At 61.0% G+C, this 54818-nt stretch carries 58 protein-coding genes and 1 riboswitch (2 of these 59 cut by a window edge); of the genes, 22 read left to right on the top strand and 36 right to left on the bottom strand.

Annotated features, from left to right (window positions below; all coding sequences use genetic code 11):
- Both B9N88_RS11290 and B9N88_RS11285 read left to right on the top strand, forming a co-directional pair.
- On the top strand, positions 1 to 1073 hold the 3' portion of the coding sequence (locus tag B9N88_RS11290; RefSeq protein ID WP_027604775.1) for a PqiB family protein. Its footprint begins 583 nt before the window's first position; 1073 of the gene's 1656 nt are visible here — the last part of the coding sequence; its start codon lies beyond the left edge, outside the window; it ends in the stop codon at positions 1071 to 1073.
- A 17-nt stretch (positions 1074 to 1090) separates the two neighbouring features.
- A complete protein-coding gene (locus tag B9N88_RS11285; RefSeq protein WP_027604776.1) occupies positions 1091 to 1651 on the top strand; it encodes a PqiC family protein in 561 nt (186 codons plus the stop codon).
- 12 nt (positions 1652 to 1663) lie between these two features.
- On the opposite strand, the gene B9N88_RS11280 is transcribed toward B9N88_RS11285, so the two are convergent.
- The 5 genes from B9N88_RS11280 to B9N88_RS11260 form a co-directional block, all read right to left on the bottom strand.
- Positions 1664 to 4393, bottom strand: coding sequence for a LuxR C-terminal-related transcriptional regulator (locus B9N88_RS11280; protein WP_027604777.1), 2730 nt, complete (start codon positions 4391 to 4393; stop codon positions 1664 to 1666).
- A gap of 240 nt (positions 4394 to 4633) precedes the next feature.
- A complete protein-coding gene (locus B9N88_RS11275; protein WP_027604778.1) occupies positions 4634 to 5998 on the bottom strand; it encodes a DUF1329 domain-containing protein in 1365 nt (454 codons plus the stop codon).
- A 29-nt stretch (positions 5999 to 6027) separates the two neighbouring features.
- Positions 6028 to 7890 carry a DUF1302 domain-containing protein gene (locus B9N88_RS11270; RefSeq protein ID WP_027604779.1) on the bottom strand — a complete coding sequence of 621 codons (1863 nt, stop codon included), beginning with the start codon at positions 7888 to 7890 and terminating at the stop codon, positions 6028 to 6030.
- 330 nt (positions 7891 to 8220) lie between these two features.
- Positions 8221 to 9903, bottom strand: coding sequence for a fatty acid--CoA ligase (locus B9N88_RS11265; protein WP_027604780.1), 1683 nt, complete (start codon positions 9901 to 9903; stop codon positions 8221 to 8223).
- Between the two features lie 265 nt (positions 9904 to 10168).
- A complete protein-coding gene (locus B9N88_RS11260; protein WP_027604781.1) occupies positions 10169 to 10801 on the bottom strand; it encodes a LysE family translocator in 633 nt (210 codons plus the stop codon).
- An 84-nt stretch (positions 10802 to 10885) separates the two neighbouring features.
- Between B9N88_RS11260 and B9N88_RS11255 the strand changes: the two genes are divergently transcribed.
- The 3 genes from B9N88_RS11255 to B9N88_RS11245 all read left to right on the top strand — a co-directional run bounded on the left by B9N88_RS11255 (position 10886) and on the right by B9N88_RS11245 (position 13726).
- Positions 10886 to 11851, top strand: coding sequence for a 2-hydroxyacid dehydrogenase (locus B9N88_RS11255; RefSeq protein ID WP_027604782.1), 966 nt, complete (start codon positions 10886 to 10888; stop codon positions 11849 to 11851).
- Between the two features lie 30 nt (positions 11852 to 11881).
- A complete protein-coding gene (locus B9N88_RS11250; RefSeq protein WP_027604783.1) occupies positions 11882 to 12880 on the top strand; it encodes a class I SAM-dependent methyltransferase in 999 nt (332 codons plus the stop codon).
- A 51-nt stretch (positions 12881 to 12931) separates the two neighbouring features.
- Positions 12932 to 13051, top strand: a riboswitch (yybP-ykoY riboswitch).
- A gap of 90 nt (positions 13052 to 13141) precedes the next feature.
- A complete protein-coding gene (locus tag B9N88_RS11245) occupies positions 13142 to 13726 on the top strand; it encodes a TMEM165/GDT1 family protein (RefSeq protein WP_005784895.1) in 585 nt (194 codons plus the stop codon).
- Positions 13727 to 13807: 81 nt separating this feature from the next.
- Here B9N88_RS11245 and B9N88_RS11240 read toward each other — a convergent pair whose 3' ends face one another.
- The 4 genes from B9N88_RS11240 to B9N88_RS11225 form a co-directional block, all read right to left on the bottom strand.
- A complete protein-coding gene (locus B9N88_RS11240; RefSeq protein WP_027604784.1) occupies positions 13808 to 14626 on the bottom strand; it encodes a M48 family metallopeptidase in 819 nt (272 codons plus the stop codon).
- Positions 14627 to 14777: 151 nt separating this feature from the next.
- Positions 14778 to 15398: an SOS response-associated peptidase gene (locus B9N88_RS11235; protein ID WP_027604785.1), complete on the bottom strand. Its 621-nt coding sequence runs from the start codon at positions 15396 to 15398 to the stop codon at positions 14778 to 14780.
- 36 nt (positions 15399 to 15434) lie between these two features.
- A complete protein-coding gene (locus B9N88_RS11230) occupies positions 15435 to 15695 on the bottom strand; it encodes a putative signal transducing protein (protein ID WP_027604786.1) in 261 nt (86 codons plus the stop codon).
- An 11-nt stretch (positions 15696 to 15706) separates the two neighbouring features.
- Positions 15707 to 15889 carry a CPXCG motif-containing cysteine-rich protein gene (locus B9N88_RS11225; RefSeq protein WP_027604787.1) on the bottom strand — a complete coding sequence of 61 codons (183 nt, stop codon included), beginning with the start codon at positions 15887 to 15889 and terminating at the stop codon, positions 15707 to 15709.
- A gap of 133 nt (positions 15890 to 16022) precedes the next feature.
- Between B9N88_RS11225 and B9N88_RS11220 the strand changes: the two genes are divergently transcribed.
- Complete coding sequence (locus B9N88_RS11220; RefSeq protein ID WP_027604788.1) at positions 16023 to 17186, top strand: 1-acyl-sn-glycerol-3-phosphate acyltransferase; 1164 nt, start codon at positions 16023 to 16025, stop codon at positions 17184 to 17186.
- 63 nt (positions 17187 to 17249) lie between these two features.
- On the opposite strand, the gene B9N88_RS11215 is transcribed toward B9N88_RS11220, so the two are convergent.
- Positions 17250 to 17507: a hypothetical protein gene (locus tag B9N88_RS11215; RefSeq protein ID WP_027604789.1), complete on the bottom strand. Its 258-nt coding sequence runs from the start codon at positions 17505 to 17507 to the stop codon at positions 17250 to 17252.
- Positions 17508 to 17690: 183 nt separating this feature from the next.
- On the opposite strand from B9N88_RS11215, the gene B9N88_RS11210 reads away from it, so the two are divergent.
- Entirely contained in the window at positions 17691 to 17900 is a 210-nt protein-coding gene (locus B9N88_RS11210; protein ID WP_027604790.1) for a hypothetical protein, read from the top strand.
- Positions 17901 to 17957: 57 nt separating this feature from the next.
- On the opposite strand, the gene B9N88_RS11205 is transcribed toward B9N88_RS11210, so the two are convergent.
- The gene (locus tag B9N88_RS11205; protein ID WP_027604791.1) at positions 17958 to 18545 is read right to left on the bottom strand and encodes a YajG family lipoprotein; all 588 of its coding nucleotides are present in this window, start codon (positions 18543 to 18545) and stop codon (positions 17958 to 17960) included.
- A gap of 194 nt (positions 18546 to 18739) precedes the next feature.
- On the opposite strand from B9N88_RS11205, the gene B9N88_RS11200 reads away from it, so the two are divergent.
- Together B9N88_RS11200 and mqo are read left to right on the top strand one after the other, a co-directional pair.
- Positions 18740 to 18973, top strand: coding sequence for a hypothetical protein (locus tag B9N88_RS11200; protein WP_027604792.1), 234 nt, complete (start codon positions 18740 to 18742; stop codon positions 18971 to 18973).
- Positions 18974 to 19701: 728 nt separating this feature from the next.
- Positions 19702 to 21210 (top strand): malate dehydrogenase (quinone), encoded by a 1509-nt coding sequence (gene mqo / locus B9N88_RS11195; RefSeq protein WP_027604793.1) that lies wholly within the window; start codon positions 19702 to 19704, stop codon positions 21208 to 21210.
- Positions 21211 to 21280: 70 nt separating this feature from the next.
- Here mqo and B9N88_RS11190 read toward each other — a convergent pair whose 3' ends face one another.
- The 4 genes from B9N88_RS11190 to B9N88_RS11175 form a co-directional block, all read right to left on the bottom strand.
- Positions 21281 to 21568, bottom strand: a complete 288-nt coding sequence (locus tag B9N88_RS11190) for a PA4642 family protein (protein ID WP_027604794.1) — start codon at positions 21566 to 21568, stop codon at positions 21281 to 21283.
- A 129-nt stretch (positions 21569 to 21697) separates the two neighbouring features.
- Entirely contained in the window at positions 21698 to 22183 is a 486-nt protein-coding gene (locus B9N88_RS11185) for a hypothetical protein (protein WP_027604795.1), read from the bottom strand.
- Between the two features lie 35 nt (positions 22184 to 22218).
- Complete coding sequence (locus B9N88_RS11180) at positions 22219 to 22686, bottom strand: WbuC family cupin fold metalloprotein (protein ID WP_027604796.1); 468 nt, start codon at positions 22684 to 22686, stop codon at positions 22219 to 22221.
- 3 nt (positions 22687 to 22689) lie between these two features.
- Positions 22690 to 23247: a hypoxanthine-guanine phosphoribosyltransferase gene (locus B9N88_RS11175; protein WP_027604797.1), complete on the bottom strand. Its 558-nt coding sequence runs from the start codon at positions 23245 to 23247 to the stop codon at positions 22690 to 22692.
- 163 nt (positions 23248 to 23410) lie between these two features.
- Between B9N88_RS11175 and upp the strand changes: the two genes are divergently transcribed.
- Complete coding sequence (gene upp, locus B9N88_RS11170) at positions 23411 to 24049, top strand: uracil phosphoribosyltransferase (RefSeq protein ID WP_027604798.1); 639 nt, start codon at positions 23411 to 23413, stop codon at positions 24047 to 24049.
- Between the two features lie 2 nt (positions 24050 to 24051).
- Positions 24052 to 25326: a uracil-xanthine permease family protein gene (locus tag B9N88_RS11165; RefSeq protein WP_027604799.1), complete on the top strand. Its 1275-nt coding sequence runs from the start codon at positions 24052 to 24054 to the stop codon at positions 25324 to 25326.
- Positions 25327 to 25456: 130 nt separating this feature from the next.
- Here B9N88_RS11165 and hisC read toward each other — a convergent pair whose 3' ends face one another.
- The 10 genes from hisC to B9N88_RS11115 form a co-directional block, all read right to left on the bottom strand.
- The gene (gene hisC, locus B9N88_RS11160; protein WP_027604800.1) at positions 25457 to 26509 is read right to left on the bottom strand and encodes a histidinol-phosphate transaminase; all 1053 of its coding nucleotides are present in this window, start codon (positions 26507 to 26509) and stop codon (positions 25457 to 25459) included.
- Between the two features lie 3 nt (positions 26510 to 26512).
- Entirely contained in the window at positions 26513 to 27832 is a 1320-nt protein-coding gene (hisD, locus tag B9N88_RS11155; protein WP_027604801.1) for a histidinol dehydrogenase, read from the bottom strand.
- 128 nt (positions 27833 to 27960) lie between these two features.
- The gene (gene hisG / locus B9N88_RS11150; RefSeq protein WP_027604802.1) at positions 27961 to 28596 is read right to left on the bottom strand and encodes an ATP phosphoribosyltransferase; all 636 of its coding nucleotides are present in this window, start codon (positions 28594 to 28596) and stop codon (positions 27961 to 27963) included.
- 212 nt (positions 28597 to 28808) lie between these two features.
- Positions 28809 to 30074 (bottom strand): UDP-N-acetylglucosamine 1-carboxyvinyltransferase, encoded by a 1266-nt coding sequence (murA, locus tag B9N88_RS11145; RefSeq protein WP_024073479.1) that lies wholly within the window; start codon positions 30072 to 30074, stop codon positions 28809 to 28811.
- Between the two features lie 23 nt (positions 30075 to 30097).
- Positions 30098 to 30337: a BolA family protein gene (locus B9N88_RS11140; RefSeq protein ID WP_027604803.1), complete on the bottom strand. Its 240-nt coding sequence runs from the start codon at positions 30335 to 30337 to the stop codon at positions 30098 to 30100.
- A gap of 114 nt (positions 30338 to 30451) precedes the next feature.
- A complete protein-coding gene (locus B9N88_RS11135; RefSeq protein ID WP_027604804.1) occupies positions 30452 to 30757 on the bottom strand; it encodes an STAS domain-containing protein in 306 nt (101 codons plus the stop codon).
- Positions 30754 to 31401: an MlaC/ttg2D family ABC transporter substrate-binding protein gene (locus B9N88_RS11130; RefSeq protein ID WP_027604805.1), complete on the bottom strand. Its 648-nt coding sequence runs from the start codon at positions 31399 to 31401 to the stop codon at positions 30754 to 30756. Before B9N88_RS11130 ends, B9N88_RS11135 begins: the two co-directional genes overlap by 4 nt.
- Before the next feature lie 11 nt (positions 31402 to 31412).
- Complete coding sequence (mlaD, locus tag B9N88_RS11125) at positions 31413 to 31880, bottom strand: outer membrane lipid asymmetry maintenance protein MlaD (protein WP_003171814.1); 468 nt, start codon at positions 31878 to 31880, stop codon at positions 31413 to 31415.
- Positions 31880 to 32677 carry a lipid asymmetry maintenance ABC transporter permease subunit MlaE gene (gene mlaE, locus B9N88_RS11120; protein WP_010213107.1) on the bottom strand — a complete coding sequence of 266 codons (798 nt, stop codon included), beginning with the start codon at positions 32675 to 32677 and terminating at the stop codon, positions 31880 to 31882. The genes mlaD and mlaE overlap by 1 nt, the downstream gene beginning before the upstream one ends.
- On the bottom strand, positions 32677 to 33486 hold the full coding sequence (locus B9N88_RS11115; protein ID WP_003171811.1) for an ATP-binding cassette domain-containing protein: 810 nt from the start codon (positions 33484 to 33486) through the stop codon (positions 32677 to 32679). The genes mlaE and B9N88_RS11115 overlap by 1 nt, the downstream gene beginning before the upstream one ends.
- Before the next feature lie 311 nt (positions 33487 to 33797).
- On the opposite strand from B9N88_RS11115, the gene B9N88_RS11110 reads away from it, so the two are divergent.
- The 10 genes from B9N88_RS11110 to B9N88_RS11065 all read left to right on the top strand — a co-directional run bounded on the left by B9N88_RS11110 (position 33798) and on the right by B9N88_RS11065 (position 40819).
- Positions 33798 to 34772 (top strand): KpsF/GutQ family sugar-phosphate isomerase, encoded by a 975-nt coding sequence (locus tag B9N88_RS11110; RefSeq protein ID WP_027604806.1) that lies wholly within the window; start codon positions 33798 to 33800, stop codon positions 34770 to 34772.
- Entirely contained in the window at positions 34773 to 35297 is a 525-nt protein-coding gene (locus B9N88_RS11105; protein WP_027604807.1) for a KdsC family phosphatase, read from the top strand.
- Positions 35298 to 35305: 8 nt separating this feature from the next.
- Positions 35306 to 35878, top strand: a complete 573-nt coding sequence (gene lptC / locus B9N88_RS11100; RefSeq protein ID WP_027604808.1) for an LPS export ABC transporter periplasmic protein LptC — start codon at positions 35306 to 35308, stop codon at positions 35876 to 35878.
- Entirely contained in the window at positions 35865 to 36398 is a 534-nt protein-coding gene (lptA, locus tag B9N88_RS11095; RefSeq protein ID WP_027604809.1) for a lipopolysaccharide transport periplasmic protein LptA, read from the top strand. Before lptC ends, lptA begins: the two co-directional genes overlap by 14 nt.
- A complete protein-coding gene (gene lptB, locus B9N88_RS11090; RefSeq protein ID WP_027604810.1) occupies positions 36398 to 37123 on the top strand; it encodes an LPS export ABC transporter ATP-binding protein in 726 nt (241 codons plus the stop codon). Before lptA ends, lptB begins: the two co-directional genes overlap by 1 nt.
- A 197-nt stretch (positions 37124 to 37320) precedes the next feature.
- A complete protein-coding gene (locus tag B9N88_RS11085) occupies positions 37321 to 38814 on the top strand; it encodes an RNA polymerase factor sigma-54 (protein ID WP_027604811.1) in 1494 nt (497 codons plus the stop codon).
- A 75-nt stretch (positions 38815 to 38889) separates the two neighbouring features.
- Positions 38890 to 39195: a ribosome hibernation-promoting factor, HPF/YfiA family gene (gene hpf, locus B9N88_RS11080; RefSeq protein ID WP_027604812.1), complete on the top strand. Its 306-nt coding sequence runs from the start codon at positions 38890 to 38892 to the stop codon at positions 39193 to 39195.
- 10 nt (positions 39196 to 39205) lie between these two features.
- Positions 39206 to 39670 (top strand): PTS IIA-like nitrogen regulatory protein PtsN, encoded by a 465-nt coding sequence (ptsN, locus tag B9N88_RS11075; RefSeq protein WP_027604813.1) that lies wholly within the window; start codon positions 39206 to 39208, stop codon positions 39668 to 39670.
- 2 nt (positions 39671 to 39672) lie between these two features.
- A complete protein-coding gene (gene rapZ, locus B9N88_RS11070; protein WP_027604814.1) occupies positions 39673 to 40530 on the top strand; it encodes an RNase adapter RapZ in 858 nt (285 codons plus the stop codon).
- 16 nt (positions 40531 to 40546) lie between these two features.
- Positions 40547 to 40819: an HPr family phosphocarrier protein gene (locus B9N88_RS11065; protein WP_027604815.1), complete on the top strand. Its 273-nt coding sequence runs from the start codon at positions 40547 to 40549 to the stop codon at positions 40817 to 40819.
- 20 nt (positions 40820 to 40839) lie between these two features.
- Here the strand turns inward: B9N88_RS11065 and B9N88_RS11060 are convergent, their stop codons facing one another.
- The 6 genes from B9N88_RS11060 to pmbA form a co-directional block, all read right to left on the bottom strand.
- The gene (locus B9N88_RS11060) at positions 40840 to 41733 is read right to left on the bottom strand and encodes a ZIP family metal transporter (RefSeq protein ID WP_027604816.1); all 894 of its coding nucleotides are present in this window, start codon (positions 41731 to 41733) and stop codon (positions 40840 to 40842) included.
- Between the two features lie 33 nt (positions 41734 to 41766).
- Positions 41767 to 42378 (bottom strand): superoxide dismutase, encoded by a 612-nt coding sequence (locus B9N88_RS11055; protein ID WP_027604817.1) that lies wholly within the window; start codon positions 42376 to 42378, stop codon positions 41767 to 41769.
- A gap of 1 nt (position 42379) precedes the next feature.
- Positions 42380 to 42808: a hypothetical protein gene (locus tag B9N88_RS11050; protein WP_027604818.1), complete on the bottom strand. Its 429-nt coding sequence runs from the start codon at positions 42806 to 42808 to the stop codon at positions 42380 to 42382.
- A 27-nt stretch (positions 42809 to 42835) separates the two neighbouring features.
- Complete coding sequence (locus B9N88_RS11045) at positions 42836 to 44212, bottom strand: class II fumarate hydratase (RefSeq protein WP_027604819.1); 1377 nt, start codon at positions 44210 to 44212, stop codon at positions 42836 to 42838.
- The gene (locus B9N88_RS11040; protein WP_027604820.1) at positions 44205 to 44600 is read right to left on the bottom strand and encodes a hypothetical protein; all 396 of its coding nucleotides are present in this window, start codon (positions 44598 to 44600) and stop codon (positions 44205 to 44207) included. The genes B9N88_RS11045 and B9N88_RS11040 overlap by 8 nt, the downstream gene beginning before the upstream one ends.
- A gap of 147 nt (positions 44601 to 44747) precedes the next feature.
- Positions 44748 to 46094, bottom strand: a complete 1347-nt coding sequence (gene pmbA, locus B9N88_RS11035) for a metalloprotease PmbA (protein ID WP_027604821.1) — start codon at positions 46092 to 46094, stop codon at positions 44748 to 44750.
- Between the two features lie 108 nt (positions 46095 to 46202).
- Here pmbA and yjgA point away from each other — a divergent pair, with 108 nt between their 5' ends.
- Complete coding sequence (yjgA, locus tag B9N88_RS11030) at positions 46203 to 46724, top strand: ribosome biogenesis factor YjgA (protein WP_017138246.1); 522 nt, start codon at positions 46203 to 46205, stop codon at positions 46722 to 46724.
- Between the two features lie 44 nt (positions 46725 to 46768).
- Here yjgA and tldD read toward each other — a convergent pair whose 3' ends face one another.
- From tldD to B9N88_RS11005, 5 genes are all read right to left on the bottom strand, one after another.
- Positions 46769 to 48211, bottom strand: a complete 1443-nt coding sequence (gene tldD, locus B9N88_RS11025) for a metalloprotease TldD (RefSeq protein ID WP_027604822.1) — start codon at positions 48209 to 48211, stop codon at positions 46769 to 46771.
- A gap of 16 nt (positions 48212 to 48227) precedes the next feature.
- The gene (locus B9N88_RS11020) at positions 48228 to 49076 is read right to left on the bottom strand and encodes a carbon-nitrogen hydrolase family protein (protein WP_027604823.1); all 849 of its coding nucleotides are present in this window, start codon (positions 49074 to 49076) and stop codon (positions 48228 to 48230) included.
- Between the two features lie 48 nt (positions 49077 to 49124).
- The gene (locus B9N88_RS11015) at positions 49125 to 52940 is read right to left on the bottom strand and encodes a YhdP family protein (RefSeq protein ID WP_027604824.1); all 3816 of its coding nucleotides are present in this window, start codon (positions 52938 to 52940) and stop codon (positions 49125 to 49127) included.
- Between the two features lie 76 nt (positions 52941 to 53016).
- Positions 53017 to 54474: a ribonuclease G gene (gene rng / locus B9N88_RS11010; protein WP_010213134.1), complete on the bottom strand. Its 1458-nt coding sequence runs from the start codon at positions 54472 to 54474 to the stop codon at positions 53017 to 53019.
- Positions 54475 to 54545: 71 nt separating this feature from the next.
- Positions 54546 to 54818: the 3' end of a Maf family protein gene (locus B9N88_RS11005; RefSeq protein ID WP_027604825.1), read on the bottom strand. Its footprint extends 324 nt past the window's final position; only the last 273 of its 597 coding nucleotides appear in the window; its start codon lies off the right edge, out of view — the gene reads right to left on this strand; its stop codon occupies positions 54546 to 54548.

The raw sequence follows: 54818 nt of genomic DNA, 5'->3' as shown, positions 1-54818 counted from the left end.
TGGCCTACGAGTTGGATGCCGAAGGCAAGGGTGTCAACGTCGAGGTGTTCGTGCATGCGCCCAATGATGCCTATGTCACCGAAAACACGCGTTTCTGGAACGCCAGCGGGGTTGACCTGAGCGTCGGCGCCAATGGCTTCGCGCTGAAGACCGAATCGCTTTCGTCCATGCTGGTCGGCGGCATCGCCTTTCGGGCACCGCCGTACAGCCCCAACGACAAACCGGCTGACGAGGCACGTACCTTTGAGCTCTTCGACGACCAGGACAGCGCCCTCGCCCCACCCAATGGCGAGGGGCAATACATGGCCCTGCGCTTCGACCAGGCATTGCGCGGGCTCAAGGTCGGGGCGCCGGTGGAGTTCCTCGGCGTCGAGTTTGGCAAGGTGGTGTCGATCAACCTGGACTTCGATGCCAGTAAACGCAGCTTCCCACTCAACGTCGGTATCGTGATCTATCCACAGTTGCTCGGGCAGGCCCACACCAAACTGCTCAAGGTCATGAACCATGACCCCAACGATGAGGCCGCCGGCGTACGGCTGATCGGCTCGTTCATCGAAAATGGCCTGCGCGCCCAGGCGCGCAGCGGCAACCTGTTGACCGGCCAGTTATACATCGCGCTGGACTTCTACCCGAAAGCCGAGAAGGTCAAATTTGACCCCAGCCTGCGCCCGGTCAGCATTCCAACCATTCCCGGCAACCTCGAGCAACTGCAGGAAAAACTCGAGAGCATCGTCAACAAGATCAACCAACTGCCGATCGAACGCATTGCCGGCAACCTCGACGGCAACCTGGTCGAGCTGCGCAAAGGCCTGACCCAATTCAATGCCAAGACCCTGCCCGGCGTGCAGAACACCCTGGCTGACGTGAGCAAGACGCTGCAATCGGCCAGTTCGACCCTGGCCGAGGACTCACCGCAGCGTGAGCAGCTGACCCAGACCCTGGATGAACTGGGGCGCATGTCGCGTTCCCTGCGCGAACTGTCGGACTACCTGGGCCGTCACCCGGAATCGCTGATTCGCGGCCGTCCCGACAACGCCGCGCCCCTGGACCTGCAAGGACCTCCACGCAAATGACCCCTGGAGCAAGCGCCATGACGTTTCCGTTGAAAATCACAGTGGTCGGCATGCTGCTGTTGCTGGCGGCGTGCAGCAGTACGCCGATTACCTTTCATACGCTGACACCGGCGCACTGGAATACGGCCACGGGAGCCGACGCAGGCAGCATCCGGATTGAAAGCATCACCGTTCCCCCCCAGGTCGACCGACCGCAGATTGTGATTCGCCAGGGCGACAGCGGCGTGGCGATCCTGGAAACCCAGTGGTGGGCCGCGAGCCTCGCGGATGAGCTGAGGAGTGCGCTGGTGGACCAACTGGCCAACAGCAACCCTCGGCAATCGATGTTGTTGCGTCTTGAAGTGCAGCGCTTTGACTCAGTGCCCGGCCAGTACGCGCTGCTCGACGTCAAATGGCGCCTGCGCCCGGCCGGGGGCACCGAGCGCCCACCGCTGACCTGCCGGACCACGTTGCAGTCGCCCGCCGGGCCGAGCATCGACAACGTGGTGCTCGCCCATCAAAACAATCTCAAGCGCTTTGCCGCGCAGGTCAGCCAGGCGGTCGACAGGTCAGCCGGCGAGTGCCCGACGGCACCGTAAACCGCCCGGCACTCACGCCAGCAAGCCCATCGCCTTGGCTCGCGCCACGGCCTGGGTGCGTCGCTCCACCCCAAGTTTGCTGTTGATGTGGCTGGCGTGGGTCTTGACGGTGTGCAGGGAGATAAACAGCTGGTTGCTGATTTCCTGGTTGGAGCAGCCTTGGGCGATCAGTTGCAGGACCGCCAGCTCGCGTGTGCTCAGGGTTTCGTGGCCGGTCGTGACCTCGGGCGTCACGACCGCCGGGAGAAGCGCGAGCAGGCTCTGGTGCAGCACACCTTGGGGGTCTTTGCCCAATTGCTCGCGCATCCAGTCCGGATGCCCGTCCAACAAGCGCTGGAACGGCTGTAACGCGCCCCCGGCACCCGCCTCGAACGCCTGGGCCAGCACCGGCCGCGCCCTGGCTTCCTGGCCGCACTCCAGCAGCAACTGCGCCTGCTGGGTCAGCGCCATCAGGGCAATCATCTGGCGCCCACTGTCGTGGGCCTGTTGCGCCAGTGCTTCGAGCCGCTCCAGCGCCGCCAGGGGCTGATGGCGCACGGCATCGAGGGCGGCTTGTTGCAGCCCGATATGCTGCGGCAAGTGCGGATGGAATTCCGGTGCAGCGGCGGCCTGTTCGCCGTGGTAAGTCTGCCCCAGCCGCGTCAGCCAGGCATCCGCCAGGTCGGTGCGGCCCTGGGCCAGCCACAGTTCGCATTTGATCAGGGTAATCATCGCCAGGTAGTAGATCGGCGGCACATCCCAGATATGCATCAGGCGCTCGGCTTCGGCGAGTTCGGCGAAGGCTTTGGGAAAGTCATGGCGCCGCCCTTCGAAGCTGGCGATCACGCAATGGCCGATCAGCACGCTGATATCGCGACAGGCCCGCGCCTCGGCCAGGCCTGCGCGCAGGAGGGCAATGCCGGTTTCGGGCTGGTTGCGCACCAACAGCAAATAGCCTTCGTAGAGCGACAGCCGCGCACGCACCGCATACAGTCGCTGCGGTGCCAGGCCGTGCAGGCGCTGCAGGCCCTGGCGCACCTCGTCGAGGGCGCGCAGGATTTCGCCACGGGCCTGCAGCACCCGTGCACGGTCGTAATGGGCCAGGGCTTCGAACAGCGGGTTGCCGACGCGCTGCGCCAGTTCCAGGGATTCACGGTTCAGGCCACGGGCGCGCCACAAATCGCCATCGGCAATGGCCAGGTTGGACAGGGTCGACAGGCACACCAGGCGCTGGCCGTAACGCCGTTGCGGCAGGCTGTCCAACGCCTCGCTGCAATAGCGCTGCGTCAATTCACGGTCACCTCGACCGCGGGCGATAATCCCGCTCAGCGCCAGCCACTGGGCCAGCATCGAGCGCTGTGCGGTGGCCGAGGGCGCCGGCAGGAAGCGACTGAGGTACGCGGACAGCTCCTGCGCCGCATCCAACTGGCAGGCCAGTGCCAACGCCCAGCTGTACAGCACAATCAGGCGCGGCGTGCTGATCAGCAGGCTGTCGGGCAAGTCCATTTTCCAGCGCAGCAACATGCCGACATTCTGCTCGGCCAGCAGTTGTTCTTCGGACAGGTTCTGCACCAGGTTGGCCGCCACGTCGAGGTGCCCGGCACGCAACGCCTGCTCCACCGCCTCGTCGATCAAGCCCTGGGCGTTGAACCAACGGCACGCGCGCAGATGCAGGCTGGCGGCCGGCAAGACATTGCTGCTCGCGCGACGGGTGCGCAGCAGGTCGGAGAACAAATGGTGATAACGGTACCAGTGCCCCTGCTCGTCCAGGGGCACCAGGAACACCTGGTGGGCTTGCAGGTAACGCAGGATCTCGGCGCTGTCATGGGCTTCGCGCACGGCATCGCACAACTCGCTGCAAAAACGCTCCTGGGGCGCGGTGTCGAACAGGAACGCCTGCACTTCGGGTGGCAGGCAGTCGATCACTTCTTCCAGCAGGTAGTCGCGGATCAGCCCTTCCCCACCGTGCAGGCTTTGTGGCAAGGCGTCCTCGCTGCCGGCTTCGGAAGCCGCCAGCAGCCAAAAGCGCAGGCCGGCCACCCAGCCTTCGCTGCGGCGGATGAGGTTGTCGAGGGCTTCACCACTCAAGGAGCTGCTGTGGCGATCCAGCAACGCCTGGGATTCGGCATGGGTCAGGCGCAGGTCTTGCTCGTGCAACTCCAGCAAATGCCGTGACAACCGCAATCGCGCCAGATGCCAGTCCGGGCGCTGGCGACTGGTGACCAGCACCACCAGGCCATCGGGCAAATGGTTGAGAAAGAATTGCAGGCAACGGTCCAGCACCGGCCCCTGGGCCAGATGGTAGTCATCCAGCACCAGCAATAATGGCGCACGGGTGGACAGGTGCACGGTCAGCTCATCGAGCAGGCCGTCGAGCCACTCTTCAAACGCAAAGGGTTGGTGACGCTGGCGCATTTTCAGCAAGCCCAGGGATTGGGTGCCGAGTGCCGGGAAGTAGTGCTGCAACCCTTCGAGCAGGCGCTCAAGAAAACGCCCCGGGTCGTTGTCCCGTGGGCTCAGGCCCAGCCACAGGCTGTGCCAGTGAGCCGGCAGGCCCTGGCAGAACTCCACCGCCAACGAACTCTTGCCGAACCCGGCCGGTGCGCAGACCAGCAGCAACCGCCCCTCCAGGCCGGCGCCCAGCCGTTCACACAGGCGCGGGCGCAGCACGTAGCCATCAGGCAGCGGGGGCCTGTAGAAGCGACCTTCCAGGGTCGGGATTATCCGGCTGGCAGGCCCTTGGATTCGGGACAGATCAGTCATCGCCGGGCTCTTGTAGAAGGCTGTTGTCGGCATTGCAGATGTCCGCAGACTAGCGGTAAAAGCGGCGGTTTTGTAGATCTTTGCAACATTTGCCTGAAAAAGAACTGAGACAAGAAATATCACCGCAAACAAAAAGTGGAAGGGGGCTTGCTCCCGATAGAGGCGGATCAGTCAATGCTGCGCTGACTGTCACATCGCTATCGGGGCAAGCCCCCTCCCACCTTGAGTTACTCGTGCAGCTTAGCGAACACCGTCCTGGCGCAGGGCCGCCGGGGTGAAGTCGCTGGTGGTGGCGGTGAAGCCGAAGTCATAGGCCTGCTTCTCTTCGTTCTTCATGCCCAGGGCCAGGTAGCGGCCGGACTGCAGGTCGTAGAGGGTTTCCAGGGCGTACCACGGCACTTGCTTGTCGTAGTAGTTCTCGGCATGGGCTTCGGCGACACGCCACAGTTGGCCACGGCCGTCGTAGTGGTCGATCACTGCGGCTTGCCAGGTGTCTTCGTCGATGTAGAAGTCACGCTTGGCATAGATGTGGCGCTGGCCTTCCTTCAAGGTCGCGACCACGTGCCAGACACGGCGCAGCTCGTAGCGTGCCAGGTCCTGGTTGATGTGGCCGGCCTTGATGATGTCGGCGTACTTGAGCTTCGGATCGTCGATCTTGTAGCTGTTGGAGGCGATGTAGATTTCCTTCTTGCCTTCCAGTTTCCAGTCGTAGCGGTCCGGCGCACCGTTGTACATGTCAAGGTTGTCGGAGGTACGCAAGCCGTCGGCGGCGGTACCCGGCCCGTCATAGGACACTTGCGGCGCCCGGCGCACGCGGCGCTGGCCGGCGTTGTAGACCCACGCCGAACGCGGTTCCTTCACCTGGTCCAGGGTTTCGTGCACCAGCAGCACACCACCGGCCAGACGTGCCGGCGCGGTCACTTGCTGCTTGAAGTAGAACAGGATGTTGCCCGGGTTTTTCGGGTCGAAGTCCTTCATCTTGTCACGGAACACGAACTGGTCGCGGAAGTACACCAGGCTGTAGGAGCCGTTGGTTTGCGGCGTGGCCTGGGTCACCAGGCGGGTCACGCTGCCGCCGCGATAACGGGTGATGTGGTTCCAGATGACTTCCACGCCGCTTTTCGGGATCGGGAACGGTATGGCGGTTTCGAAGTTCTCCAGGCCGTTGCCGCCAGACACCAGGTTGGTGGTGGTGGCGTTCTTCTTGATGGAGGCGAACACATCGGCCGGCACGGTAGCGCCGCGATGGGTCGGGTAGACCGGCATCTTGAAGGTCTCCGGGTAACGCTTGAACATCGCGTACTGCCCCGGTGCCAGCTTGTCCTTGTACTGCTCGACGTTCTGCGCGGTGATGGTGAACTGCGGTTGCTCACTGGCGTACGGGTTGGCGAGGAAACCTTTGGCATCCACAGCGCCGGCGTTGGTCGGCATCGGCGACCATTTCGGGATGGTGCCGGCCGCGTTACCGGCCATTTCCGCGCCCATCGGCGTCAGGGTCGTGCCCAGCTTGGCGGCTTCATCCGCCGACACTGCCGCCATGACATTGCTCGCCAGGATCGACAGCCCAAGCACACCCACGTGCAACAGACTTTTGGTTATTTTCATGTTCTGGTCTTCCTGAAAATACAGTGTGCTTAGAAGTTGGCGCCGAAGCTCAGGGCGACGAAGTCGCGGTCATTCACCGTAGTGAACTCGCCACCAAAGAAGTTGGTGTAAGCCAGGCTGGCGGTGTAGGTGTTCTGGTATTCGGCATCCAGACCCAGGCTGACGGCTTTACGGCCTTCTTCGAAGTTGGCGCCAGGGCCAGGAGCATAGCCCTTGACGTCATGGGACCAGGCCACGTTTGGCTTGAGGTTCACACCCGCGAAGACGTCCGGGTACTCCCAGATAGCCCGACCGCGATAGCCCCAGGAAGTGGCAGTGGTGAAACCATCATTGTTGCAGTTGGTGCTCAGGCCGTTGGCGTTGGCCAGCCCGGCCCCCTGTGCGGTTGAGGTGTTCAATGCGTTACAGGCATTGTTCGGCAGCGTGCCTGGACCAAAAACAGGGTCACGGCCGTAGCGCACGTCCGACTTGCTTTCCAGGCCACCCACGTGGGTCACGCCGACTTCGCCCACCAGCGTCAGACGGCTGGCGCCCATGACCTGGTCGAAGAAATGGGTAAACGTGGTTTGAAACTGGCTGACTTCCTTACGACGATAGCCATGCAAATCCTGGCCTGGAGCCCCGTTAAGCAACGAGGCATTTCCCAGCAGCGGACCACCAAGAGGCTTCACGCCTGCAAACAGAATGTCGGTGGAGTTCAACTGCACAGGAGCGTTCGGGCGATAGCTCAACTCACCGCTCCAGGCCGTCCCTGTAGGCAAGGTGGTGGAAAAGCTCAAACCATACAGACGGATATCTTCCGGGTATTCGATGAAGTAGTTGGAGTTACCTGCTACTACCAACGGCGCCAATTGCCCGACTTGCGCCGCACTGGCGAATGCAGCCCGAGAAGCACCCTGCGCGCTGAAAATCGGCGCTCGACTATGGTAGTTCATGAAATACGCGCCGAACTCGGTGTCGAGCGGCTCGAAGTTGTAGTGCATCGCTGCACCCCATTGACCGCTGTCACGCGCGTCACGATCAGGGCCGCGTTTTACCAGGACACCTTCATTGTTGATATCAACTCCACGTGCTGCCAACGCGGGCAAGAACTGCGCCGGCACAGCGGAGCGTTTATTCAACACCCTCAAGTTGTCTTTGCAGCCATCGGACACGATGTCTGGCTGCGAGAAGAATGTCCCACAGTTGTCCGTGACGGTCTGGTCCCATTCCAGTTGATAGAACGCTTCTGCCGACAGGTTATCGGTCAAGGTTTGCGACACGTAGAACATGTTGACCGGAATCAGGCCTTCCTTGATTTCGGCCCCCGGACGACGGAACGCGGACACGTCAATCGGGTTGATGGAGTTGATGCCACCGCCGATGAATGTACTTTCGCCCCAGCTCACTACCTGTTTACCAAACCGCACGTTGCCGGGCTGATCGGCAATGGAATAGTTATGGTAGATAAACGCATCGAGAATCTGCCCACCGGAGGACTTGGCGCCCTCCTTGCGGTTGTTGTCGCTGATGTCCTTGAACTCACGGCTTTCGTCCTTGAGTTCGAAGTCATACCAGTACTTGCCGCGCACAAATACGCCGGTATCGCCGTATTTCAATTCCAGGTCATGGATGCCCTTGAAGATCTTCGAGAACGTTTCACCGCGCTTGAAGTTCAAGTGCCCATCATCGGAGGTCTGGGACAGACCTTTGCCACCGTTGTTGGCACCGATCAGATCCTGGTTCGGCTTGGCCGTCGACCAGCTCGCCCCCACAGACAGCGACGAGTCAAAACTCCCTTCGATTTCACCGATATTGAAACTGACGCCGAATGCGGGCCCGGCGAGCGTAGAGGCGAGACTGACGGCCAGGGGCAGTCTTGCCCGGCGCCAGAACTGGTTTACTGAGGTCATCGACGCTACTCCATGTGCATTATTGTTATGGCAGTGAGTTTGTTCTGTGATGCTTGTAACGGCCGGAATACAACGATTCCAATGCCGCCTGGCAACTGAACCTCCATGGCCCGAAGCGATGCATCCTTGAAAAACTCTGGGTGGGACTATAGCCAGCAGGGAGTACCGCTTGATCCCTCTAAAGTGTGATTTGCATCACCAACCCGTCTGCCACAGCCCTTTCGCCATGTCGGCGAAGGCCGACGCGGCAAGGATGGCTGAAAATTGGCAAATCACAAGTGAAGGCGCGAGATAGAGCATCGCCGTGCCACAAGGGCACGGCAAATCGGCTCAGAGGGTGGACAGGAAGGTGCTGTTGTTGGCCTGCCATTCAATGATGTCAATACGGATACGTTTTTTGTCGAGCTTGCCGACACTGGTCTTGGGAATTTCCGTAACAACGGCGATCTGGCTCGGAATCGCCCACTTGCTCAGATGGCCCAGTTCGACAAAAGGCTTGAGGTGTTCCTTGAGCTCGCGGGCCCCAATCTCATGGCCATCACGCACCACCAGCAACGCAAACGGGCGCTCGCCCCACTGCGGGTCGGCGATGCCCACCACCGCTACTTCGCGTACCGCAGGGTGACGGCTGACCAGGTCTTCGAGGGCCAGGGAGGAGATCCACTCGCCGCCGGTCTTGATCACGTCCTTGATGCGGTCGCGGATATCGATCACCCCAAATGCATCGAGGGTGGCCACGTCGCCGGTGTGCATCCAGCCACCCGCCCACAGCTCGGCGCCCTTCTGCGGCTCGTTGTAATACCCCTCGGTCAGCCACGGCGCGCGCAGCACCAACTCACCCTGGGACTCGCCGTCGGCGGGCAGGAAATTCCCCTCAGTGTCCATGATCGCCGCTTCCACCAACGGCCCGGGCACGCCGGCCTTGATGCGATAGCTGATGCGCTCGTCCTCGGTGCCGGCCATCAGTTCTTCGTTGAGGTGGGCGCAGGACACCAGCGGGCCGGTCTCGGACATGCCGTACGCGGCGGTCAGCTGAATCCCACGGGCCTTCGCCGCCTCATACAGCGTGCGGTTGAGCGCACTGCCGCCGATGACGATTTTCCAGCCGCCAAAATCGACGCCTTGGGCAGCCTTGGCGTTGAGCACCATTTGCAGGATGGTCGGCACGCAGTGGGAAAAGGTGACCTTCTCCTTGCGCCACAGCTCCACCAGGTATTCCGGGTCGTAGCGGCCGGGGTAGACCTGCTTCAGGCCAAGCATGGTCGCCACATACGGCAGGCCCCAGGCATGCACGTGGAACATCGGCGTGATCGGCATGTACACGTCGTTGGTGCCCAGCAGGCGCACACTGTCGACGCTGCCCATGATGGTCGCCACGCCGATGGTGTGCAGCACCAGTTGGCGATGGGTGAAGTACACGCCCTTGGGGTTGCCGGTGGTGCCGGTGGTGTAGAAGGTGGTGGCGACGGAGTGTTCGTCGAAGTCCTGGAAATCGTACTTCGGGCTGGCGGCGGCCAGCAGGGTTTCATACTCACCGACCAGGTTGGGCAACTCGGCGGTCTTGGCTTCGCCGTCGGTGAGCAGCAGCGTCCTGTCGACGGTGGTGAGCTGCCCGGCAATGGCCTGGTAGAGCCCCACGAACTCGCTGTTGACCAGCACGAAGCGGTCTTCGGCGTGGTTCATGGTGTAGAGAATCTGTTCCGGCGACAGGCGCACATTGATGGTATGGATCACCGCGCCGATCATCGGGATGGCGAACATGCATTCCAGGTAACGATGACTGTCCCAATCCATCACCGCCACGGTGTCACCGGCCTTGACCCCGGCTGCGGTGAGCACGTTGGCCAGGCGCGCGACGCGCTCGATCAAGGTCGGGTAGGTGTAGCGCAGCTTGTCGCGGTAGACGATTTCCCGGGTCTTCTCGTAACGGGTACCGGACATCAACAGGCGCTTGATCAACAGCGGGTATTGATACGCACCTTCGGCGGGCGGAATAACACGGGTCTGCAACATACGAATCCCTTTTATGACTGCACGGTCTTGGCTTGAAGACCTGCACTGTAGAGACGTTATGTGTCAGACAAATCAGCCAAAGGAATGATTTGCAGAGGCTGGGGAATGCTAGCTTTGAGCCATTATTCAGGGACAATGGAGGTCAAATGTGGGAGGGGGCTTGCTCCCGATGGCGGTGAATCAGTCAATACACGTGTCGACTGAAGCACCGCCATCGGGAGCAAGCCCCCTCCCACACTGGATTGTGTTTACTTGAGAACAGCGTTTATTTCGCGCTGGTAAACGCCAACTTCACCCCAATCGCAATCAACACCGCTCCCATGGTCCGATCAAACCAATGCCCCATCCGCGCAAACCCGGCGCGCACGCGCTGCTGGCTGAACAACATCGCCACCAGGCAGAACCAAAACGCCGTCGCCACCGCCAGGTACACGCCGTAGCCGGCCTGGATCGCCAGCGGTGTGTGCGGGTTGATCACCACGGTGAACAGCGACAGGAAGAACAACGTCGCCTTGGGGTTCAGGCCGTTGGTGACGAAGCCTGCGGTAAACGCGCCGCGCGGGGTGCGCTCGCCCGCTTCGCGGTGCAACTCGCCCTCGACGGCAGGCTTGGCCGGTTTGGCGCGCAGGGCCTTGAAGCCGATGTACAGCAGGTAGGCGGCGGCCGCCCATTTCAGTGCGTTGAACAACACGATGGACTGGGACACGATCAGGCCGATGCCGAGCAACGAATAGCCCACGTGCAGGAAAATCGCCGAGCCCACGCCCAACGCAGTCCAGGTTCCGGCGCGGCGGCCGTGAGTCACGCTCTCACGCACCACCACCGCAAAATCCGGGCCGGGGCTGGCCACCGCCAACAGGTGAATCAGGGCTACGGTCAAAAACTCGGCGGCGTACATACTCACTCCATTAAGTAACGGATTATTTCATCTGATAGGCTCGGCAGATTACGCCTTCGAACCCTGTCGCAAAAGGTACAGTTGATGACGAACAATCGCCGCGCCGTCTTCCTTGATCACCCGTCCCTGGATCTGGGCGACCTCGACCTCAGCGAGTTGCACGCCCGCTTCAGCGACTTGCAGTTGTTGACGGGCACCACGCCGCAGAATGTGGTCGAGCGCCTGCAAGGCGCGCAGGTGGCGATCAGTAACAAAATCCCGCTCAACCGCGAAACCCTGGCGGCCTGCCCGGAACTCAAGTTGATCCTGGTTTCGGCGACCGGCACCAACAACATTGACCTGGAAGCCGCCCGCGCCCACGGCATCACCGTGAGCAACTGCCAGGGCTACGGCACACCGTCGGTGGCGCAACACACGATCATGCTATTGCTCAACCTGGCGACGCGGCTGCAGGACTATCAGCGCGATGTGAGCGCCGGCAAATGGCAGGAGGCCAAGCAGTTCTGCCTGCTGGACCACCCGATTGTCGAGCTGGAAGGCAAGACCCTCGGCCTGCTGGGCCATGGCGAACTGGGCAGTGCCGTGGCCCGCCTGGCCGAAGCCTTCGGGATGCGCGTGCTACTCGGCGCCATCCCCGGGCGCCCTGCCCGTGCCGACCGCGTGCCCCTGGATGAACTGCTGGCGCAGGTGGACGCACTCACCTTGCACTGCCCGCTCAATGAACACACCCGGGACTTTATCGGCGCCCGTGAATTGGCGCGGCTCAAGCCCGGCGCGTTTATCGTCAACACCGCGCGCGGTGGCTTGATCAACGAGCAGGCCCTGGCCGATGCCTTGCGCAGCGGCCATCTGGGCGGCGCGGCGACCGATGTGCTGAGTGTTGAGCCCCCGGTCAATGGCAACCCATTGCTGGCCGGCGATATTCCTCGACTGATCGTCACGCCCCACAATGCCTGGGGCAGCCGCGAAGCGCGGCAGCGTATCGTCGGCCAACTGGCGGAAAACGCCCGGGGCTTTTTCAGCGGCGCCCCGCTGCGCGTCGTCAGTTGATAAACTGCGCCCCTTTTCAAGGAGCAGACCATGGATCCGCGCAGTGAAGTACTGCTTCGTCAGGCCGAACTTTTTCAAGGCAACCTGCTGCTGGTGGGCTTGCCCGCAGACGACCTGCTGGGTCGCCTGCCCAACGCCCACGGCTGGTGCTGGCATGCCGGCGACCAGGCGGCGCTCGACGCGCGCTTCCCGGAGCGCAGCCAGTTTGGGGTGAATGCGCCCGAGCGCGGGTTCGAGGCGGCGGTGATCTTCCTGCCCAAGTCCAAGGACCTCACCGATTACCTGCTCAACGCCGTGGCAGCGCGACTGCCCGGCGCCGAGCTGTTCCTGGTAGGGGAGAAAAAAGGCGGTATCGAAAGCGCCGCCAAGCAGATGGCCCCGTATGGCAAACCGCGCAAGCTCGACAGCGCGCGGCATTGCCAGCTGTGGCAAATCACCGTGGCCAACGCCCCGCAAGCGGTCGAGCTGGAAAGCCTGGCGCAGGTGTTCGATGTGCCGCTGGCCGAAGGCCCGCTCAAGGTGGTGAGCCTGCCGGGTGTATTCAGCCACGGCCGTCTGGATCGCGGTACCGAGCTGTTGCTGGAGCACTTGGACAAATTGCCGAGCGGCCATTTGCTCGACTTCGGTTGCGGCGCCGGTGTGTTGGGGGCGGCGGTCAAACGTCGCTACCCGCACAACAGCGTAACGATGCTGGACGTGGATGCTTTCGCCGCCGCCAGCAGTCGCCTGACCCTGGCCGCCAACGGGCTGGAAGCCGAGGTACTGACCGGTGACGGCATCGACGCCGCGCCGATGGGTTTGAACGCGATTTTGAGCAACCCGCCGTTCCATGTCGGCGTGCACACCGACTATTTCGCCACGGAGAACCTGCTGCTAAAAGCAGCGAAACACCTGGCAAAAGGTGGCGAACTTCGCCTGGTGGCTAACAGCTTCCTGAAGTACCAGCCGTTGATCGAAGAGCATCTGGGCGTGTGTGCGGTCACGGCCGAAGGCAATGGTTTTCGCATCTACCGTGCCAAGCGCGGCTGATGGCCGTTTGAAAAAGAACGCTTGCCGAATGGATTTTGCCTAGGCAGAATCCGCTCCGTCCTAGGGGAGTAGTCTCCCACGAGCGCCACGCTCGTCCGGCATACGTCAACATACTTGGTCAACAGGCCATGGCGTATGCGACCCAGGAGTCCGCACAGACGGACCGGGGTTTGACAAGACCTATGACACGCACACCTTACCCGGGGCGGGAAGGCTGTACGTGTCATAGCCGTGTCGACCCGCCCCCTGGAAACCTACCTGATGCTGGATTCATTGCTCGTTCCTACCGCAATCGTTGCCTTGGCCGAAATCGGCGACAAGACGCAACTGCTCGCGCTCATCCTTGCCGCACGCTTTCGCAAACCCTGGCCGATCATCGCCGGCATCGTCGCTGCGACCCTGGCCAACCATGCGGCCGCCGGTGCCGTGGGGGCCTGGTTCGGGAGTTTCTTCTCGGATGCGGTATTGCACTGGATTCTCGCGGCCAGCTTCTGCGCCACCGCGCTGTGGACCCTGGTGCCTGACAAACTCGACGATGACGAAGCCAGCACCACGCGCAAGTTCGGGCCGTTCCTGACCACGCTGATTGCTTTCTTCCTCGCGGAAATCGGGGACAAGACCCAGATCGCCACGGTGATGCTCGCAGCGCAATACCCGGAACTGTGGCTAGTGATTATCGGCACCACCCTGGGCATGTTGATTGCCAACGTACCGGTGGTTCTGGCGGGGAATTTCGCGGCGGAGAAACTGCCACTGACGTTGATTCGTCGACTGGCGGCAACGGCGTTCTTTGTCCTGGCAATTGTGGCGGTGTACAAGGCCATGCAAAGCAGTGGCTGGATCTAGCTGCAAGCTTCAAGCCTCAAGTTGCAGGAATAAGCAGTGCTTTTTCCTGCAGCTTGAAGCTTGCTACTTGTCGTTGAAGTCTTAGGACTTCTTGGCCTGCTGATAGAGCGGCATCACCTTCGGAATCGCCGCCTGCAACGAGGCAATGCGGCTGTCGGAGGCCGGGTGAGTGCTCATGAACTCCGGCGGTGCGCCCTCCGAAGCCTTGGCCATCTTGTTCCACAGGGTGATCGCCGCGTTCGGGTTGTAGCCGGCGCGGGCCGCCAGTTCCAGGCCGATCAGGTCCGCTTCGTTTTCATTGCTGCGGCTGTTGGGCAAGGTCATGCCGTAGTTGGCCACGGTATCGGCCAGCGCCAGGCTGTCCTGGCCCAGGCCGAACAACGCACCGGCGCCCTGCTTGGCCATCTCGATGCCGTAGGCCTTGGACATGGCTTCGCGGCCGTGCTCACGCAAGGCGTGGGCGATTTCATGGCCCATCACCGCGGCGAGTTCATCGTCGGTGAGCTTGAGGTTGTCGATCAACGCGCTGTACACGAAGATCTTGCCGCCAGGCCCGCAGTTGGCGTTCATCTCATCGCTCTTGATCAGGTTCACTTCCCACTTCCACTGCGCCGCATCCGGGCGGAAGGTCGGCGCCTGGGCGATCAGGCGATTGGCGATCGCCTGCACGCGCTTGGCATTGGCACTGGTCTTGTCCAACTGGCCTTTGCTGCTGGCCTCGCCCAGGGTCTGCTGGTAGGACTGGGCGTACATCTGGTCGACTTCCTGGCTCGACAGCATGCTGAACATATATTGCTTGCGCTCAACCCCGACGGCGCCGCCGCTGGTGGTGTTGACCGACTGACACCCGGCCAGCAACACGCCTGCCGCCAATACACTTACGGCCAATGATTTCTTCATCAATACACTCTCCCTGAAAAGACGCCCTGAAAACATGGCGCGTATCGTAGGCGCTCATTTGTATCGGCGCCAGATACAACAGACGTGTAACCGATGAATTTCGGACACATCTCACACGCCCGGCAACGTCAGTGAGCAACCGGCCTCAGGCTCAGGCCGGGGTCAGGCACTCCGGCCCGTTGAGCTTGGGATCATTGACCATGTTGGCCAGGACTCGCTCACGCAATGGGGCCGGCTCACTGGCCAGCAAGCCTTGCAACACATGCAAGGGCGTCTCGGGATCGAGCCAGGCGGCCTGCCCCGCCGCGTCCAGAATCAACGGCCGGCGCTGACTCTGGGCGGCCTGGGTCACCACTGCCGTACTCAGCCACACCTGCTCCTGCACCGGGTACGCCTCCCAGATCGCGGCAAAAAACAGGGTCGAGCCCTCCCCCGGCGTCAGCCAGTACGGACGCTTGCGCTGGGTGCCGCGCCATTCGTAAAAGCCGTTGGCGGGCAGCAGGCAACGACGCTGGCGAAACGCTTCGCGAAACATCGGTTGCTCGGCCAGGGTTTCGGCACGGGCATGGGCCGGGGTGCGGGAAAGGTCAGTCAGCCAGGGCGGCGTCAGGCCCCAGCGCGCCCGTGCCAGGGTGCGCTGGCCGTCATTGAGGCGCTGGATCAGCACCGAATCATTCGGGGAAATGTTCCACTGGGCCTGCTGGTCGGCCGGAAAGCCCGGCAGGGCAGCAAAGGTAGGGTTCCAGCGAAACAGGGCATAACGTCCACACATGGGGCAACACGACTCTTGGGTAAACCGACCGACAGCCTAACAGACCAATACGTCGGGGAAGCTGTCGGGTTCGTCGCCGGGCAGGGGTTGCGCACCGATATAGGCGGTAATCAGCTCGCGGGCTTCAGCCGCCCGGTCGTTGTCCACTTCCAGCCCCAGCAGGCCGAAGATCGGCAACTCCCCCGTGCCGCCGAGCAAATGGCGCCCTACCAGGTGCGCCTCGATGCCCTCGCTGGCGAGCATTTGCTGCAGCAACTCGCCTTCCATCAGGTTTTCCGGTTCGTAGATTCGCTGCATGGGCGTACCTGCTATTCGTTTTCACTGCGGGTTTCGAGCATCCACTCTTCACCATGGACCTGCAGGTTGAAAATGATCGGTCGGCAACACACCTGACAGTCCTCGATGTAGGTCTGATCACCGCCGGATAAATCCACCGCGGTCTCTACCGCTTCACCACAATAAGGACAATCGTACAGCGCAGTTTCCAGCATCGCAGTCTCCCAGGTGACTTGTGCGTATAATCGCCGGTCTATTTACAGGGCTATTTTCCGGCCGGGCCAATTCCCCGGACCGCACCCTGGTATTTCCTTTACTTACCCTAGCCGTTTCTAACAAGAGAGCATGATGGGCGAATTCGATACCATCCGACCTTACAACGACAGCGAAGTCCCGGCAGTGCTGGCCCGGCTGTTCAGTGACAAGGCCTTTCTGGACATCCTGACCCACTTCCGCTTCCCGCGCTTTGCCGGCGCCCTGGGCTGGCTGCTCAAGCCCATGATCGCGCGCAAACTGCGTCGCGAGTTCGCCGGTGTCACCACCGTGGCCACGCTTCAGGACAAAGTCGAGTATTACGTCGACCACACCATTGACCGGGCGACCGACGGCGTGACCTACACCGGCGTCGAACAGCTCAAATCCGGCACCGCCTACCTGTTCCTGGCCAACCACCGCGACATCGTGATGGACCCGGCCTTCGTCAACTATGCCGTGTACCACGCCGGCCTGCCGACGCCACGCATCGCCATCGGCGACAACCTGCTGCAAAAGCCGTTTGTCAGTGACCTGATGCGTCTGAACAAGAGCTTCATCGTGCACCGTTCGATCACCGGGCGAAAGGAGAAGATGGCGGCGTTCAACCTGCTGTCGGCCTATATCAACCATTCGATCCGCAACGACTGCCAGTCGATCTGGATCGCCCAGGCCGAAGGCCGCGCCAAGGACGGGGATGACCGTACCGAGTCGGCGATCCTCAAGATGTTCCATGTCAGCCGCAAGGACGAGCCGTTTGCCGAAGTGATCCAGTCACTCAACCTGACGCCGGTGTCCATCAGCTACGAGTACGACCCGTGCGATGCCGCCAAGGCCCGCGAACTGTATATCCGCGCCACCACCGGCACCTACGTCAAGGCGCAAGGCGAGGATGACGTCAGCATTGCCCTGGGCATCACCGGCTACAAAGGCCGCGTACATATCAACTTCGCGCCGCCGATTACCGAGCGTTTCGAAGACACCAAGGTCCTGGCCGTGGAAATGGATCGGCAGATTCTCGGCGGCTACCGGCTGTTCCCGGTGCACTACCTGGCGTACGCCCAGTGGAGCGATGCCGACCCGCAGTTGCAGGTGCCGAAGGCGGCCGACGTGTTCCCGGCGGACGAACTGGCCAAGGCACAGGCGGAGTGGGAGCGGCGCCTGAACGAATGCCCGGCCGAGCACCGTCCGTTCCTGGTGGTGCAATACGCGACGCCAGTGCGCAATCAGTATCGCGTCAAGGCTGGAATCCCGCTGTAAACACCGATCAAGAAAATATGGGAGGGGCCAAGCTCCCTCCCATATGATGGGTTCTGCGGTTTTTTAGATTCGGGTGCTGAGCCAGGAAATAGCCAGCGCCAGCCCAAGGCAGGCGAACCCGATGCGGTAAGCCACACGGTGCGCCCGCTCGGTGCGCACATCCAGGAACAGCATGGGCTGGTCGATTGCGCGATCTTCACTTTGCGCCGTCAGTTCAGCCATGGCGCGTTGCTCGCGCAGGCGGGTGATGAACAGCAGCGCAGCGCCTGGGCAGGCCACTGATAAAGCCACGGCATTGATCAATAGTGCGGGCAGCGCCATCGCAAACCTCGATGAAACAGTGTCTGGGTATCGGTTCAGATACAAACCTGAACCGTAGTGGCCTCGAGCGCCAAAACCGCTCCGCCTCCCATGGACGATTAATGTATCCAGTAATTTACGCCGTCACCTGAACGTCACCTTAACAAGCCACTCTGTTGCCCTTCGAACATTCAGGAGCTTGTCATGCTGCACGCGCACAACCAGGATCGGCTGTATCTGATTGCCCAAAGCGACGAGCAGGAGGCGCTGATCGGCGGCCTGGCGTTCAACGTGCAGGACCGCCACTGGCTGGTGTATTGCGCCCTTGGCGGGCACCAGCATGCGGACTTGCCGGAGGCCGATCTGTTGACGGGGGTGAGCATGCTGGACTTTTGTATCGACACGGCCGCGTGAAACTGAAGGCATAAAAAAACCGGGCTCATCGCTGAGCCCGGTTTTTTGTTTGAGCGATTACTGCGCGCTGAGCAATGAACCGATGCTTGGGTCCTTGAACAGGCGGGTCAAGGCGTCGCTCAGGACGTCGCTGACCAGCCTGGTGTTGGTTTCCTGGTTAGGCGACATGCCGAAGCGCTGGTTCAGCGACGCACCGTAACGGCCGCTGTAGCGACGGGTGCCGGCGGTGACGTCGGACTTGAAGGTGGCACCAATGGACGCCTCGGTCACGTAAAGACCGTCTTTAGGCGACTGATACTTCAACTCGGCCAAGGTGATCGTCAACTGCGGAGCGCCCGGCGCGTTGGGGCTGGGGGTGAAACCCAGCAGCCGCACCGCCGCTTCGGCCTGGGCCTGCAGCTTGGGCAGCACGTCTTGAGCGTTCACCGACACCAGGGCGGTTTCCGGGTACAGGCCACCGCGCGAACCGAGTGTCGGCGACGGACGACCGTCCACCACCCGTACCGACACCGGCTGGCCGTGGCCCACCGGGGCCAGCTGCGTGGTGATTTTCGGTTCCGGGGTCAGTTGCTGCGGGCTGTTGGCGCAGCCAACCAGGGTCAAGCTGGTCACAGTGATCAAACCGAACAACAGGCGTTGCAACATGCGCTTCTCTCCAGAAATCAGGTACCGACAGGCCGGCAGTATAGCGGGGCGCCCCTGCAGGGAACTAGCGTCAGTTACAACCTGTGACCCGGGGCTTCGCCTGCGGTTCGATGTCACCGATATGTCATAGCCGTTACATGGGCTCGTCATCCGAAGCAGGCATGCTTGGCCTCAATCTCAGGAGGTTGATCGCCATGCATTTTCTCTGGTCGCTGTTTACGCGCAAGCCCGCCCTTCGCCAGTTCGCCCTGCTCGATGCGCAAGGCCGTTGCCAGGCGTTCAAGGCGTGCTGCCAGCCTCCCGTCGGCGAAGGCTGGGTGGAAATCGAAGAAATTCGCCTGAGCTGGATGCATCATCCGTTGCCGGCCCGCGCCCGTGTAAACCCACGCCCTGCGCGGTCGCCACGTCACCAGGCGTTGGCCGCCTGACCGAACGCCTAATAAAAGTCATAAAACCCGCCCATTTCCCCGGCGTTCTTCGCTACAATCTCCCCCCGATTATAAGGACGTCTCCTGATCGGGCCTCGCAGCATCGTTAATGCCTCGGTATTAACCCCAAGAATCGCCCACAGAGAGCCGCCCACACAGATCGAGTGAAGCTGGCGAGCTTGCTGTTTCCTTTGCAAACCACCCGCCTTTGCCGAATCTGCCAGAGCTGCCATTGCGCTCGGCCACTTGAGTTGTTTGCCCGTTTTGCCGCGTGTCGGCAGAGGTTTGCGGGCCAGGTGCCAGGCCGGGGCAGCCCTTTTTTGAGGTTCACGTCTTCAAAAGAGCGTGAAAAAAACGGGTTTTCACAACTTCACAAGAGTGTGGCGAGCAAATGAATAGTTTGGCGTTTGTACAAGCACCATCAGCGTCTGGAACAGCCCAACCACACAGGACCGAGTACTCCGCAAACACCGGAGCTTGAGCCTGTCCGCTACGGATTGATTGCACGAATCCCACGCTTTGACCATAAGTCGAATTGCCACAGGCGCCCATGAATGCGTTCATAGGCAGATCAGGCCGGGCAGGAAGCGTGTGCTGAATGTGCAAGGAATTGCGAAACGGACATGGCGATCCTGGCCATGGGTGACCTGGGGCAACACGTGAAACGCCCCGTCACTCCTGGCAGCCATGCCGTCAATTTGGTGCTGCAGATTTTGGAGACGCGTTAAATGGCGCATAACGAAGCAGTCGACGTAGTACTGGTAGGGGCCGGCATCATGAGTGCCACCCTGGCCGTACTGCTTAAAGAGCTCGACCCCGGCCTCAAGCTGGAAGTCGTTGAGCTAATGGACTCGGGTGCCGCGGAAAGTTCCAACCCGTGGAACAACGCCGGTACCGGCCACGCCGGGCTGTGTGAGCTGAACTACACGCCCCAGGCCGCCGATGGCTCCATCGACATCAAGAAAGCCGTGCACATCAACACCCAGTTCGAGGTGTCGAAGCAGTTCTGGGCCTACCTGACCAGGAAGGGCACCTTTGGCTCGTCCAAGTCCTTTATCAGCCCGGTGCCGCACCTGAGCTTCGTGCAGGGCGAAAAAGGCGTGGAGTTCCTCAGGAAGCGCTTTGAAACCCTCAGCCAGCACCATGCGTTCTCGGACATGCACTACACCGAAGACCGCAGCGAAATGGCCGAGTGGATGCCGCTGATGATGCCGGGGCGCCCGCTCGACGAAAAAATCGCGGCCACCCGCGTGATGAACGGCACCGACGTCAACTTCGGCGCCCTGACCAACCAGTTGCTCACTCACCTGACCAGCTCACCGGACGCCCAGGTCAAGTACAGCAAGCGCGTGACCGGCCTCAAGCGTAACGGCGCGGGCTGGACCGTGAGCATCAAGGACGTCAACAGCGGCAACAGCCGCGAAGTGGACGCCAAGTTCGTGTTCCTCGGCGCCGGTGGCGCGGCCCTGCCGCTGCTGCAGGCCTCGGGTATCGAAGAAAGCAAAGGGTTTGGCGGTTTCCCGGTCAGCGGCCAGTGGCTGCGTTGCGACAACCCGGAAGTGGTCAAGCACCACCAGGCCAAGGTCTACAGCCAGGCTGCCGTGGGCTCGCCGCCGATGTCCGTGCCGCACCTGGACACCCGCGTAGTCGACGGCAAGAAATCCCTGCTGTTCGGGCCCTACGCCGGCTTCACCACCAAGTTCCTCAAGCACGGCTCGTTCCTCGACCTGCCGCTGTCGGTTCGCGCCGGCAATATTGGCCCGATGCTGGCCGTGGCCCGCGACAACATGGACCTGACCAAGTACTTGGTCAGCGAAGTGATGCAGTCCATGGAGCAGCGCCTGGAATCCCTGCGTCGCTTCTACCCTGAAGCGAAAGCCGAAGACTGGCGCCTGGAAGTGGCCGGCCAACGGGTGCAGATCATCAAGAAAGACCCGAAGAAAGGCGGCGTGCTGCAATTTGGCACCGAGCTGGTCGCGGCCAAGGACGGTTCGCTGGCTGCGCTGCTGGGTGCCTCGCCGGGCGCCTCGGTGACGGTGTCGATCATGCTGGAATTGATCGAGCGTTGCTTCCCGCAGAAAGCTGCCGGTGAATGGGCGACCAAGCTGCACGAGATCTTCCCGGCGCGGGAGAAGGTCCTGGAGACTGATGCCGAGCTGTATCGCAAGATCAACGCGCAGAACAACATCAGCCTCGAACTGGTTGAGCAGAGCAACGAGGCCGAGAGCTACGCCTAAGGCATTGCGGCCATGAAAAACGCCCCGTTCTCGCGATGAGAACGGGGCGTTTTTTTATGCCCAGGAATAATCAGCCGCGGGCGTTGTCGATCAGCTCGATATAGTCGGCGGCGTTGCGCTGGTCCTTGATCAGGTCGACAAACGTCTGGCCGTGCTCATCCTTGCCATCCAGGTCCAAACCGGCCGCCTTGAAGAAAACCAGGAAGCGTTCGAAGTCGTCGATACGCAGGCCACGGTAGGCCTTGATCAGTTTGTGCAGGGACGGGGACGTCGCGTCAACCGGCTCGAAGTCCAGGAACAACTTGATCTGGTCGTCGCCGATCTCGTCACCAATCACCTGTTTCTTATCTTTACGCATTACCGACTCCAGCCAGCAGACATTTACACGGGATTTGAAGTCTACCTGCGAGGCGCAGGCTTCGAAAGCGGTGAAGAACCAATGCGGCCGGGGGCAAGCCCTTCCCACATTGGTTCTTCAGTGTTTTTGCTATTTGCTACGAACAGCACCGGTATGCACATCCGCCCAGACATGCCCGTTGGCGTAACTGAGGAACTGCACATACACCGTGTCATTGCGCAGCAGGTCGACAATCACTCGGTACTGGGCCACCGGGTAGGACAGGGTCAAGGTTTTGCTCTTGTCATCGTATACCGGCTTTTTCAGGCTTTTGCTTTCGGCATCGAAGTTGAGCACCACCTGGCTGATAGTCGCGCCTTTGTTCAGGGACTTGCCCTTGAGACGGATCATCAGCGGCGAGGTCACCGGGATCGGCTGTTGCGTGGATTGACGCTGGTTGCCCACCACCACCGCATACTCGGTGACTTGCAGCAGTTGCTGCTGGTCAGGGGTTTCGGCGCGCAGGGTCAGATCGTCCGGCGGCAGGAACTGCGCATGCATCGGCGCAGGCGCCGCAGCCAGCGGCAGACTGAGGGTCAACGCCAGGGCGGCGCAGGTGCGTATCAACAGGCTCATGGGCCGCTCCGCAAGAGGTGGCCCAGCACTGTAGCTCAATCGAACTGGGCAAGCATCCAGCGTTGATACTCGGCCACGTTGACGTCGCCTTCACGGGGCGCCCAATCGGCCAGTTCGCCTTCGCCCACCGGCCGATAAGGCCCGGCCTTGCACTCGAACATCACCGTGTCGGGGGCGAGCACCACCAGGCCATGGAACACGCCGGGCGGCAGGTCGACGCCCGAGCATTCGCCGCCGGCCTGCATCACGCGCTTGGCAAGCACCTCGCCGGTGTCGCTGAACACCAGCAAGCCCAAGCGCCCCTGGAGGACCAGCAAGGTTTCCGCCTTGTCAGCGCTCAAGTGCCGATGGGGCGGCACGTAGGTGCTGGGCTGCAGGCACACGGCCAGGCGATGGCACGGCTCTTCCATCTGATGAAAGTTGTGATGATGCCGGCCACGGAGGCTGGCGCCCGCTTTCTCGGCCAACTCGGCAAACAGCGTCTGATCAAGAAAGCGAGTCATGGGTTACATACCTTTGACGGCGTAGATTCCATTGGCGTTGCGCCAGTAGCCCTTGTAATCCATACCGTAACCGAAGATGTAGCGATCGATGCACGGCAGGCCGACGAAATCGGCTTTCAACTCGGGACGGGCCTTGCGGTCGTGGTCTTTGTCGATCAGCACGGCGGTGTGCACCTTACGTGCGCCAGCGTGTTTGCAGAAGTCGATGATCGCGCCCAGGGTGTGGCCCTCATCGAGGATGTCGTCGATGATCAGCACGTCGCGGTCGATGAACGAAACTTCCGGCTTGGCTTTCCAGAACAGGTCGCCGCCGCTGGTTTCGTTGCGATAACGAGTGGCGTGCAGGTAGGACGCTTCCAACGGGAACTGCAGGTGAGTCAGCAATTTGCCGGCGAAGATCAGGCCACCGTTCATCACGCAGAAGACCACCGGGTTGGTGTCGGCCATCTCGCGAGTGATGTGTGCGCCGACCTTGGCGATCGCTGCTTCGACTTGCGCTTCGGTGTACAGGCAGTCAGCCTCGCGCATGATTTGACGGATATGCTCGAGATCAGCGGACATGGCGCTCTCCAAGGGGTGCTGTGGCAAGAAAAGCGGGCGAAGGTACGCTTCTCATGCGCTCCGAGCAAGCCTTAATGGACTAACGTACTAGATGTCTATAGGACAACACCCTCGGATAGATTAATCTAGGCCGGTTTTTTTGCCCGCCGCCGGAGCCTTTCCCATGCCCACTCGCGAGATCCGCCACCCGCTGATCCGACACAAACTCGGCCTTATGCGCCGTGCCGACATCAGCACGAAGAATTTCCGTGAGCTTGCTCAGGAAGTTGGAGCGCTGCTCACTTACGAAGCCACCAAAGATTTGCCCCTGGAAACCTACGACATCGAAGGTTGGGCTGGCACCGTCCAGGTCGAGAAAATCGCCGGTAAGAAAATTACCGTGGTGCCGATCCTGCGTGCCGGTATCGGCATGCTCGAAGGCGTGCTCAGCCTGATCCCGGGCGCCAAGGTCAGCGCCGTCGGCGTCGCCCGCAACGAAGAAACCCTGCAGGCCCACACCTACCTGGAAAAACTCGTACCGGAAATCAACGAGCGCCTGGCCATGATCATCGACCCGATGCTCGCTACCGGCAGCTCCATGGTTGCCACCATCGACCTGCTGAAAAAAGCCGGTTGCCGGGACATCCGTGCCATGGTGCTGGTGGCCGCGCCCGAAGGCATCGCCGCCGTCGAGAAAGCCCACCCGGATGTACAGATCTACACCGCCTCCATCGACGAGCGCCTGAACGAACACGGTTACATCATCCCAGGCCTGGGCGATGCCGGTGACAAGATCTTCGGCACCAAGCAGAAGGACGCGTGAGCATGCAGGATGAGTTCAACGACCCGCTTTGGCGCCAGATCCTGTCTGGCGCACAGATGCTCTTCGTAGCATTTGGCGCGCTGGTGTTGATGCCACTGATCACAGGTCTTGATCCAAACGTCGCCCTGTTCACCGCCGGCCTGGGCACGTTGTTGTTCCAGCTGGTGACAGGGCGGCAGGTGCCGGTCTTCCTGGCATCGAGCTTTGCCTTCATTACCCCGATCATTCTTGCCAAGGGCCAGTTCGGCCTCGCGGCGACCATGGGCGGGGTGATGGCGGCCGGTTTCGTCTATACCTTCCTCGGCCTGGCCGTGAAGATCAAAGGCACCGGTTTCATCGACCGCCTGCTGCCACCCGTGGTGATCGGCCCGGTGATCATTTCCATCGGCCTGGCCATGGCACCGATTGCCGCGAACATGGCGATGGGTAAATCCGGCGATGGCGCCGAGTTGATTCATTACCAGACGGCGATGATGATCTCGATGCCGGCGCTGCTGACCACGTTGATCGTCGCGGTGTTCGGCAAGGGTATCTTCCGCCTGGTGCCGATCATCTCCGGCGTGCTGGTGGGCTTTGCCATGGCGTTCTACTTCGGCGTGGTCGACACGGCGAAGATCGCCGCAGCACCGTGGTTCGCCCTGCCCCACTTCACCGCGCCGGAGTTCAACTGGCAGGCGATCCTGTTTATCGTCCCGGTGGCCCTGGCCCCGGCGATCGAACATATCGGCGGCGTGATTGCGGTGGGCAGCGTGACCGGTCGCGACTACCTGAAGAAACCTGGCCTGCACCGCACCCTGCTCGGTGACGGGATCGCCACCACGGCCGCCGGCCTGTTTGGCGGCCCGCCGAACACCACCTACGCCGAAGTGACGGGCGCGGTGATGCTGACCAAGAACTACAACCCGAAGATCATGACCTGGGCGGCAGTGTTTGCCATCAGCCTGGCGTTCATCGGCAAATTCGGTGCACTGCTGCAAAGCATCCCGGTACCGGTGATGGGCGGGATCCTGTGCCTGCTGTTCGGCTCGATTGCCGCGGTGGGGATGAACACCTTGATCCGCCACAGGATTGACCTGGGTGAGGCGCGCAATCTGGTGATTGTGTCGGTAACCCTGGTGTTCGGGATTGGTGGGGTGCTGGTGGGGACCGGGACCGGTCCGGATGACTTCGGCCTGAAGGGCATTGCCCTGTGTGCGGTGGTAGCGATTGGCCTGAACCTGTTGCTGCCGGGTAATGATGGCTGGAAGAACAAGAAGCCGGATGAGCCGCTGATCTAACACATATGGCAGAACCTAATGTGGGAGGGGGCTTGCTCCCGATGGCAGTGTGTCAGTCAATTCATTAGCTGACTGACACACCGCTATCGGGGGCAAGCCCCCTCCCACATTTTTTGATCTCCAGTTTGGCTTAGAGCTCACCCAACCCATCGATCAGCGCCTGGTTCTGCTCCGGCGTACCGATGCTGATCCGCAGGAACTGGGCAATCCGCTCCTGCTTGAAGTGCCGCACGATCACCCCTTGCTCACGCAGCTTGGCCGCCAGGCCGGCTGCGTCGTGCCGCGGGTGGCGGGCAAAGATGAAGTTGGCCGCTGACGGCAACACTTCAAAGCCTTTACCTTCCAGTTGCGCGACCACCTTGTTGCGGTTGTCGATGACCAGTTGGCACGTCTTGTCGAAGTACGCCCGGTCCTCGAACGCCGCCGCCGCGCCGACAATCGCCAGGCGATCCAGCGGGTAGGAGTTGAAGCTGTTCTTGACCCGCTCCAGCGCTTCGATGAGGTCCGGGTGGCCCACGGCCAGGCCCACGCGCAAACCGGCCAGTGAGCGCGATTTGGACAGGGTCTGGGTCACCAGCAGGTTCGGGTAACGGTCCACCAGGCTGATCGCGGTTTCGCCGCCAAAGTCGATATAGGCTTCATCGACCACCACCACCGAATCCGGGCTGGCCTTGAGGATCTGCTCTACGGCGTCCAGCGCCAGCACGCAGCCGGTGGGCGCGTTCGGGTTGGGGAAGATGATCCCGCCGTTGGGCCTGGCATAGTCCGCTACGCGGATCTGGAACTGCTCGTCCAACGGCACCGGGTCGGACTTGATGCCGTAGAGGCCGCAGTACACCGGATAGAAGCTGTAGCTGATATCCGGGAACAGCAACGGCAGCTCGTGCTGGAACAGGCCGTGGAAGATGTGCGCCAGGACTTCGTCGGAGCCGTTACCGAGGAACACCTTGCCGGCGTCGATCCCGTAGTACTTGGCCACGGCCTGCTTGAGCAGGTCGCTGTTGGGGTCCGGGTACAGGCGCAGGTTGTCGTTCAACTCGGCCTGCATCGCAGCCAGCGCCTTGGGCGACGGGCCGTAGGGGTTTTCATTGGTGTTGAGCTTGACCAGTCTGGTCAGCTTCGGTTGCTCGCCGGGCACGTAAGGCACGAGGTCCTTGACGAAGGGGCTCCAGAATTTGCTCATGTGTTATTTCCCCTCTTCCAGGATTCGATACTCAGCGCTACGGGCGTGGGCGCTCAAGGATTCACCACGGGCCAGCACCGAAGCGGTCTTGCCCAATTCGGAAGCGCCTTGTGGCGAGCAGAAGATGATCGACGAACGCTTCTGGAAGTCATACACCCCCAGCGGCGACGAGAAGCGCGCGGTGCCGGACGTCGGCAGCACGTGGTTGGGGCCGGCGCAGTAGTCGCCCAGGGCTTCGCTGGTGTGGCGGCCCATGAAGATCGCACCCGCATGGCGAATCGACGGCAGCCAGGCCTGTGGATCGGCCACGGACAGCTCCAGGTGCTCCGGCGCGATACGGTTGGTCACTTCGATGGCCTGTTCCATGTCACGCACCAGGATCAGCGCGCCACGGCCATTGATCGACTTCTCGATGATCTCGGCGCGGTCCATGGTCGGCAGCAGCTTATTGATGCTGGCGGCGACCTTGTCGAGGAACTCGGCGTCCGGGCTGACCAGGATCGCCTGGGCGTCCTCGTCGTGCTCGGCCTGGGAGAACAGGTCCATGGCGATCCAGTCCGGATCGGTCTGGCCGTCGCACACCACGAGAATTTCCGACGGGCCGGCGATCATGTCGATACCGACCTGGCCGAACACGTGGCGCTTGGCAGTGGCCACGTAGATGTTGCCGGGGCCGACCACCTTGTCGACCTTCGGCACGCTTTCAGTGCCATAAGCCAGGGCGGCAACCGCTTGGGCACCGCCGATGGTGAACACGCGGTCGACACCGGCAATGCAGGCGGCAGCCAGTACCAGTTCGTTGATTTCACCGCGCGGGGTCGGTACCACCATGACCACTTCGGTCACGCCGGCCACCTTGGCGGGAATCGCGTTCATCAATACCGACGAGGGGTACGAGGCTTTACCACCCGGCACGTACAAGCCGGCACGGTCAAGCGGTGTGACCTTCTGGCCCAGTACGGTGCCGTCGGCCTCGGTGTAGCTCCAGGAATCCTGCTTCTGTTTTTCGTGGTAGCTGCGCACTCGGGTCGCGGCGACTTCGAGGGCCTGGCGCTGGGGCGCGGTGATGCGCGTCAGGGCCAGTTCCAGGCGTTCGCGGGGCAGGATCAGGTCGGACATGGACTTGACGTCCAGACCGTCGAACTGCCGGGTGAAATCCACCAGGGCCGCATCACCGCGCTCGCGCACGGCCTTGATAATGTCGAGGACCCGCTGGTTGACCGAGTCGTCGGACACGCTTTCCCAGCTCAGCAGATGATCCAGATGATGGGCGAAATCCGGGTCGGCAGCGTTGAGTCGGGCAATTGCAGTGGACGTGGTCATAGCGAGGGCCTCAATAGAATTGGCAAAAACTCAGGCGCCCTAAACTAGCAGTCGTTTCCGCTTGGGCACCTGAGAATTCTGGCTATGAGGCGGATAGACGGGCGCAGCTTTTCAGCTACGCGGGTGAGTCAACCGCGGTGTCGAGACTCCACTGCCTGGCGCAGGGTGTCGATCAACGCCTGGATACGGGCGTGCTGCATCTTCATCGACGCTTTGTTGACGATCAGCCGAGAGCTGATGTCGGCGATAAAGTCCTGTGGTTCGAGACCGTTGGCACGCAGGGTGTTGCCGGTGTCGACCACGTCGATGATCTTGTCGGCCAGGCCGATAAGCGGCGCCAGCTCCATCGAGCCGTAGAGCTTGATGATGTCGACCTGGCGGCCTTGCTCGGCGTAGTAGCGCTTGGCGACGTTGACGAACTTGGTGGCCACGCGCAGGCGGCCTTTAGGCTCGACATCACCGACACGGCCGGCGGTCATCAGCTTGCACAGGGCAATGCGCAGGTCCAGCGGCTCGTACAGGCCTTGGCCGCCGTATTCCATCAACACGTCTTTACCGGCGACACCGAGGTCGGCCGCGCCATGTTCAACATAGGTCGGCACGTCGGTAGCCCGTACGATCAGCAGGCGAACGTCGTCCTGGGTCGTCGGGATGATCAGCTTGCGGCTCTTGTCCGGATTCTCGGTCGGCACGATGCCCGCTTCAGCCAGAAGCGGCAAAGTGTCGTCAAGGATGCGGCCCTTGGACAGTGCAATGGTCAACATGGGAAACGTCAGTCCTTCATCAGGCTATTGCTGTCCGGTCGCAAACGGCGCCAGACACAGATCGAGACCATGACAGCCTCGATTTGAAACAAACCAGTGTCTGTAGGAGCGAGCTTGCTCGCGAAAAACGTCAACGATAACGCGTTTATTCAGACTCAACGCGGTGCCCACGAGTTCTTCGCGAGCAAGCTCGCTCCTACAATGCAGTGGGACTAGCCCGGTACGCGGCGGATTTTCGCGCCGAGCATCTGCAGTTTTTCTTCGATGCACTCGTAACCACGGTCGATGTGGTAGATGCGGTCGATCAGGGTATCGCCTTCGGCGATCAGCGCCGAGATCACCAGGCTGGCCGAAGCGCGCAGGTCGGTGGCCATGACTGGCGCGCCCTTGAGCTTCTCGGTGCCGGTCACGATGGCAGTGTTGCCTTCGACCTGGATCTTCGCGCCCATGCGGTGCAGTTCGTACACGTGCATGAAGCGGTTTTCGAAGATGGTCTCGATCACGGCACCCGTGCCTTCGGCAATGGCGTTCAAGGAGATGAACTGCGCCTGCATGTCGGTCGGGAACGCTGGGTACGGAGCGGTACGCACGTTGACGGCTTTTGGCCGCTTGCCGTGCATGTTCAGCTCGATCCAGTCTTCACCGGTGGTGATTTCGGCACCGGCTTCGCGCAGTTTTTCCAGGACCGCTTCCAGGATGGTCGGATCGGTGTCCTTGACCTTGACGCGACCACCGGTGACGGCGGCAGCAACCAGGTAGGTACCGGTCTCGATACGGTCCGGCATCACTTTGTAGGTGGCCGGGTGCAGGCGTTTCACACCGTCGATGGTGATGGTGTCGGTGCCGGCGCCGGTGATGTTGGCACCCATGGCGATCAGGAAGTTGGCCAGGTCGACCACTTCAGGCTCGCGCGCAGCGTTTTGCAGCACACTGCGGCCGTTGGCCAAAGCAGCAGCCATCATGATGTTCTCGGTACCGGTCACACTGACGGTATCAAAGAAGAAGTTGGCACCACGCAGGCCGCCTTCCGGCGCCTTGGCCTTGATGTAGCCGCCTTCGACGTCGATGGTCGCGCCCATGGCCTCAAGGCCACGGATGTGCAGGTCCACCGGACGCGAGCCAATGGCGCAACCGCCAGGCAATGCGACTTCGGCTTCGCCGAAACGAGCGACCATCGGGCCCAGTACCAGGATCGACGCACGCATGGTCTTCACCAGTTCGTACGGGGCGATCAGGGTCTTGATGGTGCGCGGGTCGATTTCGACGGACAGCTTCTCGTCGATTACCGGCTCGATACCCATGCGACCAAACAGCTCGATCATGGTGGTGATGTCGTGCAGGTGCGGCAGGTTGGCCACGGTCACAGGGCCATCGCACAGCAGGGTCGCAGCCAGGATCGGCAAGGCAGAGTTTTTCGCACCGGAAATGCGAATCTCGCCATCAAGGCGGGCACCGCCGGTAATAATCAATTTATCCATAAGAATCTCGACGCCTTGGGGGCTCAGGTGCGCTCGGCCCAGGCCGCGCGGCTGAAAAATTTCATAGTGACCGCGTGGATGCTGCCATCGGTGATCCACGGGTTCAAATGGGCATAGATCTGCTGCTGACGCTTGACCGGGCTGAGTGCCGCCAATTCATCGCTAATCACGTTCAGCTGGAAGTTGCAGCCTTCGCCTTCAACTTCTACGTTCGTATCCGGCAGCTTTCCTTCGAGAAAGCTTTTAACTTCTAGGGCCTGCATGATCAACCTCTATCGGCGCCCAGTGCGCACGGGTCGCACATCATACAAAAAAGCCCCGCGCCTGCGAACCCCGCATAGCAGGACTCTGACGGGGGGCTTTATCGATAATGTGTATTAAGGATGCGCCAACAGCTCGGTCAAACCGGAAACTTCGGCGATTTCACGCATGTCTTCGGGCAATGCACGAAGGGTGACCGGCTTTTTGGCCGCTTCGGCATCGCGCATGAAACACAGCAGCAACGACAAGCCGACACTGCTGGACTTGGTTACCGCCGAGCAATCCAGCACCAGCGCAGGGGCCGTGCTGGTCTTGATCAGCGCCTGGCCCTGCTTGCGCAGGTCAGGCCCGGTGCGGTAATCGAGCACGCCGCTGAGGAACAGCTCGCCCGCGTCGCCGAGACGAACAGCCGACTCGGTCATTGCGCAGGTTTCCCGGCGGCTTTATCGGTCTCTTCCTTGGCCTTGGCGACTTCACCGGCCCAACCATTGATGGTTTTGTCCAGGTCGTTGCCATTGCGCTGCATGGCGTCGGCGAACTGGTCACGGAACAGCTTGCCGATGTTGATGCCGTTGATGATCACATTGCGCAGTTTCCACTCGCCATTGATCTTCTCCAGCGTGTACTGCACAGGGTAGACGGCACCATTGTTGCCCTTGACGCTCATGTTGACACTGGTGCGGTCACCCGACTCATCCCCGGCGGGAGCGACGGTAATGCCCTGGTTGTTGTACTCGAGCAAAGCGTTGCCATAGAACTGGAACAGGCCGCGCTTGAAGTTCTCCTGGAACGTCTGCATTTGCGCAGGGGTGGCCTTGCGCGAATATTTGACCGTCATGATGCTGCGAGAAATGCCTTCAGCATCGACGACCGGGCCCACGATGCTGTTCAGCGCCTCGTAGAATTTGCTCGGGTCTTGCTTGTACTGCTCTTTATTGGCAGTCAGGTCAGCCAACATCCTGTTGGTAGTGTCCTGCACCAGTTCGTGCGCAGAACCCGCTGCGTTGGCCATCAACGGCAGCGCTGCCAGCAGTACCAGGAGGCCACGTCGCAAGGTAGAGATCATGTACAGATTCCTCATTTGGCGTCTTTATTGACCGTATTGAGCAGGAATTTACCGATCAGGTCTTCAAGTACCAGCGACGACTGCGTGTCGTGGATGGTCGAGCCATCCTTGAGCAGGGCTGTTTCCCCGCCCACGCTGACACCGATGTACTTCTCGCCCAGCAGGCCCGCAGTGAGGATAGATGCAGTGGAGTCGGTCGGCAGATTATCTACCTTCTTGTCCAGTTGCATCGTCACTCGACCGGTGAAGCTGTCGCGATCCAGATCGATTGCCGTGACCTTGCCGATGGTCACACCGGCCATGGTCACTTTAGCTCTGACAGTCAAACCGGCGATATTGTCGAAGTACGCGTAAAGTTTATAAGTATCGGCGGTGGGGCTGGCCGAAAGGCCGCTGACTCGCAGGGCCAGCAACAGTAAAGCCAGGATGCCAGCCAGCAAGAAAAGGCCGACACCGATTTCCACAGTGCGGTTTTGCATCAGAAATCTCCAAACATCAAGGCGGTCAAAATGAAGTCAAGGCCCAGTACTGCCAACGAGGCGTACACAACGGTCTTGGTGGTGGCGCGACTGATCCCTTCTGAAGTGGGCTCACAGTCGTAGCCTTGGAATACGGCGATCCAGGTCACTACAAAGGCGAAGACGATGCTCTTTATGATGCCGTTGAGCACGTCACCGCTGAAGGTCACGCTGTTTTGCATGTTGGCCCAGTAGGAGCCGTCATAGACGCCCAGCCAGTCCACCGCCACCCACGAGCCGCCCCAGATACCAACCACGCTGAAGATCATCGCCAGCAACGGCAGGGAAATAAAGCCGGCCCACAGGCGCGGGGCAACAATGTACTTGAGCGGGTCCACGCCGATCATTTCCAGGCTGGACAACTGCTCGGTGGACTTCATGTTGCCGATTTCGGCGGTCAACGCGGAACCCGCACGCCCGGCGAACAGCAACGCGGTCACGACCGGCCCCAGTTCACGCAGCAGCGTCAGGGCAACCATCTGCCCCACCGCCTGCTCCGAACCGTAGCTGGACAGGATATTGAAGCCCTGCAACGCCAGCACCATCCCGATGAACACCCCGGAGACGACAATGATCACCAGGGACATCACGCCCACCGAATGCAGTTGCTTGATCAACAGGCCGAAGCCGCCACCAATGCCACCGCGGCCGAGCAACGCGTGAAACAGGAAAATCGTCGAGCGGCCCAGCACTTCGACGATGTCGATACCGGATCGACCGAAAAGGCGAACCTTCTCGATGAGAGATGTCTTGCGCATCAGCGCTTCCCCAGAAGGTCTGAGCGGTAATCCGCTGCCGGAAAGTGAAAAGGCACAGGGCCATCGGGATCGCCGGTCATGAATTGGCGAATACGCGGGTTGTCGGCGTTCATCAGTTCTTCAGGCGTACCCTGCCCCAGCACCTGGCCATCGCCGACTACATAAAGGTAATCGGCAATGCTCGCGGTTTCTGCAAGGTCGTGGGAGACCACGATGCTGGTGATACCCAGCGCATCGTTGAGCAGACGGATCAGGCGTACCAGCACGCCCATGGCAATCGGATCCTGGCCGACGAAGGGCTCGTCGTACATGAGGATCTGCGGGTCGAGGGCAATGGCGCGCGCCAGGGCCACGCGGCGCTTCATGCCGCCGGACAGTTCGTCGGGCATCAGGTCGATGGCGCCGCGAAGGCCCACGGCCTGCAATTTCAGCAACACAATGTCACGAATCATTTCATCGGACAGCTGGGTATGCACCCGCAACGGAAACGCCACGTTCTCGAACACATCCAGGTCGGTAAACAGCGCGCCGCTCTGGAACAGCACCCCCATATGCTTGCGCGCATCGAACAGATCGCTGCGCGACAGTGTCGGCAGGTTCTGGCCGTTGACCCATACTTCACCGGCGCTGGGGCGCAATTGCATGCCCATCAGACGCAGCAGCGTGGTCTTGCCGCAACCGGACGGCCCCATGATGCCCGTGACCTTGCCGCGGGGAATGCGAATATCGACGTTATTGAAGATGCTGCGCGTCCCGCGCTTGAAGGTCAGTCCCTTCAGCTCGACCGCGTAGGCGTTATCGGCACTCATCTAAACTCCTTGGGATGCAGCCTCTCACTCAGACACCATGCATGCGACAAACGTTTGCAACGGTGACGCATATAGATAGCCACATGGGCTGGGCGGACCGAACTGGCGGCGAACTATATCACTGCTGGTACAGGGCGCCCAAGGCCGGAACTGCGCTAGTTCAGTTTAAGGACAGGGAAAAAACGTTGCTGGCTATGTTACTGAGGATCGATCTCAGGCATTCGTTGAATAAAGCCTGACGAACTTGCGTGAGGGAATTGATCATTACCGCTATAATCGCCGACTTTTCGTCAGGCTATACGACTTCAGACATGAGCCAATCCAGCGACCTTATTCAATCCGCGCAACGCACCATCCGCCTCGAAGTTGAAGCCGTAGAAGGCTTGCTGGCCCATATCGACGCAGATTTCGTACGCGCCTGCGAGATGATCCTGGCCAGCAAGGGCCGTGTTGTCGTGGTCGGCATGGGCAAATCGGGCCACGTCGGCAACAAGATCGCCGCCACCCTGGCCAGCACCGGGACCACCGCATTTTTCGTGCATCCGGCCGAAGCCAGTCACGGCGACATGGGCATGATCACCAAGGATGACATCATCCTGGCGCTGTCCAACTCCGGCACCACCAACGAAATCGTGACCCTGCTGCCGCTGATCAAGCGCCTGGGCATCAAGATGATCAGCCTCACCGGCAACCCGGAATCCACCCTGGCCAAGGCCGCCGACGTGAACCTGAATGTTCACGTGGACCACGAGGCCTGCCCGCTGAACCTGGCGCCGACCTCCTCCACCACCGCCGCCCTGGTCATGGGCGACGCCCTGGCCGTGGCGCTGCTGGAAGCCCGTGGATTCACCGCTGAAGACTTCGCATTTTCCCACCCGGGTGGCGCCCTGGGCCGCCGCCTGCTGCTGAAAGTGGAAAACGTCATGCATTCGGGCGAGGAATTGCCCCACGTCCAGCGCGGCACTCTGCTGAAGGACGCGCTGATGGAAATGACCCGCAAGGGCCTGGGCATGACCGTGATCCTGGAAGCCGACGGGCGCCTGGCCGGGGTATTCACTGACGGTGACCTGCGCCGCACCCTGGACCGCACCATCGATATCCGTACCGCGACCATCGACGCCGTGATGACCCCCCATGGCAAGACTGCACGCCCTGAAATGCTGGCAGCCGAAGCATTGAAGATCATGGAAGACCACAAGATCGGCGCGCTGGTGGTGGTCGATAGCGACGACCACCCGGTGGGCGCCCTGAACATGCACGACTTGCTGCGTGCGGGAGTGATGTAAATGACCAGCGACCTGTTGCAACGCGGCAAACACATCAAACTGGCGATTTTCGACGTTGACGGCGTGCTGACCGATGGCCGCCTGTACTTTCTCGAAGACGGCAGCGAATTCAAGACGTTCAATACCCTCGACGGCCAGGGCATCAAGATGCTGATGGCTTCGGGCGTGCAAACGGCGATTATCAGCGGCAGAAAAACCCCCGTTGTGGAACGCCGCGCACAAAACCTCGGTATTCCTCACCTGTATCAGGGCCGCGAGGATAAACTGGTGGTTCTGGACGAGCTTCTTGGCCAACTCAACCTAAGCTATGAGCAGGTCGCCTATCTGGGCGATGATCTGCCCGACTTGCCGGTCATTCGCCGAGTGGGCCTGGGAATGGCCGTCGCCAATGCGGCGACGTTTGTTCGCGAGCACGCCCATGGCGTCACCACCGCCCGTGGCGGCGAAGGTGCCGCCCGCGAGTTCTGTGAACTGATCCTGCGAGCCCAGGGCAGTCTTGAAGCGGCCCACGCCGCCTACCTATAGAGCGTTTTATGCTGAGTAAAAAGATTCGCAACTTCCTGCTATTCGGAGTCATCGCCGCGCTGTTCCTCGCGGTGGGCTACTGGAATATCAGCCCGGGGCGCTTCCTCGACCAGCCTGCAGCGCAGGTTGAAGAAGGGGCTATCGACTATTACGCAACCAATGCCTACAGCGTGCAGTTCCTGCCTGACGGCAAGGTGCAGTACGAAATGACCTCGGACAAAGTCGAGCATTTGAAGGCCACCGAAGTCACCCTGCTGACTAACCCGGACCTGAACCTGTACCGCGGCACCGAGTTCCCATGGCATGTCACGAGCAAGCGTGGCGAGGTGAACCCGGACGGCACCGAGGTAGAACTGATTGACTCGGTACGCGTTGCGCGTACTGACGCCAAAAAACGTGACACCGTGATTACCAGCAGTCGCATGACCGTATTCCCACAGAAGCAATATGCGCAGACCGAGCAAGACGTTAGAATCGACGGCGCTGGCGGTGTATCGACTGGCAAGGGAATGAAAGCGTATTTGAAAGAAAGCAGGATACACCTGCTATCGAACGTAAGAGGACAGTATGAGGCTCGTTAAAACTCTCCCTATTTTGCTCGGTCTGGGCGCAGCACTGGGAAGCGTGAGCGCCTGGGCTCTGCCGAACGATAGCCAGCAACCGATCCACATCTCGGCTGACGATGCGCAACTGGATGACAAGCAAGGCGTCGCCACCTATACCGGCGGCGTGATCATCACCCAGGGCTCGATGAAGATCACCGGCAACACGGTGACACTGACGCGCACCCAGGCGGGCGATATCGACGTGGTGACTTCGGTGGGCAACCTGGCGTACTTCGAACAGAAGCAGTCGGCTACCGACACCGGCCCGATGAAGGGCTACGGCAAGACCATCCAGTATCACGCCCAGCAGAATCGCATCGTGCTGATCGACCAGGCCAAGGTACTCAGCCCCGATGGCAACTCCACGGAAGGCGAGAAGATCACCTATGACACCGTGAAGCAGATCGCCAACGCCGGTCGCGCCAACGGCAGCAAGGTCACCGCGCCACGCCCACGTATCGACATGGTTATCCAGCCGAAGAAGAAGGCCGAGTAATGGCAACCCTGAAAGCCCAGCATCTGGCCAAGGCCTATAAAAGCCGTCAGGTCGTGCGCGACGTCAGCCTGTCGATCGACAGCGGCCAGATCGTCGGCTTGCTTGGCCCTAACGGCGCCGGCAAGACCACCTGCTTCTACATGATCGTCGGCCTGGTCCAGGCGGACCAAGGTCGCGTACTGATCGACGACCTGGATGTGAGCCACCAGCCAATGCACGGCCGTGCCCGCGCAGGTATCGGCTATCTTCCGCAGGAAGCGTCGATCTTCCGCAAGCTGTCGGTATCCGACAACATCATGGCCATCCTTGAAACCCGCAAGGAACTCGACCGTGAAGGCCGCCGCAAAGAATTGGAAAGCCTGCTGCAGGAATTCCACATCAACCACATTCGCGACAACCTTGGCATGAGCCTGTCCGGTGGTGAGCGTCGTCGCGTGGAAATCGCCCGCGCCCTGGCCACTGCCCCCAAGTTCATCCTGCTGGACGAACCGTTTGCCGGCGTCGACCCTATCTCGGTCGGCGACATCAAGCAGATCATCCACCACCTCAAGGCCAAGGGGATCGGTGTACTGATCACCGACCACAACGTGCGTGAGACCCTCGATATCTGCGAAACCGCGTATATCGTCAACGATGGCCAGCTGATCGCCGAGGGCGACTCTGCCACCATCCTGGCCAACGAACTGGTCAAGGAAGTGTACCTGGGTCACGAGTTCCGCCTGTAAGGCCGCCTGCAAAAACAAGGCGGTGGCAGGTCGTTTGCCCGATGCGCGGGAGTCAATGAAAACCTCCGGATTTTTATTGTTACCGCGCTCTAGGCAAAGCCCCCGATATCAGGCATATAATTTGCTTATGTTTGGCGCTCACGCGCCCTGTCGTGGATGGCGCATTGCGCCGGCGAATAAGGTGTTAAGCCCCTGCCATGAAACCATCGCTAGTCCTGAGAATGGGCCAGCAGCTGACGATGACACCGCAGCTGCAACAGGCCATCCGCCTGCTCCAATTGTCGACCCTGGACCTGCAACAGGAAATCCAGGAGGCCCTGGAGTCCAATCCGATGCTCGAACGCCAGGAAGAAGGCGACGACTTCGATAATGCAGACCCATTGGCCGACAACATCGAGCAAAAACCCAATTCCGACGTACAGGAACCCTCCTACCAGGAAACCGCCCCCACGGTGGATAACCTTGAGGAAGGCGATTGGAACGAACGCATTCCCAACGAACTCCCGGTGGACACCGCCTGGGAGGACGTCTACCAGACCAGCGCCAGCAGCCTGCCCAGCAATGACGATGACGAGTGGGACTTCACCACCCGCACTTCCGCCGGCGAGAGCCTGCAGAGCCATCTGCTGTGGCAACTGAACCTCGCGCCGATGTCGGACACCGATCGCCTGATCGCCGTGACCCTGATCGACTGCATCAATAACCAGGGTTACCTGGACGAGACCCTCGAAGAGATTCTCGAGGCCTTCGACCCGGAACTGGACATCGAGCTGGACGAAATCGAAGCGGTCCTGCACCGCATCCAACAGTTCGAGCCCGCCGGCATCGGTGCCCGCAACCTGAGCGAATGCCTGCTGCTGCAACTGCGCCAGCTGCCCGCCAAGACCCCATGGCTCGCCGAGGCCCAGCGCCTGGTCACCGACTATATCGACCTGCTGGGCAGCCGCGACTATAGCCAGTTGATGCGGCGCATGAAGCTCAAGGAAGACGACCTGCGCCAGGTCATCGAGCTGGTGCAAAGCCTCAACCCGCGTCCAGGCTCGCAGATCGAGTCCAGCGAAGCCGAATACGTCGTTCCCGACGTGATCGTGCGCAAGGACAACGAGCGCTGGTTGGTGGAACTGAACCAGGAGTCGGTGCCGCGCCTGCGGGTCAACCCGCAATATGCCGGTTTTGTGCGCCGTGCCGACACCAGCGCCGATAACACCTTCATGCGCAACCAGTTGCAGGAAGCGCGCTGGTTCATCAAGAGCCTGCAGAGCCGCAACGAAACCCTGATGAAAGTGGCCACCCAGATCGTCGAGCATCAGCGCGGCTTCCTGGAATATGGTGACGAGGCGATGAAACCGCTGGTCCTGCACGACATCGCAGAAGCGGTGGGCATGCACGAATCGACGATTTCCCGGGTGACCACACAAAAATTCATGCATACCCCACGGGGCATATATGAGCTGAAATACTTTTTCTCCAGTCATGTCAGCACATCCGAAGGCGGCGAATGCTCGTCCACGGCGATCCGCGCAATCATCAAAAAACTGGTTGCTGCGGAAAATCAGAAAAAGCCGTTGAGTGACAGCAAGATCGCTGGTTTACTGGAGGCACAAGGCATTCAGGTCGCCCGTCGAACCGTCGCCAAGTACCGCGAGTCCCTTGGGATCGCGCCTTCCAGCGAGCGTAAGCGTTTGATGTGACGGGCGGGCCACAGCGTTCCAGTGGCGGGTATTCCTACCCGCCGCTTTATGCACTGGCAACGAAGGAGAAGCTGTATGCAAGTCAACATCAGTGGACACCATGTAGAAGTCACCCCTCCACTACGCGACTACGTCGAGCAGAAGCTGAGGAAGCTTGAGGGTCATTTCGACAAGATCACCAACGTGCAGGTCATCATGAAGGTCGACAAGCTTCAGCAGAAAATCGAAGCGACTCTTCAGATACCCGGTGGAGAAGTGGTCGCCAATGCCGAACATGAAGACATGTATGCATCAATCGACTTGCTCACCGACAAGCTTGACCGCCAACTCAAAAAGCATAAGGAAAAGAATCTGAGCCTGCTCCAGGGCACAGGTCGTTAACTCTCCCCCCATGATCCGACTTGAAACCATCCTGACCCCCGGCCGTTCCCTCGTGAACGTGCCGGGCGGCAGCAAGAAGAAAGCCCTCGAACAAATTGCCAACCTGATCAGCAGCCAAGTGCCTGAGCTGGAGATGCAAGATGTCTTTGAGGCTCTGATTGCCCGTGAAAAACTCGGCTCCACCGGTTTTGGCAACGGCATCGCCATTCCCCACTGCCGCCTCAAAGGCTGCGAGACACCTGTCAGCGCCCTGCTGCACCTGGACGCACCTATCGATTTCGACGCGATCGACGGCGCCCCGGTAGACCTGCTGTTTGTTCTGCTGGTCCCACAGGCCGCCACCGACGCACACCTGGAACTGCTTAGGCAGATCGCAAGCATGCTCGACCGCAAGGAAGTACGCGACAAACTGCGCAGTGCCAGTAGCAACGAGGCGCTGTATCAAGTTGTCCTGGATGAGCAAAACGGGCAGTAATCATGCGTTTGATCATCGTCAGCGGCCGCTCCGGCTCGGGTAAAAGTACCGCCCTCAACGTCCTTGAGGACAACGGCTTCTATTGCATCGACAACCTGCCCGCCGGCCTGCTCCCGGAATTGGCGGAGCGGGCACTGATCCATACCGAATTGGCACAACCCCTGGTCGCCGTTTCGATTGACGCCCGCAACCTGCCGAGCCACCTCACGCGCTTTCCGGAATTGCTCGAAGAGGTGCGCGCCAAGCACATTCATTGCGATGTGCTGTATCTGGACGCCGACGAAGAAACCCTGCTCAAGCGCTTCTCAGAGACCCGCCGACGTCACCCCCTCAGCAGCCCGCACCGTTCCCTGGCCGAAGCCATCGAGGACGAAACCAAGCTGCTGGGGCCGATCATTGACCTCGCCGACCTCAAGATCAACACCACCAGCCTCAACCTGTACCAGTTGCGCGATGCCATCAAGCTCCGCCTGCTGAACCAGCCGGAGCCTGGCACGGCATTTCTGGTCGAGTCCTTTGGTTTCAAGCGTGGCATGCCGGTGGATGCCGACCTGGTGTTCGACGTGCGCTGCCTGCCCAATCCTTATTGGAAGCCGGAACTGCGCGACCAGTCGGGGCTGGATCAGCCTGTGGCCGATTACCTGGCCGCGCAACCGGATGTGGAGGAGATGTTCCAGGACATTTCCAGCTACCTGCTCAAATGGTTGCCGCGCTTTGCCGCGAGCAACCGAGCCTATGTCACCATTGCCATCGGCTGCACCGGCGGTCACCACCGCTCTGTCTACCTGACCGAGCGCCTGGGCCAGGTGCTGCAACAAACCCTCAAGAACGTCCAGGTTCGCCACCGCGACCTTAGCTGAAAGGAACACCCCCGCGATGCCCGCTCTGGAAATTGAAATCATCAACAAGCTGGGCCTGCATGCCCGCGCCTCGGCCAAATTCGTCGGTATTGCCGGGCAGTTCCCTTGCCAGATCCGCGCCGGGCGTACACCTGAGAGCATGGTCGATGGCAAAAGCATCATGGCGATGATGATGTTGGCGGCCGGCAAGGGCACCAAGATTCATTTGAGCACCGAGGGCGAGCAAGAGCAGGAAGCAATGGACGCCCTGGTGGCGCTGATCAACAACTTCTTTGATGAGGGTGAGTAACCCCTCCCCCCGCTGAGGCCTCACCCCAAGGCGGTATCCATCACCATCATCAAGCAGAACCCCATGCACAACCCCAGGCTCGCGAGTTTTTCGTGACCGTTGCGGCGCGACTCCGGGATCACTTCGTGGGTGACCACCAACAGCATCGCGCCAGCGGCCAGTGCCAGGCCCAACGGTAACAGCACCTCGGCCAGGGTCACCAGCCAGGCGCAAAGCACGGCGAACACCGGCTCTACCAAGCCTGACGCGGCGCCGATCAGGAACGCCCTGATCCGCGACATCCCTGCCCCAGCCAATACCAGCGCAATGACCAGGCCTTCGGGCACATCCTGCAAAGCAATGCCCATGGCCAAGCTGTCGGCATCCGGCATGCCGCCGCCGGCTGAGACGCCAACGGCCATGCCTTCGGGGATATTGTGGGCGATGATGGCAAACACGAACAGCCAGATACGCGGTGGAATCACCGGTTTATCCGGTGTGCCCACCAACATCTCCGGGCTGGCGCCGGAGACCTTGCGGTCCACCAGATACAGACCGAATGCCCCCAGCATGATGCCGAAGCTGATCAGCCCACCTGCCCCCCAGGGCGAAAGACCAAGGGCTTCGGCCGCAGCAATTCCCGGCACGACCAGCGAAAACGCGGTCGCCGCCAGCATCACACCGGCACCGAAGCCCAACAAGGTATCGCTCAACGCCACCGGCATCCGCCGAATCACCAAGACCGGAACCGCCCCCAGCGCCGTGCCAAGCGCGCAAATCGCCCCGCCCTGCAGGGCGCGCATGATGCGCGGTGCCAGATCCAGCCAGGCCAGCCCGTGGGCCACCAGCAATGCAGTACCTGCCAACAGCAGCAGCGAACCAAACGCATAACGAAACATTCGCACGCTGCTGATCGCCAGTGTTTCAGTGCCCATAGTCGGCCTTAGATCTTGTTATGGAAGTGAATGTCAGGCCAACGCGGCCTGATAGCGTGCGGCGACTTCCGGCCAGTTGATAACACTGTAGAAGGCGTTGATGTATTCAGGTCGACGGTTCTGGTAGCGCAGGTAGTAAGCATGCTCCCAGACGTCCAGGCCGAGGATCGGCGTGTTGCCATTCATCAACGGGCTGTCCTGGTTGCCGCTGCTTTCCACTATCAGCGTCTTTTGCGGAGTGACACTCAACCACGCCCAGCCGCTGCCGAAACGGGTCAAGGCGGCCTTGGTGAAGGCTTCCTTGAAACTGTCGAAACCGCCGAGTTGCTCTTCTACAGCTTTTCCCAATGCGCCGTCGGGCTTGCCGCCACCTTTAGGCGACATCACCGCCCAGAACAGCGAGTGGTTGGCATGGCCGCCGCCTTGGTTGATGACGGCCGCACGCAGTTTTTCCGGCAGTTGCTGCACGCTGGACACCAGTTTTTCTACAGGCCAGCCCGCAAACTCGGTGCCCTCGACCGCCGCATTGAGGTTATTGATGTAGGTCTGGTGGTGCTTGGTGTAGTGAATCTCCATGGTTTGCGCATCGATATGCGGTTCCAGGGCATCGTAGGCATAGGGCAAGGCAGGCAAGGTGTAGGTCATATCAATGTGCTCCGTATTGAGACGGGGTCGGCTGCACCGCAGTACCGCCCAGCAAGCGATGGGTGCGCGGGTACTCACCGTGATCGCTGATGAAATTCAACAGTTCGACGTAAGTCTTGCTGCTCTGGCGCAGCGCCGCTTCCCGCAGCTGCGGGCTCAGGCGCACGTCCTGCATGGCCTGGAGCAAGCGCTGGTGAATAGCGCAGAGGTATTCGGCGCTTTCCTCGGGCTGATTCAGGCGCAGGTGCAAATCCGCCAGGTTGTGATGGGAAATGACGCAAGCCGCTACTGCTTCGTCGGCATTCGCCCAGCGCTCGAACAACACTTGAGCCAGGGCCAGGGCTTGCAGATAGGCCTCGCGAGCGTCAACCAATTCGCCCTGCATAAAGCAGCGATTGGCGCGTTCGATCGTGCGTTTCCAGTGCTCCATGGTGAGCCTCCAAAGCAGGGTCGGTGATTACACGCCGCCGGCCGTGAGCTTCTCCGGATCCAACAGGACTTCCAGTTGGCTACGGGGCAGGTCGGTGTGCTCAAGGGCCACATCAATCACCGGGCGGCCCTGCTGATAGGCCTTCTTGGCAATCTCAGCGGCCTTTTGGTAACCAATGATCGGGTTGAGTGCGGTGACCAGGATCGGGTTGCGCGACAGCGCTTCCTTGAGCTTGGCTTCGTTGACCTTGAAGCTGGCGATCGCCTTGTCTGCCAGCAGACGGCTGGCATTGGCCAGCAACTCGAGGCTGCTGAGCAGGTTCTGGGCAATGATCGGCAGCATCACATTCAGCTCGAAGTTGCCGGATTGGCCAGCGACGGTGATCACCGTGTCATTGCCGATGACTTGCGCAGCCACCATGGCCGTGGCCTCCGGAATCACCGGGTTGACCTTGCCTGGCATGATCGAGGAGCCCGGCTGCAGGCCCTCCAGTTCGATTTCCCCCAGGCCGGCCAGCGGGCCGGAGTTCATCCAGCGCAGGTCATTGGCGATTTTCATCAGCGACACGGCGGTAGCTTTCAACTGGCCGGAGACGGCGACGGCAGTGTCCTGGGAGCCGATCAGCGCGAACAGATTCTTGCCCGGCGTGAATTTCACGCCTGCCAGGCTGCTGAGCTGTTGACTGAAACGCACGGCGAATTCCGGGTGCGCATTAATCCCGGTGCCCACCGCCGTACCGCCCTGGGCCAGAGCCTGCAGGGCCGGTAATAAATCCTGCAGGTGACCGATATTGGCCTTGAGTTGCTGCGCCCAGCCATTGAGGACCTGGCTCATGCGCACGGGCATGGCGTCCATCAGGTGCGTGCGGCCGGTCTTGATGAATGGGTGAACCTCTTCGGCTTTCTGCTCGATCACCTGCACCAGGTGCAGCAGGGCCGGCAGCGTGTGCTCGTGCAGCACCAGCGCAGCACTGACATGGATGGTGGTCGGAATGATGTCGTTGCTGCTTTGACCGCAGTTCACATGATCGTTGGGATTGACCGCTTCGCCGAGCAAGCGGCTGGCGAGCGTCGCAATCACTTCGTTGGCATTCATATTCGAACTGGTGCCGGAACCGGTCTGGAAGATATCCACCGGGAAATGCCGCATGTAATCGCCTTCAAGCAAGCCTTGGGCGGCATCGACAATGGCTTTGCCCTGCCCTTCGCTGATCTGCTTGAGGTCGACGTTGACCTTGGCGGCTGCGGCCTTGGCCAGGATCAGTGCGCGAATGAATTGCGCCGGCATGCGTTGGTGGCTGATCGGAAAGTTGTTCACCGCGCGCTGGGTCTGCGCACCGTACAAGGCCTCGGCGGGGACTTGCAGTTCGCCCATGCTGTCGCGTTCGATACGGGTGTTACTCATCGGAAGATCCTTGCACCAGGTCAGAAACGGAAATGGAGGGAAGCAATTCGCAGGTCGCCAATTGCCAGGCAAAGGTCTGCCAGCGCTTGAGGCGGCAGGCACAGTGAGAGAGTTTTTCCAGGTCGCGCAGTGGGCGCCAGGCTTGATCCAGACACAGGGATCGCCAATGCCACGGCAGTGCAATATCGCTGGCGGTGTCGATCAGCAGGCGGAATGAGGTTTCAGCGATGGTCCACGGATGGGTCGCGGTACAACACGCCAGGTATCGGCCCTCGTTGAGGTAATGTTCGATCAGGCGAGGCTCATTGGGATCCAGACCACAGCGAATCTGGCGACTCATCCAGCGCCAGCTTTCCAGGTAAGGATCCTCATGCAGGACAGAACTCATGATCCACACTCATCCGTTAATGATATTTATTATTAAATGATATTGAGAATCAAAACAAGAGTAACACCTCAATCCCCCTGACACACGCCCACAAAAAAGGCGCGCCATCCGTAAGAGGGCGCGCCTTTTTGTGCCGCTGTAGCGGGATTAGCTGCCTGCGACAGTCATCCGCTCGATCAGCACCGAGCCTGTGCGAATATTGCTGCGCAGTTCCAGGTCATTTCCCACGGCAACGATCTGCTTGAACATATCGCGCATGTTGCCGGCGATGGTCACTTCCTGGACGGCGAACTGAATCTCACCGTTTTCCACCCAGAAGCCCGCCGCGCCACGGGAATAATCCCCAGTGACCATATTCAGGCCATGGCCCATCAATTCGGTTACCAGCAGGCCACGTCCCATGCGACGCAACAGCGCCGCCTGGTCTTCGTCGCCATGGGTCACGAAAAGGTTATGCACGCCACCGGCGTTGGCGGTGCTTGGCAGGCCGAGTTTGCGGCCTGAGTAGGTGCCGAGTACGTAAGACACCAGCTCCCCGTTTTCGACGAACGGCTTGGCATACGTGGCCAGGCCGTCCCCATCGAACGCCGAACTGCCCATGGCCCGCATCAAGTGCGGACGCTCATCGATGGTCAGCCACTCGGGAAACAACGTCTGGCCGATCGCCCCTTCAAGGAACGAAGACTTGCGATACAGGTTGCCGCCGGAAATGGCACTCAGGAAACTGCCGAACAAACCGCCTGCCAGCTCCGCCGAAAACAGTACAGGCACTTCACAGGTCGGCACCGGACGCGCGCCCAGGCGGCTCGCGGCACGTTGTGCGGCACGTTGACCAATGCTGGCCGGATCTGCCAGCAATTCACCCTGACGACTTACGTCGTACCAGTAATCACGCTGCATCTGGCCATTGGCCTCGGCGATCATCACGCAGCTCAGACTATGGCGCGTGGACGCATACCCGCCGATAAACCCGTGGCTGTTGCCGTAGACGCGACAGCCCTGATGCGTGTTCAACGTGGTGCCATCGGCGTTCTTGATGCGGGTATCGGCATCGAACGCCGCCGCTTCGCAGGTCAGCGCCAGCTCGATGGCCCGCTCGGGCGTGATGTCCCAGGCATGGAACAGATCGAAATCCTTCAAGTCCTTGGCCATCAGCGCCTTATCGGCCAAGCCCGAGCTTTCATCCTCAGAGGTGTGCTGGGCAATCGCCAACGCGGCGGCAACCGTTTCGCGTATGGCCTCCGGACCGCTGGCCGACGTACTGGCCGAACCTTTGCGCTGCCCCACATACAAGGTGATGCCAAAGCCCTGGTCACGGTTGAATTCGACGGTTTCCACTTCCCGTTGACGTACCGACGTCGACAACCCCTGCTCCAGCGACACCGCCACTTCACAGGCACTGGCCCCCTGGCGCTTGGCCTCGGCAAGGATCTGCTCGACTTGTTCCTGCAGGGCCGGTAACGCTTGCGGACCGACGCTTTGGGCTGCACTCATGGTTTTCTCCACTCAAATTCTGCTTTCGGCTAAGGCCATCGAGCGACCGGGCCGGACAAGCGGCCCCCGACTGGTTATCATGGCGGCGTTTCTTTGCGGACTGCCACCATGGTTGATTCTTACGACGACTCCCTCGATGGGGAGAAAAGCAAAACCCAGGTCAAACGTGAGCTGCATGCTCTGGTTGACCTGGGCGAGCGCCTTACAACGCTCAAGAAAGACTTGATTGCAAAACTGCCACTGACCGACGAAATGCGCCGGGCGCTTGCGGACGCACCCAAGCACACCGCGAATATCGCGCGTAAACGGCACATCATGTTTATCGGCAAGCTGATGCGCGATCAGGACACTGACGCCATTCTCGCCTTGCTTGATCAAACCGATGCCTCCACTCGCCAGTACAACGAACGTTTCCACAACCTGGAACGTTGGCGTGACCGCCTGATCTCGGGCGATGACGCGGTGCTGGAGAAATTCGTGCTGGACTACCCGGACGCGGACCGCCAGCAACTGCGCTCCCTGATCCGTCAGGCCCAGCACGAGCAGGCGCATAACAAGGCGCCGGCCACCAGCCGTAAAATCTTCAAATACATCCGTGAGCTGGACGAGACTCAACGCGGCCTGCGTTGATGCCCTTCCCCGGGTGGCGATCTTCGCCACCCGAAGCTCCACCCTTACGACCCCGTGCCACCCACGGTGATCGCATCAATTTTCAGCGTTGGCTGGCCGACCCCTACCGGCACCGACTGCCCGTCCTTCCCGCACATGCCCACGCCACTGTCCAGGGCCAGGTCGTTGCCGACCATCGACACCTTGCTCATGGCTTCCGGGCCATTGCCAATCAACGTTGCCCCTTTGACCGGCGCGGTAATCCTGCCGTCTTCGATCAGGTACGCCTCGCTGGTAGAGAACACGAACTTGCCGCTGGTGATATCCACCTGGCCGCCGCCAAGGTTGGCGCAGTAGATGCCGCGCTTCACCGAGGCGATGATCTCCGCCGGGTCGCTTTCGCCACCGAGCATGTAGGTGTTGGTCATGCGGGGCATCGGCAGGTGCGCATAAGATTCGCGACGGCCGTTACCGGTGCGCGCAACGCCCATCAGGCGGGCATTGAGCTTGTCCTGCATGTAGCCCTTGAGCACACCGTTTTCAATCAAGGTGGTGCATTCGGTCGGCGTGCCTTCATCATCGACGCTCAACGAGCCGCGGCGACCGGCCAGGGTGCCATCATCGACAATGGTGCACAGCTTGGACGCAACCATCTCGCCCATGCGCCCGCTGTAGGCGGAACTGCCTTTGCGGTTGAAATCGCCTTCCAGGCCATGGCCCACGGCCTCGTGCAGCAATACGCCGGACCAGCCCGGGCCCAACACCACCGGCAACGTGCCGGCCGGCGCAGGAATGGCTTCCAGGTTCACCAACGCCTGGCGCAAAGCCTCACGGGCATAGCCCATGGCACGGTCGTCGGTGAGGAAGTAACGGTAGTCGGTACGCCCGCCGCCGCCGTGGCCGCCACGCTCGCGGCGGCCGTTCTGCTCGACGATCACGCTGACATTGAAACGCACCAGCGGCCGCACGTCCGCCGCCAGCCCCCCGTCGGTGGACGCCACCAGGATGCGTTCCCACACACCGGCCATGCTCACCGAGACCTGCTGGATACGCGGGTCCAGGGCGCGGGTGGCCGCATCGATACGCTTGAGCAACTCGACCTTTTCCGCGCGGCTGATCACTTCCAGGGGGTTGTCCGGCGCATACAACTGCGCCACGTCCTGGGTACTGAACGCCTGTACCGTGCCATGTTGGCCGGCACGGGAGATCGAACGCGCAGCACGTGCGGCCAGGCCCAACGCCTCCAGGGTGATCGCGTTACTGTAGGCAAAACCGGTCTTTTCACCGGATTGCGCACGAACGCCTACACCTTGGTCAAGATTGAAACTGCCTTCCTTGACGATGCCATCTTCCAGGGCCCAGGACTCGGAGATCTGCCCCTGGAAATACAGGTCGGCGGCATCGATGCCTGGCCCGGCCAGATCGCCGAGCACGGTTTGCAAGCTTTCGATGGTCACGCCACCGGGTGCCAGGAGGTGTTCACTGACTGAGGACAACAACTCGCTCATAGGTTTGGCCTTAAATTCATCGTTCTGAAGCAGGCCGCTGGGCGCCCTGCGAGAAAAAGCGCCGATGGTTGACCACCGGCATGCGCGCCCGTATCGACGCCTGTTCACTGCTATCGCGTTCGGCCAGCAACACCGCTTCGCCTTGATCCTGTTGTGCCAGCACCCGGCCCCATGGGTCGACGATCGCCGCATGACCATAAGTTTCCCGTGGCCCTGGATGCACACCGCCCTGGGCGGCCGCCAGCAGGTAACACTGGGTCTCGATGGCCCGTGCACGAATCAGCACATCCCAGTGGGCGGCACCGGTCACGGCGGTAAAGGCCGAGGGCGCGGTAATCAATTCAGCCCCCGCCGCGCGCAGCTCGCTGTACAGCTCGGGGAAGCGCAGGTCGTAACAGACCGTCAGGCCCAAACGGCCAACCGGCGTATCCGCCACCACCACGTTGCTCCCGAAAGCATAGTCATCGGACTCCCGATAGCGACCCCGGGCGTCCGCCACGTCCACATCAAACAAATGCAGCTTGTCGTAACGGGCGACGACTTCACCGCGATCATCGACCAGCAGCGAGCAGGCATTGGATTTGGCGTGCGGTTGATCCTTGGGCGGCAACGGCAGCGTGCCAGCCACTATCCATAAGGTGAGGTCGCGGGCGGTCTGTTTCAACCATGGCAGGATCGGACCTTCACCCAGCGCCTCGGCGCGGCCGATATCCGCCACGTCGCGGCGGCCCATGGCGGCAAAGTTTTCCGGCAGCACCGCCAGCTTCGCACCGCCGGCCGCCGCTTGCTCCAACAAGCGCCGGGCCTGGACCAGGTTGGCCAGCACATCGCTCTGACTGACCATTTGGATTACTGCAAAGGACATGGGCCGATACTCCGTAAAAGGCATGGGGCCATGCTACTCCACAGGCTCTCAGTTTGGTTTTTCAAAGGGCTTGTCGAAGGTGATTTTTGGATCCTTCCATGGGCCTTCCACCTTGTATTGCACGCTGGCGAAACGCGAAACACGGTCACCGATCAGCTTGTCGATCAGGAACAGTGCGCCACCAATCGCCGGCGCGCCCACGATCAGCGCGGCAATCGGCAGGTTGTTGGTCACCGGCAACGTCACCAGCAACTTCGCATCGACACGGTCAGCCACCAGGTCCAGGGTGCCGTTGAGCTCCAGGTTGCTCGACGGGCCGGTCATGGTGATCGGCTCGCGCGTCACGAACACGCCATTGCTGGCGACCAATTGGCCCTTGACCCGGTCATAACTCAAGCCCTTGCCCAGCAGGTCGGAGAAGTCCAGGCGCAGGCGGCGCCCGATGGAGTTGAAGTTGAGCAGACCGAACACCCGCAGCGCCTGGGCACCACCTTCCACCTCGACAAACTGACCTTTACGGAACGTCGCATCCAGGCTGCCGGAGAACCGTTTAGGCCCGACCCAGGCCGGCGAACCCGGCCACCGCCCATCTACATCCAGGTGGAAGTCCTCGCTGGTGACCGTGGGCGCATAGCCCCAGCCTTTGAGTACGTCGGCGATGTTCTTGCCGTCCAGGCGCCCCTTGTACCAACTGCTGCTGTCACCCGGGACACCTTCCCATCCGCCGGCGCCCTTGAGTTGCATGCCCTTGAGGCCCAGGTCCAGCGTATTGAAGGCCAGGCCTTTGACCGTTGGCCGGATCTTGAGTGACCAAGCGCCAATCAGGTCCGGCCCCTGGAACAGCTGGTCAATGGCGATATCCAACGCCGGAATATCCTTGGGATCGATACTGGCCAACGGGTCCGGTGCGTTTTCATCAGCCTGTACCGTCGGGTCCACCGCCGGCAGCTTCACGTATTGCAGGTTGACCGCAATCGGCGCGCCCTTGGCATCCGGCAGGTTCACGGCGCCCTTGGCCTGCTGGCTGTCGAACTGTAAGCCCCAGGCAGCGGGCTTGCGATCCAGCTGCAGGTTGACCTGATCGAACTGGGTACCCAGGCCGGTGAGCTTGCCAATCTTGAATTCGGCACCGCTGAGCAACTGCTTGGCACTGCCACCTGGGTCATTGCCAGCATACTGGTTCACCAGTTTTTTCCACGGGTCGATATCCAGCTCCGAGAGCACGCCACGGATGCGCAAGCCCTTGGCGCCTGGCAGCACGGCATCACCATCGCCGAGGAACAACTCGCCACGGCCGTCATTGAGCTTGTCCGGCGGCGCGGCAAAGGTGAAGTTGGCCAACTCACCGTAATCAAACCAATATCGGCGCTCAGCCCCCTGCAAGGTCATGCGGAATACGCTGTCACGTCCCTGGCTGGCCGGCATGCCGAACGGCGCCGGCAAGTCCACCACAACACCCTTGAGGTTGGAGCTGACCATCAGTTGGCTGTCGGCACCGTCCAGGTTGAGCTGCAACTGATACGAAAGATCACCGGACACCGGCAACGGCTGACTGACTTTCAACCAATCCGTCAGACGCTTGACCGTCACCTGCCCCTTGGCAGCGACACGGGTGCTGATATTACCCGGCTTGCCATCGGCAAAGATCTGCGCGGTGATCGGCCGGTCAAATGCCTGGGCGGTAATCTTTTCGCCGCTCAAGCCCTTGGCGCTGTCGAAGCGGAAATTGCCCTTGAGCTGCGTCAGGTCCAGAGGCGGTTCCGCCAATTGCAGGCGTGCCTTGTCAGTCTGGAAATCCACCACGATCCTGGGCTCGATGCCCTTGACCAGCGGAACATCCAGATCCAGCATGCCTTGCAGGTCTCCTTCGCCTTTCCAGCCGGCGAAGGTGGAGGCCGTGCCGATTGGCGCTTCCTGGAGGATCTTCAGCCCATCACCCAGGCCACCGGCAAAACCACCGGTAAGCAGCAGATGGCTTTCCTTGCCGGACGGCGCGTGGGGAATATTGACGTAGACGTCCTTGACCTTGGTGTCGAGCAACTGCCCCTTGCTGGCCAGGATGCGTACGCCCGTCTCTTCGACAAACACTTCGCCATTGACCTTGTTCACATGGGGCCAACCCGGCTGGAACGCGAGTTCGGCGTCATGCACCTTGAAGAACAGACTGATATTGCGCGCGGCGGGCAACGCATCGTGGTTCAGCGAGCCCTGGTACTGGAAGAACCCCTGGTCCACCGCGCCCTTGAGAATTGCCGTGCGCAGCCACTCATCCAACGCGGGACTCAACACGGCCGGCAGGTATTTAGGGGTAAAGCGTCCATCGCCATCGACCATACCGACCCGCAGGTCCATATAGTCTTCCTGGCTGTGGTCGAAATGCAGGCGAATCAGGAAATCGGCAGCGATCTTGCCCTCTTCCCCCAGCACCTTGATATACGGCGCGATCAGGGTGAAGCCTTGTTTATCCAGCTTCCACGTCAGGCGTGCATTGGCCTGGAGGTATTGCCAGGGCTTGGCGAAGATCGGATCGAGGTGCAGGGAAAAATCCTTGCTGTCCATGCGCAACTCGCCCTGGCCCAGGTCGCCGCTGATGCTGCCGGAAACGTTGCGTGCGGCCGGCGCACCGAAGTAGGCGTCAAACCCGACCCGTTCCAGGTTGGCGGCAAAGCTGACTTTTTGATCGGTGGTGTCTTGAGGACGGAAATCCACCAGTACATTGCGCAGCAGACCGGTGGCCTTCAGGTGCTCGACGGTCTTGGCGACGCCTTCCGGCAGCGGCGCCAGGGCGTTGAGCAACGGTGTGATGGGGGTCAGGTCGAGGCGGTCAGCCTGCAGCTTCCAGACTTCCAGGGCCGTGTCGGTCGCCAGGGTCTGCTGCAATTGCAGGCGCGACTCCCATCGGGTCTCGCCCAGGTTCATCGCCAGGGAATCGAACAACACCTTCAAGCCCGTATCGCTGCGTTGCAGATAGGCCGTAAGTGCAAGGTTTTCGATATGCACCGGCTTGCGCTCGGCGTAGCTGCCCTTCACCTGCGGCGAGTTGAGGCGCACGACCGCACTTTGCACCGTGCCTTTACCCCAGTTCAGCCAGAACTCACCGCCGGCCTTGAACTGCGTGAGTTTCCACTGCTGGGTCAGCCTGGCGGGGATCCACTTGGCCCAGTCGCTTTGGGGCAGACTCAGGTAGGCCTCGACTTCAGCATCCTTCCACTGGCTCGCGCGAATGCGGCTGCGCAGGCTCAGGGCAAGGGGCTGGCCGTCGGGCAAGGTCAGGCGGGCGTCCAGGCGCTGGCGGGTGACGCCCGTGTGCAGGCTCAAGCCCACATAGGTCAGGGTCAGCGGCGCCTGGTCGAACGGTTGCAGGGTGACCTGGCTGTCGAGCAGCGATACGCGCTTGACCATCTGCATGCGCTTGAGCAATTGCTCCGGGTCCAGCGGCTGGTCGTCCTGTATCGGCAAGCCTTGCAGCGCCCAATGGCCGTCCTTGTCTTCCTTGGCGCTCAGTTGCAGGCCACTGACTTCCAGGTGCGCAATACGCACTTCGCGCGCCATCAGGCTGGCCCACATGTCCGGCACCACTTCGACCTGATCCAGGCGCAAGGCACTGCTGCCCTCGCCGACCATTACGTCGTGGGCCAGCAACACGGGCGCAAAACCGCTCCAGCGGCCTTCAAGGCTGCCGATGTGCACAGGCATGTCCACCGCAGCCTGGGCCTTGGCTTCGATTTCCGCGCGGTATTCGGCCACCAGCGGGGTCAATTCGCGCCCCAGGCTCACGTACACCGCCGCCAACACCAGCAGCAAGGCGCACAGCCCAAGGCCCCAACGGGTCAAAGCGGCAAAAAAGCGTGTCAGACGCTCCATGTCAGGCGACCCTCAAGGCAGTAGTCGGACTGCAGATCAAGGTCTGCGAGTCGCGTAAAAAGAAAGCGAATGGGGATCAGAGCAGCACCACGTCATATTGTTCCTGGGAATACATGGTTTCGACCTGGAAGCGAATCGTACGCCCGATAAACCCCTCCAGCTCAGCCACGTTACCGGACTCTTCATCCAGCAGGCGGTCGACCACTTTCTGGTTGGCAAGCACTCTATAACCTTCGGCCTGGTAGGCCCGTGCCTCTCGGAGGATTTCCCGGAAAATCTCGTAGCAAACCGTTTCCGGAGTCTTCAACTTACCGCGGCCCTGGCAACTGCTGCAGGGCTCGCACAGCACCTGCTCCAGGCTCTCGCGGGTGCGCTTGCGGGTCATCTGCACCAGGCCCAGCTCGGTGATGCCGATGATATTGGTCTTGGCGTGATCGCGCTCCAGCTGTTTTTCGAGCGTGCGCAGCACCTGGCGCTGGTGCTCTTCATCTTCCATGTCGATGAAGTCGATGATGATGATGCCGCCCAGGTTACGCAGGCGCAGTTGACGAGCAATCGCCGTGGCCGCTTCGAGATTGGTCTTGAAGATGGTCTCTTCAAGGTTGCGATGACCTACGAACGCGCCGGTGTTGACGTCGATGGTGGTCATCGCTTCCGCCGGGTCCACCACCAGGTAGCCACCGGACTTGAGCGGCACCTTGCGCTCCAGGGCTTTCTGGATTTCGTCCTCGACGCCATACAGGTCGAAGATCGGCCGTTCGCCAGGGTAATGCTCCAGGCGATCGGCAATTTCCGGCATCAGCTCGGCAACAAATTGCGTGGTGCGCTGGAAGGTTTCCCGCGAGTCGATGCGAATTTTCTCGATCTTGGGGCTGACCAGGTCGCGCAAGGTTCGCAGGGCCAGGCCCAGGTCTTCGTAGATCACACTCGGCGCGCCGATGGTCTTGATCTGTGCGCCGATCTGGTCCCACAGGCGCCGCAGGTAGCGAATGTCCATGAGGATTTCGTCGGCACCTGCGCCCTCGGCGGCGGTGCGCAGGATAAAACCGCCCGCTTCCTTGATACCTTCGGCGGCCACGCAGTCGCTGACCACCTTTTTCAGGCGCTCGCGCTCGGCTTCGTCTTCAATCTTCAGGGAAATGCCGACATGGGCGGTGCGCGGCATGTAAACCAGGTAGCGCGACGGAATCGACAGTTGAGTGGTCAGGCGTGCGCCCTTGGAGCCGATGGGGTCCTTGGTGACTTGCACCACCAGGCTCTGCCCTTCGTGCACCAAGGCGCTGATGCTTTCCACCGCCGGCCCTTCGCGCAGGGAGATCTCCGAGGCATGGATAAATGCCGCCCGGTCCAGGCCGATATCGACAAATGCCGCCTGCATCCCCGGCAACACCCGCACCACCTTGCCCTTGTAGATATTGCCGACGATCCCGCGTTTCTGGGTGCGCTCGACATGCACTTCTTGCAGAACACCGTTCTCTACCACCGCCACGCGCGATTCCATCGGCGTGATATTGATCAGAATCTCTTCACTCATGGCTGGGTCTCGTTCAGGCGTTTTCACAATAGTGACCGATCGCTGTAAGGCTGGGCGCTGGAGTAACGCGTTCAGCGCGCGGTAAGGTTTTGCCAACAGGGTATGCCGAATTGTGCAAGCAGTTGCGCGGTTTCGCACACCGGCAGACCTACCACGGCGGAATAGCTGCCATTGAGCCCGGCCACAAACACCGAGCCAAGCCCTTGGATAGCATAGCCGCCCGCCTTGTCCTGGGGTTCGCCGCTGTGCCAGTAGCTTGTAGCCTCCTCGACAGAAATCCCACGGAAAAGTACACGACTGCTTACACATCGGGTTTCACAGCGCTGGCCGTCAGTCAGGGCAAT

This window comes from Pseudomonas sp. LAMO17WK12:I1 (genome assembly GCF_900177315.1).
In the GTDB taxonomy this organism is placed as follows: domain Bacteria; phylum Pseudomonadota; class Gammaproteobacteria; order Pseudomonadales; family Pseudomonadaceae; genus Aquipseudomonas; species Aquipseudomonas marginalis.
This window is presented reverse-complemented; position numbering and strand designations above follow the sequence as displayed.

Bases quoted from the DNA above. Each gene is read 5' to 3' on its own strand.
- hisC (WP_027604800.1), bottom strand. From the start codon at position 26,509: ATGAGCAAATTCTGGAGCCCCTTCGTCAAGGACCTCGTGCCTTACGTG.
- B9N88_RS11185 (WP_027604795.1), bottom strand. From the start codon at position 22,183: ATGAGCCTGTTGATACGCACCTGCGCCGCCCTGGCGTTGACCCTCAGT.
- lptA (WP_027604809.1), top strand. From the start codon at position 35,865: ATGAGGCTCGTTAAAACTCTCCCTATTTTGCTCGGTCTGGGCGCAGCA.
- B9N88_RS11050 (WP_027604818.1), bottom strand. From the start codon at position 42,808: ATGGAGCACTGGAAACGCACGATCGAACGCGCCAATCGCTGCTTTATG.
- B9N88_RS11060 (WP_027604816.1), bottom strand. From the start codon at position 41,733: ATGGGCACTGAAACACTGGCGATCAGCAGCGTGCGAATGTTTCGTTAT.
- B9N88_RS11135 (WP_027604804.1), bottom strand. From the start codon at position 30,757: ATGACCGAGTCGGCTGTTCGTCTCGGCGACGCGGGCGAGCTGTTCCTC.
- rapZ (WP_027604814.1), top strand. From the start codon at position 39,673: ATGCGTTTGATCATCGTCAGCGGCCGCTCCGGCTCGGGTAAAAGTACC.
- B9N88_RS11105 (WP_027604807.1), top strand. From the start codon at position 34,773: ATGACCAGCGACCTGTTGCAACGCGGCAAACACATCAAACTGGCGATT.
- B9N88_RS11165 (WP_027604799.1), top strand. From the start codon at position 24,052: ATGCAGGATGAGTTCAACGACCCGCTTTGGCGCCAGATCCTGTCTGGC.
- B9N88_RS11250 (WP_027604783.1), top strand. From the start codon at position 11,882: ATGGATCCGCGCAGTGAAGTACTGCTTCGTCAGGCCGAACTTTTTCAA.
- B9N88_RS11015 (WP_027604824.1), bottom strand. From the start codon at position 52,940: ATGGAGCGTCTGACACGCTTTTTTGCCGCTTTGACCCGTTGGGGCCTT.
- B9N88_RS11215 (WP_027604789.1), bottom strand. From the start codon at position 17,507: ATGGCGCTGCCCGCACTATTGATCAATGCCGTGGCTTTATCAGTGGCC.
- B9N88_RS11245 (WP_005784895.1), top strand. From the start codon at position 13,142: ATGCTGGATTCATTGCTCGTTCCTACCGCAATCGTTGCCTTGGCCGAA.
- B9N88_RS11110 (WP_027604806.1), top strand. From the start codon at position 33,798: ATGAGCCAATCCAGCGACCTTATTCAATCCGCGCAACGCACCATCCGC.
- B9N88_RS11045 (WP_027604819.1), bottom strand. From the start codon at position 44,212: ATGAGTAACACCCGTATCGAACGCGACAGCATGGGCGAACTGCAAGTC.
- B9N88_RS11205 (WP_027604791.1), bottom strand. From the start codon at position 18,545: ATGTTGCAACGCCTGTTGTTCGGTTTGATCACTGTGACCAGCTTGACC.
- B9N88_RS11230 (WP_027604786.1), bottom strand. From the start codon at position 15,695: ATGCAGCGAATCTACGAACCGGAAAACCTGATGGAAGGCGAGTTGCTG.
- B9N88_RS11235 (WP_027604785.1), bottom strand. From the start codon at position 15,398: ATGTGTGGACGTTATGCCCTGTTTCGCTGGAACCCTACCTTTGCTGCC.
- mlaE (WP_010213107.1), bottom strand. From the start codon at position 32,677: ATGCGCAAGACATCTCTCATCGAGAAGGTTCGCCTTTTCGGTCGATCC.
- B9N88_RS11065 (WP_027604815.1), top strand. From the start codon at position 40,547: ATGCCCGCTCTGGAAATTGAAATCATCAACAAGCTGGGCCTGCATGCC.
- ptsN (WP_027604813.1), top strand. From the start codon at position 39,206: ATGATCCGACTTGAAACCATCCTGACCCCCGGCCGTTCCCTCGTGAAC.
- B9N88_RS11265 (WP_027604780.1), bottom strand. From the start codon at position 9,903: ATGTTGCAGACCCGTGTTATTCCGCCCGCCGAAGGTGCGTATCAATAC.
- B9N88_RS11190 (WP_027604794.1), bottom strand. From the start codon at position 21,568: ATGCGTAAAGATAAGAAACAGGTGATTGGTGACGAGATCGGCGACGAC.
- B9N88_RS11130 (WP_027604805.1), bottom strand. From the start codon at position 31,401: ATGATCTCTACCTTGCGACGTGGCCTCCTGGTACTGCTGGCAGCGCTG.
- upp (WP_027604798.1), top strand. From the start codon at position 23,411: ATGCCCACTCGCGAGATCCGCCACCCGCTGATCCGACACAAACTCGGC.
- lptC (WP_027604808.1), top strand. From the start codon at position 35,306: ATGCTGAGTAAAAAGATTCGCAACTTCCTGCTATTCGGAGTCATCGCC.
- B9N88_RS11085 (WP_027604811.1), top strand. From the start codon at position 37,321: ATGAAACCATCGCTAGTCCTGAGAATGGGCCAGCAGCTGACGATGACA.
- hisG (WP_027604802.1), bottom strand. From the start codon at position 28,596: ATGTTGACCATTGCACTGTCCAAGGGCCGCATCCTTGACGACACTTTG.
- B9N88_RS11175 (WP_027604797.1), bottom strand. From the start codon at position 23,247: ATGTCCGCTGATCTCGAGCATATCCGTCAAATCATGCGCGAGGCTGAC.
- B9N88_RS11200 (WP_027604792.1), top strand. From the start codon at position 18,740: ATGCATTTTCTCTGGTCGCTGTTTACGCGCAAGCCCGCCCTTCGCCAG.
- hpf (WP_027604812.1), top strand. From the start codon at position 38,890: ATGCAAGTCAACATCAGTGGACACCATGTAGAAGTCACCCCTCCACTA.
- hisD (WP_027604801.1), bottom strand. From the start codon at position 27,832: ATGACCACGTCCACTGCAATTGCCCGACTCAACGCTGCCGACCCGGAT.
- B9N88_RS11055 (WP_027604817.1), bottom strand. From the start codon at position 42,378: ATGACCTACACCTTGCCTGCCTTGCCCTATGCCTACGATGCCCTGGAA.
- B9N88_RS11020 (WP_027604823.1), bottom strand. From the start codon at position 49,076: ATGTCCTTTGCAGTAATCCAAATGGTCAGTCAGAGCGATGTGCTGGCC.
- B9N88_RS11275 (WP_027604778.1), bottom strand. From the start codon at position 5,998: ATGAAAATAACCAAAAGTCTGTTGCACGTGGGTGTGCTTGGGCTGTCG.
- B9N88_RS11240 (WP_027604784.1), bottom strand. From the start codon at position 14,626: ATGAAGAAATCATTGGCCGTAAGTGTATTGGCGGCAGGCGTGTTGCTG.
- mqo (WP_027604793.1), top strand. From the start codon at position 19,702: ATGGCGCATAACGAAGCAGTCGACGTAGTACTGGTAGGGGCCGGCATC.
- lptB (WP_027604810.1), top strand. From the start codon at position 36,398: ATGGCAACCCTGAAAGCCCAGCATCTGGCCAAGGCCTATAAAAGCCGT.
- murA (WP_024073479.1), bottom strand. From the start codon at position 30,074: ATGGATAAATTGATTATTACCGGCGGTGCCCGCCTTGATGGCGAGATT.
- B9N88_RS11140 (WP_027604803.1), bottom strand. From the start codon at position 30,337: ATGCAGGCCCTAGAAGTTAAAAGCTTTCTCGAAGGAAAGCTGCCGGAT.
- yjgA (WP_017138246.1), top strand. From the start codon at position 46,203: ATGGTTGATTCTTACGACGACTCCCTCGATGGGGAGAAAAGCAAAACC.
- B9N88_RS11255 (WP_027604782.1), top strand. From the start codon at position 10,886: ATGACGAACAATCGCCGCGCCGTCTTCCTTGATCACCCGTCCCTGGAT.
- mlaD (WP_003171814.1), bottom strand. From the start codon at position 31,880: ATGCAAAACCGCACTGTGGAAATCGGTGTCGGCCTTTTCTTGCTGGCT.
- B9N88_RS11180 (WP_027604796.1), bottom strand. From the start codon at position 22,686: ATGACTCGCTTTCTTGATCAGACGCTGTTTGCCGAGTTGGCCGAGAAA.
- B9N88_RS11115 (WP_003171811.1), bottom strand. From the start codon at position 33,486: ATGAGTGCCGATAACGCCTACGCGGTCGAGCTGAAGGGACTGACCTTC.
- B9N88_RS11225 (WP_027604787.1), bottom strand. From the start codon at position 15,889: ATGCTGGAAACTGCGCTGTACGATTGTCCTTATTGTGGTGAAGCGGTA.
- B9N88_RS11280 (WP_027604777.1), bottom strand. From the start codon at position 4,393: ATGACTGATCTGTCCCGAATCCAAGGGCCTGCCAGCCGGATAATCCCG.
- pmbA (WP_027604821.1), bottom strand. From the start codon at position 46,094: ATGAGTGCAGCCCAAAGCGTCGGTCCGCAAGCGTTACCGGCCCTGCAG.
- B9N88_RS11040 (WP_027604820.1), bottom strand. From the start codon at position 44,600: ATGAGTTCTGTCCTGCATGAGGATCCTTACCTGGAAAGCTGGCGCTGG.
- rng (WP_010213134.1), bottom strand. From the start codon at position 54,474: ATGAGTGAAGAGATTCTGATCAATATCACGCCGATGGAATCGCGCGTG.
- B9N88_RS11260 (WP_027604781.1), bottom strand. From the start codon at position 10,801: ATGTACGCCGCCGAGTTTTTGACCGTAGCCCTGATTCACCTGTTGGCG.
- B9N88_RS11210 (WP_027604790.1), top strand. From the start codon at position 17,691: ATGCTGCACGCGCACAACCAGGATCGGCTGTATCTGATTGCCCAAAGC.
- B9N88_RS11270 (WP_027604779.1), bottom strand. From the start codon at position 7,890: ATGACCTCAGTAAACCAGTTCTGGCGCCGGGCAAGACTGCCCCTGGCC.
- B9N88_RS11220 (WP_027604788.1), top strand. From the start codon at position 16,023: ATGGGCGAATTCGATACCATCCGACCTTACAACGACAGCGAAGTCCCG.
- B9N88_RS11285 (WP_027604776.1), top strand. From the start codon at position 1,091: ATGACGTTTCCGTTGAAAATCACAGTGGTCGGCATGCTGCTGTTGCTG.
- tldD (WP_027604822.1), bottom strand. From the start codon at position 48,211: ATGAGCGAGTTGTTGTCCTCAGTCAGTGAACACCTCCTGGCACCCGGT.